The sequence below is a fragment of the Streptomyces sp. NPDC002643 genome (assembly GCF_053592555.1).
This window is the reverse complement of record NZ_JBSFVY010000001.1, coordinates 28,435-85,825: the sequence shown is the minus strand read 5'-3', so window position 1 is coordinate 85,825 and position 57,391 is coordinate 28,435. Positions and strand designations below refer to the sequence as shown.

The window sequence follows — 57,391 nt, the reverse complement described above, 5'->3', positions numbered from 1 at the left end:
AGCTCGGCCAGCGCCGCCAGATGCTGCTCGAACAGCTCGGCGTTGCGCAGCGCCACCGCGGCGTGGGCCGCCAGGCCGGCCAGCAGCTCGACCTCGCGCTCGGTGAACCGCTTCGGCCGACGCTCCGCGGCCAGCAGCACGCCGAGCGTCTCGTCACGCACCTGCAAAGGCACACCGAGGATGCCGCCCAACTGCTCGCTGGCGGCCGCGGACTCCAGCGACTGGCCGCGCCGCAGCCGGGCGTCGACCAGGTAGTTCTCGCTCCACATCGGCTGCCCGTGCCGAAGCACCAGGCCGCCCAGCCCCTCCTCCGCCCCGAGGACCACGCCGCGCAGCGCCGACCCCATAGACCCGGCGGCGGTCTCGATCCGCAGTTCCTGTGAACCGTGGCGCAGCATGATGTAGGCGACGTCGACCCCCAGCAGCTGGCGGGACTGCACGCAGACCTCGTGCAGCAGCTCACGGGTGTCACGCAGGGTGGCCAGCCGGCGGGCCAGGTCGTTGAGGACCGCCAGCTCGCGGGCGGTCTGCCGCCGGTCCTCAAGATGGTCCTTGATGACATCGGCGTAGGCGCCCTCGGCCTCGATCCGCTCACGGCCCGCAGGAGCAGCATCCTGGAGCAGCGCAGCCCGGTGCTCATGCAGCTCGGCGCGCGAGGCATCCGCGGCCAGCAGCTCAAGCCAGGACCGCTCCTTGTCAGAACCCGTCACGGCCCTTAGTGGACCATCGAACGGGAGCCGAGCCAAGCGCGCTTCTGCCGGGGGTCACGCACATCGATGTGCCTTTTGTACGCCCTCCCGGGCTGCCCGATCCTGGGAGCGACGCACAAAGGGTAGGAATTGGAAGGAGCTTCCATGTCCAAGGTGATCGCCGTCTTCGGAGCCGGTCCCGGCCTCGGCGCCTCCGTCGCTCGTCGTTTCGCCCGCGAGGGCTTCCGCGTCGCCCTGGTGGCACGGTGCAAGGACCGACTGGACGCCCTCGTCGAACAGCTCACCGCCGAAGGCATCGAGACGGCCGGCTTCACCGCCGACCTGTCCCGGCCCGCCGAGGTACCCGCCCTGATCGTGGCCATCCGCGATCGGTTCGGCCGCATCGACGTGGTCGAGTACGGCCCGATCAGTGGCGAGCAGGGCTTCTCCCCGGCCACGAAGCTGGACGCCGCCACCTTGGAGAAGGACAGCCCGCTCCTGCTGCTCACCCCCGTCGAAGTGGTCCGCGCCGTGCTGCCGGAGTGGACCGAGCGCGGCGACGGCGCCTTCCTGATGACCACCGGTCACACGGCCGTGGAACCGCGGCCCTACATGAGTGGCGTGGGTCCACTCATGTCGGCGGCCCGCAACTGGCTTTACTCCCTCAACGGCGAACTGGACCAGATCGGTGCCTACGCCGGCACACTCTCCGTCGCGGCCTTCATCGCCCGCAGCGAGATGGGCGAGCAGGCCGCCGTGACGATGCCCGACATGGTCGGCGAGCTCGTCGATCCGGACGACCTCGCCGCCCACTACTGGGACATGTACACCAAGCGGGACCGCGTCGAGCAGATCCACCCCCAGCTCGGCTGACTCGGTGGACAAGTATCCAGGATCTTGTCTTGGGCCGGGTGGGGTACCTGCCCTGGCAGACCGGACCCCGTAGCGGAGTCCCCAGCTCTCGTCGACAGACCGCGCAACGGGTGTGAGATGCGGTGCTGGCCACTTCTTCCAGCACAGCACGAACGGCCTCGGTGACCTGCTCAAGCCGGGTCAGGTCACGCACTGCGGCAAGGACGCGGCGGCAGTCGGCGCGACCGGGTGTTTTCGGCCGAGATGCTGGGGCGTCCGTCGCGGGGGTACCAGCCCCCGTCAGAGCCGCCGGCTGGCGCGGTGGTCCCGTCACCAGGTGGGCACGACGACGTCTCCCCTTCCGCCGACAGGCTTCGCATCCCCCAGGCCGGCCGCAGGCTCAGTGGCCGGTCGGCCGGAGCTCCTGTCGGTTGGTCGCCGGCGATACGTGCAGGCCTGCGCGCAGACGTCTGCTGACGGCCCTCAGCAGACGTCTGCGGCAATCGCGTTAAAGTGTCCCGATGGGGACCAGGGCCGAGGAACCGACGCCGACCGCGCGCCGGGAGCGGAACCCACGAGGACAGGGGGACCGGCTCCGGGACGACGTGATCGCCGCGTTGGCACGTATCGTTTCGGACGACGACAGGATGCGGCCGGTGTCGGTGTCGCTGCGCGAGCTGGCCAGGGAGGCCGGCGTCACGGCCCCGGCGATCTACCGTCACTTCGCCGGCGTCGAGGAGGTATCCCGTGCTGTCGCACTCGACGGGTTCGCCCGGCTGGTCTCGGCGATGGACGACGCGGACGAGAACGCGGCGGACCGCTCCGCCGTCGACCGGCTGATCGACCAGGCCCATGTCTACTGCCGGTTCGCGGTGGAGCACCGCGGCCACTTCAGGCTGATGTTCGCCGCGGAGTCCACCGTCATCGGGACGACGGCGGACTCCGCGTCGGCGTTGGGCGAACTGCTCGAACGGTGGCGCCGGGCAGTGTCGTGGCTGCAGGAGGACGGTGTAGCCGTCGGCGATGTCGACATGGCCGCAATGTATGTGTGGACCGCCATGCACGGGCGACTGGCCCTTGACCCGTTGATCTCCTCCGTGTGGGGCACGAGCGATATCCGGCGCTTCGTCGAGTTGATGGTGCACGAGATCGTCAGCGTCGGACGGCGCTGACGACCGGGGCGCCTGGCAGACAACCAGCCGGGGGAATTCACACGGTTCGGGGCTGCGCCCTCGGAACGCCATGCAGGCACCCGGTGTCTGCTGTTCAACGTGCCCGGTCGTCGGCAATCGGTGACCACTCGAGTCGGCTGTCAGCACCTCACCGGGCAATCGAGCACCCCCTTGCCCACATACGTAAACGCATGTAAATTTACGATTGTTTACACACGAGAGGTGCTTCCGTGAAAGTGACCATCGACGAGGCCAAGTGCTGCGGGGCGGGCCAGTGCGTCCTCGTCGCGCCCGCGGTCTTCGACCAGCGCGATGACGACGGAGTGGTGATCCTGCTCGACGCGGCGCCGCCGACCGTCGAACACGACAACGTCAGGGAGGCCGCGGCGGTCTGCCCCGCGGCCGTCATCGCCGTCCAGGAATGAGGAGAGCCGCCGTGACACAGATCGACAAGGCCCCGCAGCTTCCGGCGCCGCGCCAGTGCCCGTACGCCCCTCCGGCGTTCTACACCGACACCCGCGAGTCCGGGCGTCCGCGCCGCGGCACGATATGGGACGGCAGCACACCGTGGCTGGTCGCCGGCCATGACCAGGTGCAGCAGGTGCTGCAGGACCCGCGGGTGGGCGCCGACGTGACCGACCCCGCGTTCCCCAACACCGACGCGGCCCAGCCGCAGATGCAGGGGGACATCTTCTTCCGCAAGGACGGCGAGGAGCACCTGCCGATCCGGCGCATCCTCAACCCGGACTTCACGGTGAAGCGGGTCGAGCGGTGGCGGCCACGCATCGAGCAGCTGGTGGACGAGACGATCGACGCGCTCCTGGAGCAGCCCCGGCCGGTCGATCTGGTCAAGCACTTCGCGCTGCCGATCCCGACCGTGGCGATCTGCGAGTTGCTCGGTGTCGACCTCGCGGACAGCCCGCTCGTGACGCGCGCCGCTCACCTGGCGACCGACATGGAGTCGGCTCCCGAGGAGACGTTCGCGGCGATGCGCGAGATGTTCGAGGTACTCGCCCGACATGCCCGGCTCAAGCAGGAGCAGCCCGACGACCGGTTGCTCAGCAGACTCGTCAACGAGCACGTCCCCACCGGTGAGCTGACCTTCGACAAGGCCGTGGGACTCGGCCTGCTCGTGATCGGCGCGGGACACGAGACCACGGCGAACATGCTCGGCCTCAGCGTGCTGGCCCTGATCCAGAACCCGGCACAGCGGGAGAAGCTGCTGTCCGACCCGGACGCCTACGCGGCGACGTGCGCGGAGGAGATGCTGCGGTACTGGACCATCGTGCAGACCGAGCCGCGCCGGTTCGCCCATGAGGACATCGAGGTCGGCGGCCAGCTGATCAAGGCCGGCGAGGGCATCATCTGCTCCCTCGCGGCGGCGAACCGGGACCCCGCGGTGTTCGAATCGCCAGAGGAACTGGACGTCACCAGGCCCGGCCGACGGCACATGGCCTTCGGGCACGGGGTGCACCAGTGCCTCGGGCAGAACCTCGCCCGCGTCGAGCTGCAGACGGCGTTGCCGCGCCTGTTCCAGCGGCTGCCGGAGCTGAGGCTGGCGGTGCCGGAGGAGGAGCTGCGCTTCCGGGACACGCACATCGTCTACGGCCTGCACGAGCTGCCGGTGACGTGGTGAGCGGCAAGCTGGCCGGCCGGGTCGCGATCGTGGTCGGCGGCGGTCAGACCGAGGGCGAGACGATGGGCAACGGCCGCGCGTCGTGCCTGACCTACGCCCGCGAGGGCGCCCGGGTCCTGGTGGTCGACCGGGATGCGGACTCCGCCGAGCAGACGGCGAAACTGGTGCGCGAGGAGGGTGGGCAGGCGCGCGCCCACCAGGCCGACATCACCTCCGAGGACGACTGTCGCGGCATCCCCGAGGCCGCGCTCGCCGCGTTCGGCCGTATCGACATCCTGCACAACAACGTCGGCATCGTCCCGGCAGGCCCGACCGAGCGGCTGACCGCCGAGCAGTGGCGTACCGGCTTCGAGGTGAACCTCACCGGCATGTGGCTGACCTGCAAGTACGTCCTGCCGCACCTGCGCGAGCAGCGCAGCGGCGCGGTGGTCAACATCTCCTCCATGGCCAGTCTCATGGCGGGCGGCATGGCGATCGCCTACGCCACCTCCAAGGCCGCCGTGAACTCCATGACCCGCTCGCTCGCCCAGGAGTACGCGCCGCACGGCGTCCGCGTCAACGCCATCGCTCCCGGCATGATGGACACGCCCATGGGGGTCGACCAGGTCGCCCGCGCGACCGGGGCCTCCCGGCAGGACGTGGCGGCCCAGCGCGCCGCCATGACTCCCATGGGTCGCCAGGGCACCAGCTGGGACGTTGCCAACGCGGCCCTGTTCCTGGCCTCGGACGACGCGGCGTACATCACCGGTGTCGTGCTCGCCGTCGATGGCGGCAGCAGCCTCGGTGGACAGCGGTGAATGTCGTCATCGTCGGCGCCTCGGCCGCCGGGCTGACGGTGGCCGAGACGCTGCGGCGCCATGGCTGCGGCGGCCGGATCACCCTGATCGGTGACGAGGACGCGCTGCCCTACGATCGACCGCCGCTGTCGAAGGAGGTGCTGTCGGGGGCATGGCCGGAGGAACGTGTCATGTTGCGCGACGGCGCGGCGTTCGCGGCCCTGGAGCTGGACCTCCGCCTCGGCATCCGGGCAACCGGCGTGGATGTGCGCGCCCGGTCCGTGACCCTGGACGACGGCTCGCGGCTGCCCTACGACCACCTGGTGATCACGACGGGGGTCCGGCCGCGGCGCCTGCCCGGCACCGACGGCATCCCCGGAGTGCATGTACTGCGGACCCTGCCGGACGCGCTCGCGCTGAGTAAGGAACTGGCCAACAGACCGCGGCTGGTCATCGTCGGGGCCGGTTTCCTGGGGGCCGAGGCTGCAGCCGTGGCGCGACAGGCGGGCGCCGAAGTCACCCTCGTCTCCGACATCGCGGCGCCGCTGTCCGATGTACTCGGGCCACAGCTCGGCTCCCTGCTGATCGAGATGCATCGGGAGCACGGCGTCGAGATCATCACCGGCATGGCGGTGCGGGACGTGGTCACTTCCGGCGGTCGCGCCACCGGAGTCCGGCTCGTCGACGGCCGGGTCATCGAAGCCGACACGATCCTCCTTTCGATCGGGTGCCTGCCGAACACCGAGTGGCTGGCCGGCAGCGGCATCGAGACCGGCAACGGCGTGGTGTGCGACGAGCACTGCCAGGCCGCACCGGACGCGTGGGCGGCAGGCGACGTCGCCTCCTGGGTGCACCCGCGCTGGGGCAGGCTCCGTATCGAGCACCGCACCAACGCCGCCGAACAGGGCGTGCTCGTGGCCCGCAACATCCTCAGCAAGGGCAAGCCCGAGTCCTTCGCCCCCGTGCCCTACATCTGGTCCGACCAGTACGACCGCAAGATCCAGATCTACGGACTGCCGCGCGGAGCGGACCACTTCGCCGTCATTGAGGGCAGCCTGGACGAGCGCAGACTGGTGGCACTCTACGGAAAGGACGGCGTGGTGACTGCGGCCGTCGGCATCAATTCCAGCCGTTCCGTGCGTGCTGCCCGAGCACTTGTGGGCACTCCGTGGGGCTCAGCAGCGAGAGGCGATCGGGTTGACGACGGACGACCGTGAGAAGGGTATTCGGGTGGTCCGGGAGATGATCCCGACGACCGTGGTGGACGTGGAAACGGGCCTCCCCGAGGGCTCCTTCGGCAGTGAGCTGCCGGAACTGGCGCTGGTGAACGTGTTCGGGCGGCTGTGGACCCGGGAGGGTCTCGACCGGCGCTCACGCAGTCTGCTGACCCTCGGCATCCTGATCGCACTCGGATCCGCCGAGGAACTGAAGGTCCACTTCGCGATCGCCCTCCAGAACGGCCTCACCCGCGAGGAACTCGAAGAAGTGATCTACCACGCGACCGGATACGCGGGCTTTCCGGCAGCCACCGCGGCACACAAGATCGCCGTCGAGATACTGGGCCAGTGAAACCGAGGTCTCCCACCAGCCGGCGCGACGGTGCACCGGCCTCTGCGACAGCCTCAACGTTCGCTCAGGAGCGGGCGGACGGCTCCGGCTGCGGGGCAGGACCTTCCGGCGCCGGTGCCGGAAGGGGTTCGTCCGGCGGTTCGACGGAGAGGTGGGGCATGGTGCGCTCCAGCCAGGCCGGCAGCCACCCAGTTGGCCTTGCCGAAGACGTGCATGGCGGCCGGGACCAGGATGGTGCGCAGGATGAAGGCGTCCAGGGCGACCGCGGCGGACAGGCCGATGCCGAACTCGGCGATCACGCGCTGGCCGCCGAAGACGAAGGCGACGAAGACGCAGATCATGATGGCGGCGGCAGCGGTGATGACCCGGGCGGTCTCCGCCTGGCCGACCCGGACGGCTCGGGCGTTGTCCTTGGTGTGCACCCACTCCTCGTGCATCCGGCTGACCAGGAACACCTGATAGTCCATGGACAGGCCGAACAGGATCGAGATCATGATCACGGGGATGAAGGCGTCCACCGGACCTGATGTGCCGAGCCCGAGGGCCTCCGAACCCCAGCCCCACTGGAAAATCGCGATCAGCACGCCGAAGGAGGCTCCTGCGGCCAGCAAGTTCATCACCGCGCCGGTGGCCGGGATGAGGAGGCTGCGGAAGGCGAGCATCAGCAGCAGCCCGCCGAGGACGACGATGACCGCGATGAACTCCGGCAGCTTGCCGGTGAGTACGGCCGCGAAGTCGTCGAATATCGCGGTCTGGCCGCCGATGTGCACCTTCTCAGGGCGGCCTTGTCAGCGGCCGTGGGGGCCTGGGCGACCAGTTGCAGCGGTCCGTTGAAGCCGGGGCCGAACCCGTCGGCCAGCAGGTCGTACGCCTGACGGCTGGTGCTGGACGACGGGTTGTTGCCCGCGTCGGACGATCCCAGGCGCAGGGACAACACGGGGATGCTGAGGGCGGCCGTCACCACCGGGGCGACCAGGGACAGTGCCCTCGGGCGCCGCTGCACCAGAGCGGCCCAGCGGGCCCAAGGGCCGGATGCGGTGTTCTCGGCCAAGGGCTCGCCCGCGGCCAGCCGACGCCGGGTCCGCCGGCCGAGCACTCTGGTGCGGAAGTTGACCCGCAGGACGAACATGCCGAGCAGGGCGATGCAGACGGTGGCGCCGGCGAACAGAACGGCACGTCCCGAGGTGTTCACCGCCTTGGTGAGGGATTCCGGGACGTCGAGCCCTGCCAGCAGGCCCTTACGGTGCCGGGTGACGATGAACAGGGCGTAGTCGATGCCCACACCGAGGCCGATCAGGGCGGACAGGGTCGGGGCGACGTCACCCATGCTCATGGCATGGCTGAGCAGGCCGGTGGCGAGGACGGCGGTGCCGACTCCGGCGATCGCGGTCAGGATGGGCAACACCATGGCGAACAGCGAGCCGAAGGCGAGGAACAGCACCACGGCGGCGGCGAGCACGCCGACCAGTTCACTGGTGGCCGGCGGTGCCTGTTCGGTGTTCTGGATCGCCTGGCCGCCGAGTTCGACCTTCAGGCCGTCGGTCCTGGCCGCCTGGGCGGTGTCGATCACCCGGTTGATGTCCGACTTGTCGAGTTCCTGTGCGGCCTTGGCGAAGGTGACATGGGCGTAGGCGGTACGGCCGTCCTTGCTGATCCGGGCCGCGCCCAGCTTGTCGTAGGGGCTGGTGACGGCGCTGACCTCGGGCAACTTGGAGATCTTGTCCAGGGTGCCGGTCATCCGCGTCCTTGTCGCGCCGTCACGGACGGAGCCGGTCTCGACATGCCAGACGACGGTGTCCGTGTCGCCCGCCTGGGTGGGGAAAGCCGACTTGAGCAGGTTCAGGGCGCGGGCGGACTCGGTGTTCGGCAGCGAGAAGCTGTTGTTGTAGGCACTTCCGGCGCTCTGCGACGCGACGCCGAGACCGACGAGCATGCCCAGCCAGAGCAGGACGACGACGAGCCGGTGGCGGTAACACCAGCGGGCGAGAGTGGACATGGAACGGGCTCCACGTTCGGGATGGGACGGGGTCCGGCCCGATCACCACGCGCGAAAGAAGCCGTGATCAGCGGGTGGCTTCGGTCGACAACTCGGCGAGACGCCGGGTCTCCTCACCGCTCAGGGCGATCTTCATCGCCCCGGCGGCCTCCTCGGCGTGATGCGGCTTGGAGGCTCCTGGTGTGGCGACGACGGTGTCGCCGTAGTAGGCGATCAGCCACGCGAGCGCCACCTGGCCGACGGTCGCCCCGTGCGTGTCGGCGATGGTACGGAGTTCCTCGATCAAAGGGGCCGTGCGGTCCAGGCTCTTGTCGGAGATGCCGGTCAACAGCCTGCGCTGGCGGGGAAGTTGTGCGACCAGCGTACGGTCGGCGTGGAGTTTGCCGGTCAGCATGCCGCTGCGCAGGGGAGCGTACGCGATCAGCGTGACGCCGAGGCGGCGGGCGGTCTCCAGGACACCGTTGGTCTCGATCTTGCGGTGCAGCAGGTTGATCTGAACCTGGTTGCTCGCCAACGTGACGCCGTGCTTGGCCAGTTCCTCGTGGGCGGTCTCCATCTGCCGGGCGGAGAAGTTGCTGACGCCGACAGTGCGGATCTTGCCTGCTTCGACCAAGTGCGCCATGGCCCGCGCCTGGGTTCCGATCGACGACAGGCTGCCATAGGGGGCGTGGATCTGGTGCAGGTCGATGGGGAAGGGCGCCAGGTTCGCGATGCGTTCACCGATGGTGCGTTCGACGCTGCGTGCGGTCCTGCCGAACGGACTCCACTTGGTGGAGACGGTGACGCCGCCGGGTTCCGTCCCCGCTCGGGTGAGCGCGACGCTGAGACTGCGCTCCGATGCGCCCTTGCCGTACATCTCGGCCGAGTCGAACCAGGTGATGCCGCCGTCCAGAGCCGCCTTGACGATCGCGTCGACCTGGGGCTGCGGCAGCGCCGGCCAGAACGTGCCGGCACCTCCCCCGGAGAACTGCGCGGAGCCAAGACCTATCGGGGAGATGCGGACGCCGGTGCGCCCGAGCTCTCGGGTAGTCATGAGCGGAGCGTACCTCATAACGAGACATGCATGTCTCGTTATGAGGCGTTAACATAACGGAGTGGTCAAATCAGATGGTGGAGTGCGGCGAACCCGGGCGGCGATCCTCGACGCCGCCGCGCGGGTGCTGGGCCGACGGACGGACGCGGGGATGACAGAGATCGCGGAGGAGGCCGGCGTGGGACGCGCGACGCTGTACCGGCACTTCCCGACGCGGGAGTCACTACTGCGAGCCGTGGCGCAGACCGGGATCACCGAGCTCATGGAAGCGTTCGACGCCGCCCACCTCGACGACCTTCCCGCCGACCGGGCCATCGCCCGGATCGTCGCCATCTTCCTGCGGGAAGGCGCCAAATACGCGGCGGTGATCAGACAGGCCGACGAGTACTGCGACCCCGCCCACATGGAGCGCACCGTCAAGCCCGTCCGCGAGGCCATCGACCGCGGCATCCGTGAGGAGGTGCTGCGCGACGACCTGCGCGGTGACGCGGTGTTCGCGATGTTCTCCGCGATGGTGGAACGCGCGCTCCGGTTGACGGTCGACGACGTGATGACCCCCGAGGAAGCCACTGAGGCCGCCGTGGCGATCTTCCTCAACGGTGCGCGGAGGGCCGAGCGACCCTCTCGCTGATCACAGCGGGTCGGACTATACGCCGAGTTCTCGGCGAAAGCGATCAATCAGCCAGAGCGGCTGGGCGGACAGCCTCCGGTCCGAAGCGGCGGCGAGCGCGGTCGGCGGCGGCTTCGGCGGCACGGATGCGGGCGTCTTTGGGGTCCAGGGAGAGCTGGCGGTAGACGCTGTCGGCCGACAGCAGGTCGTCGGCGCGGATCGAGAAGGCGCGGACGCGCGCTCGCTGTAGTCCGAGGGAGGCCAACAGACCCAGGCTGGCTGCCGCGAGTGCGGGTGAGTGGTTGGTGGGTTCCGGCAGCGTACGCGTGCGCGTGGTGGAGCTGCGGTCGGCGTACCGCACGGTGAGGGTGGTGCGGCCGGCGACCTGGCGTTCCTTGCGCAGGCGTTGGCCGATCTGGTCGGCGAGTCCCAGGACTGCTCGGTGCTGCTGCGCCGGGTCGAGGCAGTCCCGCTCCAAGGCCAGGTCGGCGACCAGATGTGCCGCCGGTTCCGACGGTGTGACCGGACGGGGGTCATGTCCGCGGGCGCGCTCGGCCAGCAGACGGGCGGGACCTGCGCCGAGCAGTCGCTGCAGGGTTCCGGCGGGCAGGTCGACGATCTGGCCGATGGTGTGCAGGCCGTACTTGCTGAGCGTCTCCGATGTGGTGCGGCCGATCCCGGGCAGCGCGGTGACCGGCCGCGGATACAGCCAGTCGGCCGCCTGCCCGGCCGGGACCCAGGTGGTCTCGCCGGGCGCGGACGCGTCGGTGGCCATGGCGGCCAGCATGCGGTTGTTGGCGAGACCGGCGCTGCTGTCGATGCCGTACAGCGCCTTCAGTCGGATCTTCGCCAACTGGACGACGTCATAGGGGGACAGCTCGAAGTAGCGGAGCGCCGACGTCAGATCGAGCTGGACGGCATTGGGCGGGACGGCCTGGACATGGGGTGTGACACCGTACATCAGTTCGATGACGTCGGTGTACTGATCCTCGGTCAGTGCTGCGTGCAAGTGGAGGTGGGCGATGTGCCGCTGGCGCGTGGTCATCCTGCGCTCCCCGGGCTGCGGTGTCCGAACTTCTTCAAGTCGGCGGAGCGGGTGCCGGCAGGCTGGAGGTCAGCATAGGGGTGCAGGCGCGCGCCGGTAGTGCCGTTGATCAGAGTGCGGTGCGGCTGGGCGGGGGTCGGGTGCGGGCGGGTCTCGCCGAGGAGGACGAGAGCGGCCTCCGGACCGTGGTCGCGGCGGGCGGCGGCGATCTCGTCGAGGTCCCAGGCCATGGTGCCGACTACGGTACGGCGGGTGCCGCGCACCTGGACCGTGCCGCGTACCAGCAGCAGGCCGCTGTGGAAGACGGTGTGGGCGCAGGCCGGGTGGGAGTCCTCGAAGAAGGCCAGGTCGACCAGGCCGGAGCCGTCCTCCAGGGTGACGAAGATGATCCGCTTGCCGCTGGCGATCGGCGGGGTCTGGGTGGACGCCCGTACCCCGGCGACGAGGACCTGCTGACCGGCGCGCATCCCGGCCAGGTGGGCGGCGTCGGTCGCGCCGATCTCACGCAGCAGCCGGTGGTGGTGTTCCATCAGGTGTTTGGAGACGTCGATGCCGAGGGTGCTCAACTCGGCGCTCAGGGCCTCGCGTCCGGTCATCTCCGGCAGCCCGCTGGGCTCCGTTCCACCAACTGCTCCTGTTTCGATGGGCAGTTGCCCCTCGTGCGCGGACCGGGTACGGGACTGCCGATGCAACTCTGCGATCTGGAGCAGGAGATCGCGTCGGGTGAGCCGGCTGTCGTGCAGACAGTCCAGGGCGCCGATCTCGGCGAGGCGTTCGGCGACAGGGCGGCTGGGGTGGGCCCGCTGCCAGAAGTCCGACAGCGATCCGTACGGTTGCCCCGCCTCGATCCGGGCGCACTCCTCCTCGCTGATGCCTCGCACTGCGGACAGCGCGAGCCGTACGCCCCACTGGTCTCCGTCGGTCTTCTCCACGGTGTGCTTCACCTGGGAGTGGTTGATGTCGACGGGCAGGATCTGTACGCCGCCGCGGCGGGCATCGGAGACCAGGACGCGCTTGGGCCACATACCGGGGTCGTGTTCGAGTAGACCGGCCAACAGGAACGCCGGGTAGTGCGCCTTGAGCCAGGCGCTTTGCAGAGCGGGTACCGCGAAGGCGACCGCGTGGGCCCGGCAGAAGCCATAGGCGCCGAAAGCCTCGACGGTCTTCCAGACTTCGTCCCGGACGGCCGCGCTGTAGCCACGCGCGCCCGCCCGCTCGTGGAACCACTCCTTGATCCTGGGCAGTTGCTCCTTGTCGCCGAGCGCCCGTCGGGTGATCTCCCCGAAGGCCCGGTCGCAGCCGGTCATCACCCGCAGGGTCTCGATGATCTGCTCGTGCCAGATGGTCACGCCGTAGGTGTCGGCGAGCACCGGCTCCAGATCCGGGTGCGCGTACGACGGCGTGCCCCCGTGCCGGGCGGCGATGTACCGCTCGGGCATGCCTCCGGCGACCGGCCCGGGGCGGAAGAGGCTGATGTCGGCGATGACGTCCTGCGGATTGCGCGGCTGCAGCCGGGACAGCAGGTCCTGCTGGCCGGGCGACTCCAGTTGGAACAGGCCCAGCGTCCGACTGTCCTGAATCAGCTTGAAGGCGAAGACGTCGTCGAGCGGCACCTGTTTCGGGTCGTCCAGATCGATGCGATTGCCGGTCACCCGTTCGATCTCGGTGATCGTATGAGCCATTGAGGACAACATCCGGACGCCCAGGACATCCAGTTTGATGTTGCCCAGCGCCTCGATCTCCTCCTTCGCCGCCATGGCCATGGGGTAGTCACCCTGAGGAGTGGGCTGCACCGGCAGTCGGTCCAGGAGGGAGGCATCGCTGATGACCACGCCGCAGGGGTGCATGGCCATGCCGTGGACCAGGGAGTCGAGGCCTTCGGCAAGCTCCCACAGGGGGCCGTACCGGTGCGCCTCGGCCGCCAGCTGTTGCAACTCGGGCAGTTCGGTGAGTGCGCCGGTGATGTCGGACGCCCGCAGGTGCGGGAAGCTCTTGGCGATCCGGTCGACGTCCGCCGGCGGAATCCCCAGGGCGAGACCGGTGTCACGCAGGGCCCGGCGTGCCCGGTAGGTCTCGGGCATCGCGGTGACGGCGACCCGCTCTTTCCCGAACCGGTCGAAGATCGTGTCGTAGCACTCCAGGCGTCTGGCGGACTCCACGTCGATGTCGATGTCGGGCAGCGAAGCCCGGCGCACGCTCAGGAAGCGTTCGAACAGCAGACGATGGTCGAGCGGGTTGGCCGTGGCGATACCCAGCGCGTGACAGACCATCGACCCGGCGCCCGAACCCCGGGCCGCGACCCTGATGCCCTTGGCTCGGATGTCAGCCACGACCTGGCCGACGGCGAGGAAGTACGAGTCGCAGGACAGCGTGGAGATCACTTTGAGCTCTTCGGCCAGCCGTTCGAGCGCCGCCCGGTCGCGGTCGAGACCGCGTCGGACCAGGCCGGCCTCGCACTGCCTGCGCAGCAGTTGGGCAGCTCCTCCCGCCCTCGACTCAGCCCCGAAGAGCGACGGCTCCGGAAAATGCCGCGTACCGAGTCCGAGGTCCGCTACCGGGTCGACGGTGCACTCGGCCGCCGTGGCAGCGGTGTCCGCCATCAGGCGCCGGGCCCGACGAACGTCCGTCCCCGCGCACTCGGCGATCATCCGCGCCACGCTCGCCATTCCTCTCTCGTCCTTGAGCCAGCGCTGTCCGGTGTCCAAGTAACGCCGGTCGATGGGGCGCAGTAGTCGTGCGGCGTCCAGGACGTCGGCGAGGCGGTGCTGGTCGGGGTCGGCGTAGCGGACGGCGTTGGAGAGCACCGCGGTGGTACGGGTGCGATCGGCCAGTGCCAGGGTGCGGGCGGCCAGACGCAAGGATCCCGGACCGATGCCGAAACGTTTCTGCGCAACGACTTCCAACCGGACGCCCCTCCCGAAGATCTCCTTCCAGGGCGCCAGCAGCTTCATCGCGACGTCCTCCCGACCCACCGACAGCGCCCGCACCGGTTCCGAAAGCGGCCCGAGCAGCACGGTCAGGCCGGGGCCGCCGTACTCGTGCAGCGCCTCCCACGGCACCACCGGCGCCGTACCGGACACGGCGCCGACGTGGGCGGCCGAGGTGATGCGGCACAGTCGCGCCCATCCCTCCCGGCCCTGGGCGAGCAGCACGAACCGCAGGGGCGGCTCGACAACATGCGCGCCGCCGCGCGCCGGAGTACGGTGCCGCTGGGCGGGCGGCGCGGGCGCGAGAGCCTCCATCGCGAGGTCAATACCGAAGATCGGCCGCACCCCGTCTTTCGCACACGCATGCGCGAACCGGACGACACCAGTGACCGTATCCCGGTCAGTGAGGGCGAGCGCCGCCATGCCTCGCTCGGCCGCCCGCCGGGCGAGGTGGTCGGGGTGGGCTGCGCCGTAGCGAACGGAGTAACCGGACGCGACGTGCAGATGGGCGAAGCCCGTCATGCCGCACCTCCATCACTCCACCCCTTTTCAGCCATAAGCCCGATATCTTCATCGTACGCTCGTTCGATTACTCTAACCCCATCAGCACCGGTCAGCGACCTGGATTCGAACATGTCAGCGATTCCCTGGCGAGGTGAGCGCGTCCGGAAACAGACACCACTCACCATCTCCTCAACGGGGCAGAGCAGTTGGGGAAACCACCCCCGTACCGCTCAGTCACCCAGCACCCCAGGGCAGACGAACAGCCCCAGACCGGCCCGTCGGCAGTTCCCAGCACAGATCTCCTGACTCAAGAGCCACGCTCCAGGAGGCGAGGGACACCGCCAACCGGCCGAGCACGGGGATCAAAGCCTCGGGAACGAGCCCACACTCATGCGCAATCCGGTCTGCTTCGACACACCCATGACCAACCGAGAAATCCGTGTGCGCCGCAAGGCAGAGGACAGTCAGCCGCAGAGCCGGGTCGTCGGCACCCACACCGCCGCCTCTCGCCATGCGCAGCGCCCAGTCAGCAGCCTTTCTCCGGGTGGGCTGGTGTTCTGCGAAGGCATCGCGCCTGCTCCAGTTCACTCCACGGGAGCGGATCTCGACCTAGGCGGAGACTGCGCAGGACCCCGAACGGCAACCGGACCCGCCCGTCGGCATTCATGCGCAGGGCACACTGCACGGCAAGCAGTCGGGCCGCAGCCCCGGTGTGGCTCGGCAGGGTTGCGGCCAGGTAGCTGAGCATCTCCCGTACCCGGGTCTGACCCCCCGGCCCTTTGAGCCACCGTTTGCGGCGCCGCGAGGCACTGTCCGACAGCGCCGCAGCCGTACGCAGGAAGGTTTCCGGAACCACGGCGGCCTGCACCGTCACCGACGCACAGGCCGTGCAGGCATCGGCAAGTCGCCAAAGCCGTCCACCCCGCTCGCGGGCGAGGAGAAGGCGAACCGGGCCGGCGCAGCCGCGGTGCCGAGGGTGCCAGCGACACCCCCGTTCGTGACACTGACAGGTGCACAGGTAAGACGGCAGAACGTCGCGCCGGGCATGCCCGGCCAGATGCTCGAGTACCGCAGAGCGTGCGGATACGGCAGTGAGCAGTATGCTCCGGCGATCGCACCGCTGGCATACGAGCTGAGGCCCGCTGGATCCAGGCCGCAGCTCCACAGTCCAGGCACGCCGCGCTGTCGGACACGTCGTGCGGAGCCTCATAGGGCGCCTTCCTTCCAGTCCCGTCCCGCGCCGTTGTCCGCTCAGAGAGAGGCAGCACACGGTAGTGCAGACCTCTGCCCTCTCGCCCGGGCTACTACCTGGGGAAATAGGGCAGAGGTCTGCACTGACAGGGCAGGTGTCTGCCCCGTCGGATGGTCAGGTGACGATCTTTCCGCCCGACCCGGACTTCGAGGCGCTTCGCCAGGAGCTCGCGCGCCTGCGGGCGGCCCGAGGGTGGAGCTATGACGAACTCGCTGCCCGTAGCGGCCTCGCCAGACGGACCCTCATCGAGATCGAGCAGGGCCGCACGATCGGCACTCTGAAGACCTGGCATGCCCTCGCGCACGCTCTGAGCACTCCGCTAGACGACTTCTTCTCCACGCTGTGCAGCGGACACGCCCCCCCACATACAAAAGCCGACGGCTGACCGGCTCCGGGACGGGATTCACCAACCGCCCGAATTGATGACCCGAAGCGAACACACACTCGCACTCTCGAAAATCAGTCCCAGCAGATACGGCCGTCCAGGGGACCCTGCGGCAGCGACACCGGCCGAACGGCGTGTTGGCTGGCAGGTTCGCCCGCATGCGCTCCACACCCCCTTTCCCGCACCGCCGGAACGGCAGCCCCGTCCACGCCCACGCAAGGCGCTCCCTCCGCGTAAGCAGCGACAGCGCCAGCCGTCTGCTGCGGCGCGGCCAGAGCGACCGCTGCCGGGACTGCGGCAACCGCATCGAGTGGTACCACCGCACCAACGAGCGACACATCCGCCTGCACCCGGACGAACTGCCTGCCGAGAAGGTGCCGTCGACCTGCCACTGGCATGTCAGCCGCGGTGTCGCTCATCCAGCGGGCGACGGCAGCGACTGGTGCCGCCTGCCGCATGCCCTGCTGTGCCCCGCCCGCGACGACCTTCCCGCTGCCCCCGAATTGGCAGGGCTGCGCCGCGCCCTGGCGGTCAACACCCGCCGCCTGATCGACCTCGGCGCATTCGTTCCCCCTTCCGCTCCACCAAACGCCGAGACCTCGCCGACGGCTACGTGCCGACCGGCCCGCCCTGTCGTGCAACTCCTGTACGTCCGTTACCTCGCCAGCCGCCCGGTGGACGAGATCCAGTGCGTCGCTCAGGAACGTGCCGTTCGGCGTGGTCGCGCCCCGGCCGGCGGTGGCCGCACAGGCGGTGGAGCGGCTGGCGGGGCTTCCGGGCGAGCCGCTGGACCCGCGTACGGTGGCCGACGAGGCGACGGCGCGCGAACGGATCGTGGACCGGGACATCGACGGCGCCCTGCTGGTCGACCCGGCGAGCACCGCGGACATCCTGTTGGTGGCCTCCGGCAGCGGCCGTTCCCTCTCCAACGCGCTGGCCACGCTCACCGCCGCGCTGGAGCAGAGCGAGGGCCGCACGGTCGAGGTGGTGGACGTGGCCCCGGCCGACCGGGGGGACGCCAACGGGCTGACGTCCTTCTATCTGCTCGTGGGCTGGTGCGTGGGCGGCTATCTGTGCGCCTCGGCGCTGGCGATGAGCGCGGGCGCACGCCCCACCAACCTGAGGCGCGGGGTGATCCGGCTCTGCGCGCTGGCGCTGTTCTCCGTCCTCGGCGGACTCGGCGGCGCGGTGATCGCCGGTCCGGTGCTGGGCGCCCTGCCGGGGAGCGTGGCCGCGCTGTGGGGGCTCGGGACGCTGGTGGTGTTCGCGGTGGGCGCGGCCACGCTGGCGCTCCAGTGCGTGTTCGGGATCGCCGGTATTCGGGGTGGCCGTCCTGCTGGTGGTGATCGCCGGCAATCCGAGTGCGGGCGGCGCGCTGCCCCCGCCGCTGCTGCCACCGTTCTGGGAGGCGATAGGCCCGGCGCTGCCGCCGGGCGCGGGCGTCTGGGCGGCCCGTTCGATCGCGTACTTCGAGAGCAACGACATCACCGGCTCGCTGCTGGTCCTCGCGGCCTGGGCGGCGGCGGGGGCCGCCATCACCGTGGCGATGGCGGCCCTGAGGAGGAGATCCGACCGGGAGGGTCAGCCGATCTCGGCGCCGTAGACGCTCAGCGCCTCGGTGACGGGCTGGAAGAAGGTCTCGCCGCCGGAGGTGCAGTCGCCACTGCCGCCGGAGGTGAGGCCGATGGCGGAGGAGCCCGAGAAGAGCGAGCCGCCGCTGTCGCCGGGCTCGGCGCAGACATCGGTCTGGATGAGGCCGTTGACGATGTCGCCGTTGCCGTAGTTCACGGTGGCGTCGAGGCCGGTGACCGTGCCGCTGTGGACCTGGGTGGTGGAGCCGCTGCGGGTGACGCGCATCCCGACGGTGGCGTCGGCGGCGCCGCTGATGGCCTGGGTGGAGCCGTCGTAGAGGTTGACCTCGCTGGGGTGGTCGACGTCGGCGGTGTACTTGACCAGGCCGTAGTCGTCACCGGGGAAGCTGGAGTCCTCGTTCTCGCCGATGACCTGGCCGCCGGCCGACCAGGTGGAGATGGACTCGGTGCAGTGCCCGGCGGTCAGGAAGTACGGCTCGCCGTCCTTGACGACGTTGAAGCCGAGGGAGCAGCGGCCACCGCCGCCGGTGATGGCGTCGCCGCCCGCGACGAAGGGCTTGTACTCGCCCTTGGTGCGCCTCAGTTCGGCCGTGGCGCCGAGCCCGTCGACGACCTCGGTGAGTCTGGCCAGCTCGGCCTTGGAGACGGTGCGGTCGGCGGTGACGACGACCTTGTTGGTGGTGGGATCGGTGACCCAGGAGGTGCCGGGGATGGTGGCGTCCTCCCTGAGGGTGCCGCGGGCGCTCTTCAGCTCGGCGAGGGAGTTCTCGACGACCCGGGCCTTGGCGCCGGCCTTCTCGACGGTCTCGGCGGCGGCCTCGTCGAGCACGTTGACGACGAGGAGCTTGCTCTTCGCGTCGTAGTACGTTCCCGCGGCGTCGGCGCCGAGGTCGGCGTCGAGAGTCAGGGCGAGCTTTCCGGCCGCCGTGACGGAGAGCGCCTTCGGCTCGGGGGTCGGGGCGGTCTCGCTCGCGTTCGCAGTCTGGAAGGTCACTCCCGCGGCGACCAGGGCGGTGATGCCCGCTCCGGTCATGACGGCACGGCGCCTGGGTATGCGTCGGTGCTTCAACTCACGTCCTCCTGTGGGGGGTCGGCCGGGAGGGTTGTGGGGACCCTCGTCGACCGGAAGGCGTACGGAAATGGAGGCGGCACACAACAAAAGCGCCGCGTCCATGCCAACTTTCGGCGCCCACTATTCCGAGGCGCGCGGGGCACACACAAGGTCGACTTCAGGCCGTGCGCACAACGAGGGCGCACGCCCCCTATGCCATTACCGTCCGGTAACGCACCATCTGAATTCCCACTGCAAACACGCGACGCAACGACCCCTTGAGCAGCGGGTGAGGTCTAGTCCTGTCCGAAACCCGACCATTCGGGGTCCGGATTCCAGCGGGGCCCGTGCGTCGGAAGTTGCTCCCGCATCGATTACCGATCGCCCTCGGACGGCTGCGGAGCATCGCTCGAAGGCGCCGGGGACTCACCGGAGGCGGCCCGCCGAACCCCCTCGGCCAACTGCTGCGGCAGACCCGTGGCCGCCATCTGCCGCGCCGCCTCCGCAGCCGTCGGCGGCGGCCCCGCCTGCGCCCTCTCCAGGAAGCGCAGCAGCTCCACCGGGAACGGCAGGACGAGCGTGGAGTTCTTCTCGGCGGCCACGGCGACCACGGTCTGCAGGAGGCGGAGTTGGAGGGCGGCCGGGGTCTCGGACATCTCCTTGGCCGCCTCGGCGAGCTTCTTGGACGCCTGCAGTTCGGCGTCGGCGTTGATGACCCGCGCCCGCCGCTCACGGTCGGCCTCGGCCTGCCGGGCCATGGACCGCTTCATGGTCTCGGGCAGGGAGACGTCCTTGATCTCGACCCGGTCGATGGTGACGCCCCACTCCACCGCCGGGCTGTCGATCATCAGCTCCAGCCCCTGGTTGAGCTTCTCCCGGTTGGAGAGCAGATCGTCCAGCTCGCTCTTGCCGATGATGGACCTGAGCGAGGTCTGCGCCATCTGCGAGACGGCGAACCGGTAGTCCTCCACCCGCACGACGGCATCGGCGGCCGAGGTCACCTTGAAGTAGACGACGGCGTCCACGCGGACCGTGACGTTGTCCCGGGTGATGCCCTCCTGGGCCGGCACCGGCATCGTCACGATCTGCATATTGACCTTCTGGAGCCGGTCGACGAAGGGCAGGATCATCGTGAACCCGGGCCCGCGCACATCCGACCGCAGCCGCCCGAGCCGGAACACCACCCCCCGCTCGTACTGCTTCACGACCCGCGCCGCCGCCATCACATAGGCCGCGCCGACCGACGCGAGGGCCACTCCGGCCGTCACCAGCTCCTCGACCATCACGGCCCCCAGGGTCCGAAGTGGGCGTATGAGAGGGAGTACTCACGAGCACGCCACGCGCCCCTGGCGCGCGCCTGCACGCATCTCGACGGTAACTCCGCCGAACGGACAAGGGCGAGCCCCCGCACGCCATCCGTGCGGGGGCTCTTCTGCTGCCGGCTGCGACCGGCGTTTCGGGAGCGGATGCCGGGGGGAAGAGCACCGGCTCCCGTCGGTCGTCCTAGTAGACGGCGACGCCGTAGGCGCTCAGCGCCTCGGTGACCGGCTGGAAGAAGGTCGTACCACCCGAGGTGCAGTTGCCGCTGCCGCCGGAGGTGAGACCGTACGCCACACCGTTGCTGCCGTAGAGCGGGCCACCGGAGTCGCCGGGCTCGGCGCAGACCGTGGTCTGGATCATGCCGTAGACGATGTCACCGCCGCCGTAGTTCACGGTCGCGTTGAGGGCGGTCACCCGTCCGGTGTGGGTACCGGTGGTGGAGCCGGTACGGATGACGTTGGTGCCCACGCTCGGGGTGGCGGCGCTGGTGATGTCCACGCTGCCGGCGGTGCCGTCCTTGGCGATGGTCGTGTTGCTGTAACGCACAAGACCGTAGTCGTTGGTCGGGAAGCTCGACCCGGCGGTCGGACCGAGGACCGTCGTACGGCCGGAGTTGGAGTACCAGGTGCCGGCACCATCGGTGCAGTGACCGGCGGTCACGAAGTAATAAGTGCTACCACTGCGGACGTTGAAGCCGAGGGAGCAGCGCCAGCTACTCGCATAGATGGCGTCGCCGCCCTTGATCAACTTATTGAACTTGCCCGGGGTCCGCTTGATCGTCAGGGCGTCGGCGTTGTCACCGGCGGCCTCCTCGATCTTCGCGAGCTCCGCGGCGGAGACGGTGCTGTCGACGGTGACCACGACCTTGCTCGTCGCCGGGTCGATCGCCCAGGCGGTGCCCGGGACATCGGCCGCGAGCACCGACGAGCTGGCGCTCTTCAGTTCGGCGGCGCTGAAGGTCTGGGTGCCGGCCGCGTTGGCGGTAGGGACCGTGACGGCGGCTGCGGCCACGAGTCCGGCGGCCACGGCGATCAGCCGGGTCCGTCTCGCTATGCCACTGCGGGGGGTGGTGCGCGTGATCCTCACTGTTCGTTCCCTCCTACGGGGAAGTCGGGGGCCCGCGTGGGGTCGGGGCCCGTGAGGCGACGAATCAGGGGCAAGGCTCCGGATTCCGGACACGCCGTGCCCCTGACAAGGCGCTGCCGGGAAGTATTCGGCCGCACCGCCGATCCCCGCAAGAGTGCCTTTCGGCCGCACGAATTCCAACTGGCGTGCGGACTGCGCCCATTGGGCCCACCAGTGGCTATGTGGGGGTTCTGTGTGAATCCTGAGCATCACTCGAAGGGGTCACCGGGGCGCCCATTCGGGGCCGCCTCCCACTCCCCGCCCGAACCCGCCCGCCGCCGGGGAACTGACGTTCGTACTGGATGGCTCCCCCAGCCGGCGTCTCCCGCACCGAGGCCCCCGGACCACGAACCGGCATTCCTCCGCCCCTGGAGCACCGATCACCACCCCCACCCAGAACCGTCTTCCACGACAACGCCCCGCAAAGCACCCCACCGGGCCCCTCACCCGGGGCCGAGGCCACCACCTCGGAGGTGTCCGGAATTCGCTCTACGGAACGGCCGGCGAACGGCAGGGTGGTCACCCCCCTCCCAAAACGGCCAGCACGGCCCGCGCGGTCGCGTCGTTCTGCCGAAACGCCGGCCCCCCGGTCCGTGGCCGGGTGAACGCCCCCGGCGCCCGCGCATCGGTGAACGGCCCCAGCGCGAACCGCCGAGGATGCCCCCGCCCACCCCGATCGAGCACCCGCCCGTCCCCCGGATCGACGGCGAGCAGCCCCTCCCCGCTCTCGACCGCGCTCCCCTCGGCGAACAGCCCGCGCAGCACCTCTTCCCGCCCCCGCCCCACCGTCGGCTCCGGCAACCGCGCCTCCACCAGCGCCCTCGCCGCCACCGACCCCCCGGGCACGCTGGAACTCGACGCCCGGAACACCCCACCCTCGGCGGCCACCTCCATGTCCGCCCCGACGAACCTCACCACGCCCGCCCGCGACAACGCCAGCAACTGCCGCAGCCGAGGTCCGGGCGGCCCGGAGGCGAGAAAGCTGAAGAACCCGTGCCACCACCCCCCGACGCCCCCCAGCCGCATCAGCTGCCCGTACACGGACAGCAACCCGAAGAAGACCCCCAGGTCCGCGCTGAACGCCGGATCATGACGACGAGCCAGATCGGCCTCCACATACCCCCGAAGCCCCTCCTGGAAATAGTCGAACGAGGCATACCGCACCCCCTCCAACGGCCGGTCCAGCGAGTCGAGATCGAGCCGGTCCGCCGGGTCCGGCACAGCCGACGCCACCAGCACCGCCCGTTCCCCGGCATCCCCCACCACCGCGTACTTCTCCTCGAAGTCCGCCCAGGCCATGGCCGTCCGCTCGGGATGCGCACCGAACAACCGGTGATAGTGCGCGAACCCCAACTCCTTCTCCACCAGCGGCCACACATCCCGCCGAAAGTCGAACCCGCCCTCCCTGGCCAGCAGTTCCCCGACCTCCACGGGCCCGAAGAACCGAGGCAACGGCGGCCGCTCCCCCACCAGCCCGTACCCGATCTTCGAGTGATACGGCACCCCACGCCGCGACCCGACGTACAGCACCGGCTCCCGCCCGGAAGGCCGATACGTCAGCTCACCACCCCCCTCGAAGTCCCCTTCGTAGACCCCGCCCCGCCCTTCCGTGAGCAGCACCATGAGATCGACGAAGGCCAGCCCGAACCCCCGTACGAGCACGGGTTCCCCGGGTGCGAGGGACGACAGATCGCTGTCGGCGGTGAAGTCCGGCGGCAGATGGACCAGCCCATGGGCGCGGGCGTACTCGGCCAACGCGGCCTGCTCGTCGTCTAGTTCGGCGTCCATGTGCCCGAGCGCGAGCACCACGGCATCGGCGAGCAGCGGACGCGGACGCCCTTCCAGCCACACCCGCTGACGCCCCTCGCGCGCCCCTTCGACCCGCAGCGCCCTGTACGGATGGTGCCGGACGGCGACCCCCTCGGGCAGTGAGGCCACGGCCCGCTCGTACACCCACCGCAGATAGGCGCCCTGCACCCGCCGTTCCGGAAAGACCCGCCCGTCGAGTCCGGCCCACTCGCGCAAGGTGGGCCCCTCCCGCACCGGCCCGTCCATCCGCACCGTCTCGTCGGTGAACATCGTGACGTCCTCGGCCTGCGAGTTCATCCACAACAACGGCGACTGATCGTCCCGCCAGATCCGCCCGGCCCCCGGCGGATACGGATCGACCACATGAAGGTCGAACCCGGAGCCCGTGTACGACTCCCCCGCGTTGGCGGCGATCCGCTCGATCAGCCCGGTCGCCCTCGGCCCACCCCCGACGACCACCAGGGCCGGCCGCTCACCGGGAGAAAGGGGAGAGGGGGAAGAAGCAGAGGAATCGGAAGAAGGTTCAGCAGAGGGCAGAGGGCCATGGGAAGACGGCATGCGAAGGGCTCCGTGAAGCGTCGTGTCGAGCACGGGTGCCTTCACACAGGGGGCGCCGGAGAGAACGGCGCGCGGGACCGGGCCCCTCAGCAGCGGTCCGCGTCGAGACTACGGCGGCGTTTCCCCTCGCTGTCAAGGGTGTCCGCACTGTGAGCCGTACGTCTCACACCGTTGACTCCCCTCCGGATGCCTGTTCCACTGATGCACATGCATTCGCAGCAGTGGCTGGTCACGCGCTCCCACATCGACTTCGGTCGCGTGTGGTCCTCATCCTGTTGAGCCGACCCCCTGCGCGCCCCGACGCAACGGGGCTTCTGCGCGTACGCCGTTCTCCCTCGCCCTCGCCTTCACACGCGCGCCCCTCACTCGCGCCCTCTGCGCCCTGACTCAGCAGTCACAACCGCAGCCGTCACAGCAGCAACCGTCACAGCCACAGCCATCGCAGTCACAGCAGTCGCAACCGTCGCAGTCCCGGCAGGCACCCTCGCGCTTCTTCCGGGACCACGGCCCCTCGTACTCCTTCGCACAGCACAACTGGCAGGTGCAGCACAGCAACCCGAACATCCCGCACCCCGCCCAGAATCCCCGCCGCTTCGGCGGCTGAGGCGAGGGCACCCCACCGAAATGTCCTTGCTGCCCCTGATGCGCCGAACACACCGACACCGTCCCGAACACCCGGTCCACCGACCGCCGCAGCTCATGCACGAGGAGCAGATGCGCCAGCCTGCCGTCCACGAAGTGGACCTCGTTCAGGGCGAGCCGGATGCCGTGCAGGGCGTCCTCGGCGAGACGGCGGGCCTCGATCAGGGACGTCCCCGTGGCGGTCAGGGGGTTCCAGGCGCCGGAGGCGGTGTCGGCGGCCTGGTCCTCGACGGCGTCGAGGAGATGGGCGAGCCGTCCGAAGAGACGGCCGGCCTCGGCGAGGGGTTCGGCGTTTCCGGGGCGGCCGGCGAGCATCGCGGTGTGGGCGAAGGCCGCGGCGGTCGCGGTCTCCGTCGGCTCGGTGACGGCCGACAGCGGTGTCCCGGGCCCGGCGAGCGCCTCGATCCCGATCTGCCGGTCCACGGCATCCACCAGCACCGCCGTGTCGAACCCCACGTCAGATCCCGTACGGGCACCGGCGCGTCCCCAACTCGTCGCGACCCGGCGCGCGGCGAGCGCCACCGGGCGCCGTGCGAGCAACCCGTCCCCGTCGGCCACATGGTCGCGCACCTTGGCCGAGGCGAGCACCAGCGAGACGGCGGCGGCCAGCCGCGCGCCCTCACCCCGGGCGACGGACGCGGTGCGCATCCCCCGCAGTGGACAGGGCCCGGCGGTCCGTCGCCGGTCGGCGCTCCGCTCGGCCTGAGCCTCCGTCAACACCGAGACCAGCAAACCGTCGTAATTGGTGACGACCCGGGCGAACTGTCCGTGGTCGCCGCGCAGCGCGAGACAGAGCCCGCACAAATGCGCCATCCACTGTGTCCGCAGCCCTTCGCCGAGCCGATGACCGCAGGGCCTCACGATCCCGAACACGACACCCCCGTGCCCCCATGACCGTCGGATATGCCCGCATCGTAGCCCTCGGACCGTTCACCCGGACGCCCCGACACTCACCCAAACGCCGTGAACAATATTATTTCACTCCCAGTCAGCAAGTGTGTACGGCAGAGCCCTTGGGGCACATGGACTCTCGACGAATTCGTTCTGCACCAGTACCGTCACGAAACCCCCGTGCGGCGTCTATCCACTTGGCGAGACATCCGCATCATGGACGACGATAGGGATGCGGAAAGAGACAAAGACCGCTGTGAGAGGAGGCGTCCATGGGATCGGTGCGCAAGGCGAGTGCCTGGCTTGGCCTCGTCGACGACAACGATGACGAGCGTTACTACGACGACGACTACGCCGATGAGCGGGAGTCCGGCCCCGGCGAGGCCTGGGTCACCGACCCCCGGGTGAAGGTCGCGTCGGAGTCCGCACAGGAACAGGGCCGCAGGATCGGCACCGTCACGCCGGACAGCTTCCGTGACGCCCGGCACATCGGCGAGCTCTTCCGGGACGGTGTCCCGGTCATCATGAACCTCACGAACATGGATTCCGCCGACGCCAAGCGTGTCGTCGACTTCGCGGCCGGTCTGATCTTCGGTCTGCGTGGCTCGATCGAGCGGGTGTCCAACCGGGTGTTCCTGCTGACGCCCGCCGATACGGAGATCGTCAGCGGCGAGGCCGCCGGCCGTCCGGCCGACGGCTTCTTCAACCAGAGCTGAGGCAGGGCGGCTCACCCGCCCGCCTTCCGGTGTTCACGGTGTCGACGAGGTCACCTGGTCACCGGAAGGCGTCGAGACCGGTGAGCGCCTTGCCCAGCACGAGCTGGTGCATCTCGACGGTGCCCTCGTAGGTGAGCACGGACTCCAGATTGGTCGCGTGCCGCATCACCGGATATTCGAGGGAGATCCCGTTCGCACCGAGAATCGTCCGGGCGGTACGGCAGATCTCGATCGCCTCCCGTACGTTGTTCAGCTTACCGAAGCTGATCTGCTCGGGCCGTAGCCGTCCCGCGTCCATCCGCCGCCCCAGGTGGTGGGCGAGCAGAATCCCCTTGTGCAACTCGACCGCCATGTCGGCGAGTTTGGCCTGGGTGAGCTGGAACCCGCCGATCGGCCTGCCGAACTGCTCCCGTGTCTTGGCGTAGTCGACGGCGGCCTCGAAACACGCGCGCGCCGCCCCCATCGAGCCCCACACGATCCCGTACCGGGCGTGCGAGAGACAACTCAGCGGCCCCTTCAACCCGATGACCTCCGGCAGTACGGCATCGGCGGGCAACCGTACGTCGTCCAGCACGAGTTCGCTGGTGACGGAGGCGCGCAGCGACCACTTGTGCTTGATCTCGGGCGCCGAGAAGCCGGGGCTGTCGGTCGGCACGACAAACCCCCGCATACCCTCCTCGGTCCGCGCCCACACGACGGCGACCCCCGCGACGGACCCATTGGTGATCCACATCTTCCGCCCGCTCAGCACCCAGTCGCCGCCGTCACGCTTGGCGTACGTCCGCATCGACGCCGGATCGGACCCGTGGTCGGGCTCGGTCAGCCCGAAGCATCCGATGACCTCGCCGGAGGCCATCCTCGGCAGCCAGGTCTCCTTCTGCTCCTCGCTCCCGAACCGATGGATGGCGTACATGGCGAGCGACCCCTGCACGGAGACGAGCGAGCGAATCCCGGAGTCCGCCGCCTCCAACTCCAGACAGGCCAGCCCGTACTGCACCGCACTGGCCCCGGCGCACCCATACCCCTCCAACGACATCCCGAGCGCCCCGATACCCCCCAACTCCCGCGCCAGTTCCCGAATCCCGGGCAACTCCCCCACCTCGTACCACCCGGCGACATGGGGCACCACCCGATCCGCCGCCCAACTCCGCACGGTGTCCCGAACGGCGAGGTCCTCGGGGTCGAGCAGATCGTCGAGCCCCAGGGGGTCGGCGGGGTCGAAGGGCGGGAGCTTCGCGGGCGCGGCCATGGTGACAACCTCCGGCTCACTGAAAAACTAGCGACGCTAGTCACGGGTCGAACCCGACGGTATGTCGCGCCGAGGCGCACGTCCACCGATACATCGCATCCGCAGGCCGGTGGGGGCTGGTCGCGCAGTTCCCCGCGACCCTGAAGGGGCGCGGCCCTGCCGCCCACTCGTCATAGCTGCGGGCAATCGCGCCGCTAAGGCGGCGCCCACCCAGCAGTCGTCGTAGCTGCGGGCAATCGCACGGGTGGGCGCAGCGGCACCCTGTCAGCGCCGGTAAGCGAAACCCCGCCCCTCGCTCAGCCCCAGCAGAGGGCGCCGCACAGTCTCAGCGCACCGACTCCGCCCGTACCGCCTGCTTCGGTGCCGCCGTCTCCTCGCGAGGTCCAGGAACATCGGCCGTCCCCCCGGCAGGGACCCCGCACTCCATCGCCCTAGGCAACCGCAACGCCATCACCGCGCCCAGCACCAACAACCCCGCGCTCACCAGCAGCGTCAGATGAAGCCCGTGCACGAACGAATCCCGGGCGGCATGCCGCAGGGCGTCCCCCGGTGGGCCCCCGAGTCGCTCGGCGACCTCGTACGCCTCCCCGAGCGAGTGCCCGGCGGCACGGGAGGCCGATGACGGCACCCCCTCCACCGACGACAGCCCGGGGGCATACGCGGCGTTCATGACGCTGCCGAGGAGGGCGATGCCGATACCGGCGCCCAGCTGGTAGGAGGTCTCACCGATCGCGGCGGCCCCGCCGGCCGAGGAGGTGGGCGCCTCGCTCAGCATCGACTCGTAGGCGCCGAAGAGGGTCGTCTCCAGGCCGAAGCCCAGCAGGACGAACCCGGCGAGCAGCAGACCCGCGTTGTCGTGGCGTCCCATGGCCGTCAGCAGGACCACGGCGAACGCGGTGAGGCAGAAGCCGAGGGAGACCATGCGGCGCGGTCCGAAGCGGTGGAGCATATGGGAGCCGGCGAGCCCGGCGGCCATGGCGGCGATGGTCAGCGGCAGCAGTCGTAGGCCCGTCTCCAGGGGGGAGAGCCCGAGGACCAGTTGCAGATACTGCGCGGCGATCAGTTCGAGGCCCACCAGGGCGAGCATGGCCAGCACGATGCAGCCGACCGAGGTGCTGAACGCCGGGCGGGCGAAGAGCCGCAGGTCCACCAGGGGATGCGCCCGGCGCCGCTGGCGTCGTACGAAGAGGGCCAGCAGCCCGGCGCCGGTGAGCAGGGCCAGTGCCGTGACGGGGTCGAAGGGCGGGTGTCCGCCGCCGAGGCGTTTGACGGTGAAGACGACGGCGAAGAGACCGGCGGCGGCCATGAGGGCGCCGATCACGTCCCAGGGGCCGTCGCGGTCGCCGGTCGACTCGGGCAGGAGAAGACGGCCGATGGGCAGGCTGACCAGCATCAGCGGGATGTTGACGAGGAAGACCGAGCCCCACCAGAAGTGTTCGAGGAGGAACCCGCCGAGGAGGGGGCCCACGGCGGCGCCGACGGCCGCGACCGCGCTCCAGATGCCGATGGCGAGCGCCCGTTCGCGCCGGTCGGGGAAGACCTGGCGGAGGATGGAGAGCGTCGCGGGCATGATCATGGCGCCGCCGACGCCGAGCAGGGCGCGGGCCGCGATGAGGACCTGGGGGTTGTCGGCGACGGCCGCGAGTGCGGAGGCGAGGCCGAAGAGTCCGTAGCCGAGGAGCAGAATCCTTCTGCGGCCGACCCGGTCGCCGAGCGTGCCGAAGAGGATCAGCAGCGAGGCGCAGACGAGCGGGTAGGCGTCGACGATCCAGAGCAGTTCCATGGCGCTCGGCCTGATGTCCTCGGTGACGGCGGGCACCGCCACATGCAGCACCGTGGCGTCGACGGCCACGAGCAGCAGACTCACGCAGAGGACGACGAGGACGACCCAGCGGTTGGCACCGGCCCCGGCCTGCCAACGGCGTCGCGCAGCGGCCGTGGGCGTCCCGGACATGTACGTACCTCCCAGATGCTCTCGCGTTCGGCGGAAACCGACGGGGTGGGGACTTCCCGGCGGCTACGGTCCGGAGGAGCGGTGTCCCGGACCCGCGCAACGAGGCGAGTGAGCCGTCAGGGTACGCGAGTCCCGGCCGGTGGAACGTGGCGGGAGTCTCATGGAAGCTTCCTACGGCATGTGGCGTACACCACGGCATGGGCCGTCCACGAGTCCTCCACGGGCCCTTCATCACCCGCCCCCGCCTCGCGATGATCACCCGTCCGTGGTCGGTCCGTCACCGTCTCTTGAGGGTGACCACGTGCGAGACGTCCCGGCCGGTTCCTGATGCCGCCGATAATCGAGCGCGTGACCGATCTCGATACGCGCCCGGCGGCGCCGCTGCTGCGCAGGGCCGCCCCCGCGCTCCTCGGGTACGCCGCCGTGCGCGCCCTGGGCCTGGTGGCCCTGGCCGTGTGGAGCGCCGCGCGCGACAAGAGCGCCCTCACGCTGCTGTCGGCCCGCTGGGACTCGCTCTGGTACACGAGGGTGGCGGAGCTGGGCTACGGCTACGAGGTGCGGCTGCCGAACGGCGACATCCACTCGAACCTCGCGTTCTTCCCGCTGCTGCCCTGGCTGGAGCGGGCGGTGTCGGCGGTGACGCCGCTGTCGTACGCGCATGCCGGTCTCGTGGTGAGCACACTGGCCTCGCTGGGCGCCGCCTGGGGGATCTTCGCCGTGGTCGATCATGTGTACGGCCGCCGCGTCGGGGTGTGCGCCGTACTGCTGTGGGCGGTGCTGCCGGTCGGGATCGTCCAGTCGATGGCGTACACGGAGTCGCTCTTCACGGCGCTGGCCGCCTGGTCGCTGTACGCGGTGCTGACCGGTCGCTGGGTGGCCGCGGGGGCGCTGGCCGCGCTCGCGGGGTTGACCCGGCCGGTGGGGGTCGCGGTGGTGGCGGCGGTGTGGGTGGCCGCGTGGATGTCCGCGCGCCGGAGTGGAGCTGCATCGGAGGGCTCACTCGTCCGGTCGCGCGCCGTCGGTGTGCTTCTCGCGCCCCTCGGTTCCGCCGGTTACGTCCTGTGGGTCGGCCATCGAACGGGCAAGGGACCGCTCGGTTATCTCGATGTCCAGGCGGGGTGGCGGAACGGTTTCGACGGCGGTTACGCCTTCGCCCGTTTCGTCGCCGACAAGTTCACGTCCCTCCCCTCGGCCCTGGCCGGTGTGGGACTGATCGTCGGGGTGGCGTCAGTCGTTTGGCTGTACGTCACCTGTGTACGTCGGCGCCAGCCGCTGCCGCTCCTCGTGTACACGGGGCTCGTGACCGCGCTGGCCCTGTGCGCGTCGAGCTACTTCGGCTCGAAACCACGGCTGCTGATGCCCGCCTTCCCCTTGCTGCTGCCCCTCGCCGACGCCCTGGCCCGGGCGAGTACGCGCAGGTCAGCGGCGATTTTGGGGGGTGCGACGGCGGTGTCGACGGTCTACGGGGCGTTCTGGCTGAACGGCTCCGGGCCGCCGTGACCGACCCGTCACCCGGGGGTACGGACGGGGAGCGGATGGATAATTCGGCGCAATCATTCGGTGAACGAATTCAAAAGCGCGGTAAAACGAGCGGTCTGCATTGCCCCATGGAATTGAAGGTCAGACGGGTGACGGATTCGCCATTCAGCAGAAATAAACATCATTCTGAGAGCAATCCCACATCACGGCGTCATCACAAAGCCGGTGATTCACGTCGCGTAGCCACTCACTCGCTGTAACGTCGATTGAGTGCGTACCGAACGAATGCCGACCCGTCTTGTGGACCGGGTCTTCTCCAGGCTGGACCGAGAGCCGGAACGACCGGTCCACATCAATGTGCCGGTGATGACCCGGCACAGGGTCGTGCTCTTCGCCTCGACCCTGGCCTTCTACATCGCCATCGTGTGGGCCGTGGTGATCACGTCGTGGCTCGTCCGGCTCGACTGGCAGATCATGTTCTTCCGGCCGTACCAGCAGTGGAAGGAGATCCACGCCTTCCTCGACTACTACGTGGTCCTCGGCCAGCGCGGTCCCACCGCCGTGATGGTCGCCGCCTGGCTGGGCTGGCGCTCCTGGCGGCAGCACACCCTGCGCCCGCTGCTCGCCCTCGGGGTCTCGCTGCTGCTGCTGAACGTCACGGTCGGCGCCGCGAAGATCGGGATGGGCCGGCTCGGCCCGCATTACGCCACCGAGATCGGCTCCAACGAGATGTGGCTCGGCGGCGACATATTTCCTTCGGGGCACACCGCGAACGCCGTGGTGACCTGGGGCATCCTCGCCTATCTGGCGTCGACCCCGAGGGCCCGGCGCTGGCTGTCCGCGCTGTCGGCCGTGACCTCGCTCGGCGTCGGCCTGACCACGGTCTACCTCGGTACGCACTGGCTGAGCGATGTGGTGCTGGGCTGGGCCGCCGGGCTGCTGATCCTGCTGGCGCTGCCCTGGTTCGAGCCGCTGATCGCCCGCGCCGAGACCTGGATCTTCTCGCTGCGGGACCGCTGGCGCGAACGCCGTACGGCGCCTCTCCCGGCGCCCGCCGCCGTGGAGCCCGCCCCGCTGCGGGGAGCAGATGAGGAGCCCGTTGCCGCCCCCGACACGACCATCGCGGCCCGCTCGGCCCGTGCGGCGCTGCCGCCCGTGCAGCCGCTCCATCTGGCCCCCGGACCGCATATGACCAGGTCGGAGCGGAGCCCGGTCACCCCGATCGGCTCCCGCAGGCCGCCTCACGCGGACCGGGTGACCCGGGGCGCGAGTTCGGCCCGCCCGGTCGCGGGAGGCTGACACGAGACAGCGGGGCCACCGGTACGCACACCCGAGGCCCGCACGCGAAGGCCCGGCTCTCCGCGCGAGAGCCGGGCCTTCGCGGTCTTCGTCGGACCTGTCTTCTCGTCCTCAGCCCTTCCAGGCCCGCTTCACCCGGCCGTCCTCGACCTCGAAGTTCAGCCGGCCGAAGCGGTACTCCATGGTGATGATCGCGCCCGGCGGCAGCTTTCTGACGGTCGACCAGCCGTGCTCATGGGCTCGGCGCTCGGCGTTCGGGGCCTCCAGACCGACGTAGGCGTCGGGGTTGTCCCTGGGTTCTTCGGACGGCGTGGGAATGGGTGCCATGACCGCCACGTTAGGCGGCCGAAGGGCCCCTGTCCTCCCGCAGTCACGTTTCTGTCACAGAACCACGACACGCGATTCCGCCTCCGGGAATCCCCGGTCGGCGCATCGGCCGTCACACGTACGGGCGGTTCCGTACTCCTTCCGTACGCCGGCGGATGCAATTCCGGGGCGGTTCGGCAGCGTCGCGAATAGCCCGCCGGAAAGCACACCACCGGCTGTGTCCGAGGCGTGTGTCCGGCCATTTCGGCGCGTTATCCCGGACGGCTCCGAGAAGTCGGCACCTCATGAGAAATACACATTTCCAGCACACTTCCCCCCTACGCGCCGCTCCCCCAACCGCCGCTCGACGGGCTCAGCCCGCCGAGGTCACCGTGACGGACAGGTCGTTGTCGGCGGTGTAGCGCGGCCCGGCGTCCACCGGCCCGTGCTCGGTCTCGGCGCGGACCGTCGGATAGACGAACACCGGGGCCTTCTCGACGATGTCGTCCAACAGCCGCGCGATGCGCACCCTCGGCCCGGCCTCCCCGTCGGGGCGCAGCCACAGCTCCCAGGTGCCGGGGCGGAGGGTGCCGTAGTCCACAGTGAAGCGGAGCCTGCCCTGCTCGGCGGTGAGTTCGGCCCGAACGGTCTCCGACTCCTGGCCGGTGACCTCGATGTACGCCTCCGCCGTCGGCTCCACGCCGTACGCGCGGGCCGTCACCGTCACACCGCTCCCGCCGATGTGGAGTTCGCCCGCCTCGACGTGCGGGGAGCGCTCCCAGGCGCGGACGGTGAGGTTGCCGTGCTTGGTGGCGTACGGGACGCGGACGGCGATACGGGCGCCCGGGGTGGGGGCGCGGTCGACTAGGGCGCGCAGGTCGTTGAGGCCGGGGGTGAGGCGGCGGGGTTCGCCGTCGGACAGCTGGACGTAGGCGTCCCAGCGGCCCTCGGGGAGGGCGACGGCACTGGGCAGCGCGGCCCGGAGGCGGCCGTTCGCGACCGGGGTGAGCGGCAGGCTCACGCGTTCCTCGGTGCCCCGGAGGTGGAGGACGAGATGGGCGGGGGCGGGTGCGCCGCGGTCGTCGATGTCGAAGGTCAGACCGCCCGCGGAGTCGGCGACGCAGTCGGCGCGCGGGGGCTGCGCGGCGGTGCCGTCCGCGTCGTTCCCCCGCGCGGCCCGCACCGGGGTCCGGCTCGTGGTCCGGCTCGGGGTGGGCTTCGGGGTCTGCTTCATGGTCCGTTCTGCCTGCGTCGTCATGCGGTGCTCCCCTTGCGGAAGGCGGAACGGCCGGCGTCCCGGACGGCGTAGGCGCCGCCCAGCAGGGCGCCACGGGTGCGGTGCAGGGAGCCGCGCATCCGGCTCAGCGGGGAGGCGGCGCCACGGGTGGCCAGGCCGGCGAAGAGCGTCTCGTAGCGTTCGGCGATACGGGCCGGGTCGAAGCGCTCGGAGTCCTTGAGCGCCGCGTGGGCCATCTGCTGCCGCTTGGCGTCGTCGTTGATGAGTTCGAGCAGTCCGCCGGCGATGGCCTTGACGCTGCCGACCTTGACCAGGCGGCCGTCGACACCGTCGTCGATGATCTCGCCGGGGCCGTGCGGGCAGTCGGTGGAGACCACCGGCAGGCCGCAGCGCATGGCCTCGACGATGGTCATGCCGAACGACTCCAGGCTGGAGGTGACGGCCGCGATGGAGCCCTTGGCCCACTCGGGCTCGATGGGGTTGGCGGGGCCCATGAGATAGACGTGGTTGTAGAGGCCCAGTTTGTCGACGAGGGCGCGGAGTTTGTCCTTCTGCTTGCCGCCGCCGTAGATGCGCAGCCGCCAGTCGGGCCGCTCCTCGCGCACCTTGTCGAAGGCCTTGACGAGCAGGTCGTACCGCTTCACGGGGGCGAGCCGGCCGGCGGCGACGACCCATTTGCCGGTGCCGTCGGCCGGGTCGACGCCCGGGGCCGGGACCGGGTTGGGGACGGCCTGGAGACGGACTCCGGGCAGCCGCATCTTCGAGGCGTACGCGCGGGCGTCGGCCTCGGTGGTCGTGGTGAGCGCGTCGAGACGCGGGTAGACACCGCGCAGGGTGGCCCGCAGGGCGGCCGAGTGGCTGTCGAGGGTGAGGTGCTCCTGGCCGACCCGGATCGGGCCGCGCCGGGTCTGCCGGGCCATGTGGACGTTCAGCCCGGGCCGGGTGCCGACCAGGACGTCGGCGTCGACCGAGGCGAGGTGCTCGGCGATGCGCCGGTCGGTGAGGGCGCTGTACTGCTGGTAGCGCCCCTCGGCGCGCGGGAAGAACGTGGCGGGGCGCTCCAGATCGGCGTGGCCCTTGTCGGCGCCGCCCTCGCGGATGTCGACCAGGGCGCGCAGCCGGACCCTGGGGTCGACGGAGAAGACGGGCTCGTCACGGTGGCGGAAGACGGAGACGACCTCGACGTCGTGCTGCTCGGCCAGGGTGTTCGCGAGGTTGTACGTCGTACGGATCGTCCCGCCTATGCCGTACGCGTTGTGTATGAGGAAAGAGATGTGCATGCGTCCCCCGGGCCCCCTGTTTTCTGTTTTCCCTGGTCGTCCATGAATCGCGGTGCTGGTCCACCGCCGCACGGTTAGACCCCGGACATCCGGGAAGGGTTGGGTGCCGGTTGAGTGCCCATATCAAGTCGTTCCGCAACGGTTGCCGGATCGATAGCGGTTCGAGGGAACCTGTTCGCCCTGACAGTCATCAGGGGCGATACGGCAACTGCGGGACGTCGAAGCAGGTGTGGTTCATGTCGCCCTGGCCGACCCAGCCCTCGTCGTCCTGCCAGCGGGCCACGGAGACACAGGTGTCGCGGGTCTTCGGGGGTTCGGGGAGCCGTTCGAAGCGGACGGGGAGGAGCAACCCGTCGGCGGTGTAGGGCTCGTCGCGGTTCATGAACCGGTCGACGCACGCGCGCGTGACGCCCTCCTCGGTGGCCGCGCACGAGGTCGCCGCGTCCGTGAACCACATGGCGGCCGCCCAGCCCTCCAACTGCCACTGGGAGTGCGTCTTCAGCCCTTTCGTGGCGTCCCGGAATTCACGTACGGCCTCGTCACCGGTGTCCTCGAAGTTGCGGCTGGAGCCGGTGGCCCACAGGGAGTTGCGGCAGTTCGGGGCGTCCTCGTAGTCGTCGGCGACCGTGGAGGTCCAGTTCTGGACGTTGGTGACCTTGGCGGTGACCTCGGCGCCGATGTCGTCCATGGCCTGGCAGAGACGGGCGTTGCCGTGGCTGTCGATGGCGTCGAAGACCAGGTCGACGTCCCCCTCCTTGATGTCGGCGGCGACGGCACGGAAGTTGGGCAGCGCGAAGTCGACCTGCTCGGTGACCACCTCGTACCCCTCCGCCTTCAGTCCGTCGACGATCAGCCGGGCGTACGCGGCGGACGCGGCCTGGTTGTACGACACCACGGCGGCTGTACGGGCCCCGTGCTCGCGCTTGAAGTAGCGGTACACCTCGGTGCCGCCGTACTGCTCGCCGTCCCAGCCGGTGGTGCCATTCCTGGGCGCGAGGCTGCCGTAGATGCTGTACAGGTGCGGGTAGGTGTCGTACGCGGGGCCGATGGGCTGGCCGCCGATGTCGGGCACGCGCGCGTGGGCGACGCGGGAGGCGCCCGCGTAGTCGAGGGCGGTGGTGGCGACGAGGGCCACCACCTCGTCCTCGTCGACCAGTTGGTGCACGCACTCGTTGTTGCCGACGCCGCTGCCCCCGTCGTCGCACTCGCGCACCTCGACCCGGCGGCCGTCGATGCCGCCGCGCGCGTTGAGCGCGTCGAAGTACGCCTTCGCGCCGTCGCGCGGCCCGGTGAACGCGGCGCCTCCCACAGGGCTGGTGACGCTGGTGATGATGCCGACGCGCAGGGGCTCGCGGTTCTCCGGGCTCTCCGGAGCGGTGGCGGTCGTGTCCCGGCGTTCGAAGTCGCTCTCCGGCAGGCGGCTGCCGCAGGCCGTGGCCATGGCCGTCGCCGACAGGAGCAGCAGTCCGACCGCTACGGCCTCAGCAGCCCGGCAGCGACGACGCGTTCGCATTGCCGCTCAGCGCGACGAGCCCGCACAGCGTCTTGACGGACACCTTCCAGGTGCCGTCCTGCTCGACGGCCGTCCCGGAGGCGTCGGGCAGGGCCGTGGCGCCCTCCAGAAGCAGCGTGTACGTGACATCGGCATCGGTCGGCGAGGTGAACGTGACCTTCTGGACCTCGGCCTCCACCTGTCCGCCGCGCTCGTCCCCGCTGAACGCCGCGAGCACCGGCCCCATGCGTTCACCGTTCTCCAGGACGGCCTGCTTCTCCTCGGTGGAGGTCTTGGGGTCGAAGAACGTCTTCCAGTTCTTCTTGATCTCCTGCTCGGCCGCCGCCGTGTCCGCGGGCCCGCTCGCGCTGGGGCTCTCCTCGGCGGGCTCGCTGGTCGTCCGCTCCACCGAAGGGGTCGGGGGCGTCGCGTCGCCGCCACCGCCGCCGCTGTCGTCGCCGCACGCCGCGAGGGCCGGGGCGAGGAAGAGCGCGAGGGCGGCGGCCAGCGCCGTACTCCGTCCCCGTGCCCTGGGGCCATGGCCGCCCCGCCGTCCGTTCGCCCGCCTGAGGTCGCTCCCGAGAACCATCTGGCTCACCACCGGGTGTCGGTCCGGGCGGTAGGCGCCCGGTGCTTTCAGGGTCAGCTTGCAGGGGGCATAGTGCAAGCCAACCGCTGAGATGAGAACCGTCAGGCACACCACGTGTGGGAGTCACGGATGCGGACAACCCGACTGCGGACCACGCGCCCTCTCCTCTGGGCCGGTTGGGCCGCGCTCGCCGCCGGTGCCGTGCTGTGTGTCGTGGGCTGGTACGGCGTCTCGGGGGAACGCTTCGCCGAACGACAGCTGCCCTATCTGGCCTCCAGCACGATCCCGGGGGCCGCCCTGATCGTCGCGGGCGCGATCCTCCTCGCCCAGGGCAGGAACGCCCGGGCCGCCGCGCGGGTCGAGGAACTGTACGGCCTCCTGGTCGCCCCCGAGCCGGCGAACGCCGACGAGCCGGGCCCGGAGGCGGCGGCCTCGGCCACCAGCGGCACCCTGCTCATGGTCCCCGGCGGCACCCTGTGGCACCGCGCCGACTGCCCCCTGGTGGCCGCCAAGCCGGAGGCGCTACCGGTGGACTCCCGGGTGCTGGCGAGCGGCGAACTGCGTCCGTGCCCCATTTGTGAGGCCCCCGCCCCCGGCACTTCGGGTGAGCCCGAGGAGGGCTGATGGCCTCCTTGACGTACGAGCTCACGCTCGCCGGGCTGTCGGTCGGGAGCGCGGCGGCGCTCACCGGGGTCGGGCTGGTCGTGACGTACCGGGCGACCGGGGTGCTGAACTTCGCGCACGGGGCCGTCGCGATGGTGTGCGCGTATCTGCTGCGGCAGCTCACCGTGGAGTGGGGGTGGCCGCTGTGGCTCGGTGCCTCGGTGACCCTGCTGGTGGTGGCGCCCGGCATCGGCCTGGCCCTGGAACGCCTCGTCTTCCGCCCGCTCGCCGTACTCGGTGGCGATCCCACGCAGACCCTCGTGGCCTCCATCGGTGTCTTCGTCCTCCTCGTCGGCGGGGCGACGCTGGTGTGGGGCCAGGGGGCGCGGGACGACGCGCCGACGCTGATCTCGGCGGACCCATGGGGACAACTGGCGGTGGCCCTGGCGGTCGCGGCGGCCGTGGGCGCGGTGACGTACGCGACCCGCTTCGGCCGTGAACTGCGCGCCGTCGTGGACGACCGGTCCCTGGCCGTCCTCGGTGGTATCGACGCGGACCGGGTGGCCGCCGCGGGGTGGGCGTTCGGCTCGTTCACGGCCGGTCTGACCGGGGTGCTGCTCGCCCCCTACGTACGCCTCGACCCGTACGGGATGCCGCTGCTGGTGATGGAGGTGGTGGCCGTGGCGGTCGCCGCGCGGATGCGGAGTCTGCCGGTGGCCGTGGTGGTGGCGCTGGGCATCGGCGTCGCGCAGAGCCAGCTGACCCGGCTGCACCCCTCCGGCTGGGCCGAGCCCCTGGTCCAGTCCGTCGGCGCCAACCTCTTCGTGGTCGCCCTGCTGATCGCCGCGCTGGTCCTGCCGGGTGTGGGCGCCCGCGACGCCCTCCCCCGTACGGCGACGGCGCAGCCGGAACCCCCGGCCGGGACCTGGCTCGTGGCGCTGATCCTCTTCCTCCTCCCCCTCGGCTTCGCGGGCGCGGACCTGCACACCTCCGTCCAGGTTCCGGCGCTGGCGGTGATCCTGCTGTCCCTGGTCGTGGTGACGGGCCGGGGCGGACAGATCTCGCTGGGCCAGGCGGCGTACGCGGGCCTGGGCGCCCTGTTCACGGCGCTGCTGGCGGCGGGCCGCTTCCCCTTCCTCCCGGCCCTCCCCGAACTGACCGCCCTGCTGCTGGCCGTGCTCCTGGTGGCCCCGCTCGGCCTGCTCACCGGCCGACCCGCCATCAGCCGCCACGGCCTGGCGCTCGCCCTGGCGACCTTCGCGGTGGGCGTCGCGGTCAGCCGTTTCGTCTTCGCCCAGCCGTACGCGACCTCGGGCCTGACCGTCTCCCGCCCCACGGGCTTCGAGGGCGACCGCGCGTACTACGTCCTGGAGTTGGCCCTGCTGACCTGCGCGCTTCTGTCGGTCCAGGCCCTGCGCCGGGGCCGCACGGGCCGAGCCCTGGCCGCCCTGCGGGACCACGAGGCAGGCGCAGCGGCAGCGGGCGTCCAGGTCCCGTCCCTCAAACTCACCGCCTTCGTCGCGGGCGCCGCCCTGGCCGCCCTCGGCGGAGCCATGCTCGCCCTGGGCCTGCGCGCCTTCGACCCCACCGCCTACGACCCCGTCCGCAGCCTCCTCTGGTTCACCGCGATCGTGGTCCTGGGCGCCGACAGCACATGGGGCGCGCTCGCGGGCGCCGCACTGCTGGTGGGCCTGGACGCGGGCACGGAGGGCGGCGTGGCCGCGGCCGTGATCGGCGTACTGGCGGTACTGGTGGGCCGCTTGCCGAACGGTCCCTGGGAGGCGGTGCGGACGGGGGTGGAGCGATTGAGCACGCGGAGGAGAGGGACACTGACGCCTGCGGGGGTACGGGTTCGGGGGCGAGTGCAGGGACGGGTACGCGTACAGGCGCGGGTACGGGCACCGGCACGCGGCGCGCAGCCGGGAGCGGGAGGGACGAGGCCGACGGGCGGGGCGAAGCCGACGGGCGGGGTCGAGCTGACGGCCGGCACACAGCCGAAGGCCGAAGCGGAGCCCACGGGCGGGGCCGAGCCAGCGGCCGACACGCAGCCCACGGCCAGCACACAGCCGACCGCCGCAGCGAAGCCCACAGGCACGGCCGAGCCGACGGCCAGGGCGAGGCCCCAAGCCGATACCAGGCCGACGGTCGAAGCGAAGCCCACGGGCGAGGTCAAGCCGACGGCCAGGGCGAGGCCGGCCGGCAGGGCCAAGCCCACAGCCGGCACGCAGCCGACGGCCGAAGCGAAGCCCGCAGGCGGGGCCAAGTCGGCGGCCGGGGCGAGGCCGATGGCCGGAGCCAAGCCGACGGCCGACACACAGCCGAAGGCCGAAGCGGAGCCCACGGGCGGGGCCGAGCCAGCGGCCGGGGCGCGACCGGCAGGCGGGGCGAAGCCGGCGGGTGAGGCGAAGCGGCCGGAGGGCAGGGCGATGTCGGCAGGCGGTGGCAGTTGTGCTTCGCGGTGGGTGCACCGATCCGAAGCGGACGCTCGTCCCCCGGCCCTCGCCCCCGCCCCCGTTCTGCGCGCCCGCGGTCTCCACGTCTCCTACGGTGGCTTCACCGCACTCGACGGTGTCGATCTCGATGTCCTCCCCGGTCGGGTCAGCGCGGTCGTGGGGCCCAACGGGGCGGGCAAGAGCACCCTCTTCCACTGTCTCGCCGGGACGCTGCGGCCGGAGCGGGGGCGGGTCCGCCTCGGCGATCGGGACATCACCCGGCTGCCCGCGCACGCGCGTACGCGGCTCGGCATCGCCCGTACGTTCCAACAGCTGTCCGTCTTCCCGTCGTTGAGCGTGGCCGAGAACGTCCGGGTGGGTGCCGAACAGGGCCGGGCCGCCGACCCGGCGGCCGTGGAGCGGGCCCTGCGGCTGTTCCGGCTGGAGGGGCCGGTACGGGCGGCGCCCGCGGCGGGGCTGCCCACCGGGACCTTGCGGCGCGTCGAACTGGCGCGGGCGCTCGCCGGAAGCCCCCGCGTGCTGCTGCTCGACGAACCGGCCGCCGGGCTGGACACCGCCGAAGTGGCCGCCCTCACCCAGGTGCTGCGCGCCCTCGCCGCAGACGGCACCGCCCTGCTGGTCATCGAACACGACCTGGACCTCGTCGCGGACGTGGCCGATGTCGTCCACGTCATGGCGGCGGGCCGCGTCATCACCTCCGGCCCCACCGACCGAGTACTCCACGCCCTGCGACCGGTCGGCACCCCCGATCCACCAGTCCCTCCCGGCCCATCCGGCCGTTCCCGCTCTTCCGGCCCTCCCGACCTACCCGGCCCATCCAGCCCTCCTGGCCCATCCGGCCGTTCCGGCCCTCCCGGCCCTCCCGATCCACCCAGCCCGGCGGTCGGCCCATGACCCTGCTCTCGCTGCGCCGCGCCCGCGTCCGCTACGGCCCCCTGGAGGCCCTGCACGGCGTCACCCTCGCCGTGCCCGGCCCCGGCCTGACCGTGCTGTCGGGCCGCAACGGCTCCGGTCGTACGACCGTGCTGCGGGCCCTCGCCGGTACGGTGCCGCTGTCCGCCGGGGCCGTCGTGTGGGACGGGGTCGACGTGACCCGGCTGCCGGCGTACGAACGGGCCAGGCGCGGCCTCGTCCTCGTACCGGAGCGGCGGGCCGTCTTCGCCTCGCTCACCGTGCGCGAGAACCTCGAACTCGCCGCCCCCGACATCGCGTACGCCCTCGACGCCTACCCCGGGCTGGAACCGCTGCTCCCCCGCCGCGCCGGCACCCTCTCCGGCGGTGAACAGCGCATGCTGGCCCTCTCCCGCGCCCTGTCGGCACGCGCGCGTGTCGTGCTCCTGGACGAGCCCACCCAGGGGATGTCACCGCAGATCGCGGCCCGCACATACGAGTTGCTGCGGGGACTGGACGCCTGTGTGGTCGTCGCCGAGCAACGGTTGCCGCCGGGACTGCGCGGGGCGCCGGCGTTCGTGTACGAACTGCGGCGCGGGACGGTGGCGTTCGCGGGCGAGGCCGCCGAGGTGCGGTGAGGGACGGGGCGTTGAACCGGGCGCGGCCGACGACGGGGCCGCGCCCGGTGGCACGGAGCGGGTCCCACCCGGGGTGCGTGCCGGATGGGACCCGGGTACCCGGGGTTCGGGGGAGCGCTCAGAGGTCGAGCCGCTGCCCGGGCACGATCAGGTCGGGGTCGTCGCCGATGACGGCCCGGTTGGCGGCGTAGACCTCACGCCAGGTGGTCCCGTTCCGGGAGGCGATACCGCTCAGGGTGTCGCCCTGGCGGACGGTGTAGTCGCCCCGGGAGGCACCCCGGCTCGGATGGCTCGTGGCACGCGAGGGGGTGCCGGAGGACGCGGAGCCGCTGGACTGCCCGGACCCGCCGGCCCGGCTCGGCTGCGTCGACTTGGGCTCGGTCGTCTTCGTCCTGGCGTTCGTGTTCGTGGACGATCCGGTGGAGGGCGCGTCGGGGGCGCTGCCGTACGCTCCGGCGCGCGCGGAGCAGGTGGGCCAGGCGCCCCAGCCCTGGGCGCGCTGCACCTTCGTGGCGATCGCGATCTGCTGGGACTTGGAGGCCTTGTCGGCGGTGGCCGCGTAGGCGGTGCCGCCGTAGGCACGCCAGGTGGACGCGGCGAACTGGAGGCCGCCGTAGTAGCCGTTGCCGGTGTTGATGTGCCAGTTGCCGCCGCTCTCGCACTTGGCGATGCGGTCCCACACTCCGCTGTCGGCCGCTGCCGCGCTGCCAGTGGCCGTCAGGAGCCCGAGCGGGGCGAGCAGCGCCGCTCCGGCGAGGACCGCCGTCGTACGCGCCCTGCGGACGTCCCGCGTCCTACGGTCGCCCTGTGTCTTGGCAGCGTTGTCGCGAGTGTTGTCGGCACATGCGGACATGTATTTCCCTCTCCACGTACCCGGGCTCCCCCCAGGCCGGGCGCGACCCGCGTCGCACAGGACGCGGTGACGCGCTCGGCCCCGTCCGCCACCGGCTGGTGGTGCTCTGTACCGGCTGCCTCGCGGCCGGCGGACGTACCCGAGCGGTGCTCTTTGCACACGGCCGGGAATCTAGGCAGGTTGACCACCCGTCAGCAACAAATGACCTGTCATACGAGGCCAGTTCACCGTTACCGAAGGTAGCGATTATTTCCGGCCACCCATTTCATTCGCTCATTTCTGGATTTGTCGACCAAGCACCCGAGGGACCTGTGAGCCACCTCACCTGGTCAACTGCCTGGAAAATGCAAGAAGTTGGCGCGCTGTAACCGATTCCGCACGCGCGTTCACCCTGCGCGTCGGATGGTTCGATTCCGTTCGTCGTCGGGCGTGACTCGGGCCACACATCGGCCGTTGTCATCTTCATGAGCCGGAACCTCCGCGCTCAGGGGCCGGGCGCCACCCCGGCATCCGACACACGCACCGCATCCCGAGGAGCCACCCGTGCCGCGCATGCTCGACGTCAGCGACGAGGTACGCGCCGAGATCGGCGACGAAGAAGCCGACCGGCTGCTCGCCGGAGAGAACGCCCCCGGCGGCTACGACTGCACGTCGTGCCGCACCCCCGGCGACTCCGAGCAGGAACGCACCAGCACCGTTCTGTTCGTCGGCGACGAGACCGCCGTCCTCGCCTTCGCCCACGCCACCTGTCTGCCCTCCCAGGTCGTCCAGGTCACCGAGGAGCAGTTGCAGGGCGCCGCGCGGTCCATCGCCGCGGACACCCCGGTGCAGGCCGCGCCCGAGCAGGCCGTGCTCGGGGTGACCAGCGGACTGATCCTGCTCAGCGGGGAGTTGCACCCGGCACTCGTCGTCGAGCCGACCGCCCCGATCGCGCGCCCCGGTACGACCGGCGCCGGTGACGACTTCCTGCCGCTGCTGATCGAGCAGGGCTTCATGCCGCTGCCCCAGATCGACTCCGTACCGCCGGTCCTCCACGGCTGGTCCGTCCTGCTCGCCATGGGCCAGCTGCACGCGATCCTCCAGCCGGGTACCTCCGGTGGTTCGCCGGTGGCCTGGTGGCAGGCCCACCAGGCACTGCAGGTCGCCGACAGCTGGAGGGCCGCCGCCAACAAGCACCAGCAGGTACTGATGTTCGCCGCGCCCGTGGGCTCGATCGGGCGTCAGCCCCGGGAGGATCTTCTTCGCGAGGCTCTCGACAAGGCTGCGGCCAACGGGAAGTTGGTCGCGGCCACGCTGCCGTTGGCTGGCACGTGACCGCGGCGCTTGGCTGAGCCGGGTGCGGGGTTTCGCCGTAGGGCATACGGTTGTTGGCCGGGTGCGGGTTGGTTGTGGCTGGTCGCGCCCACGCGGCGGAGCCGCAAATGGACACAGCCCCGCGCCCCTGTTCGGGCCTTCGGCCCATCACAATCGAAGACCTCACCCGGAGCTGAATGGTGGACCGAGCGCATCCCTTGCGGGTGGGGGTCGTTGGCACGTACGTGCACGCATTTGACGTTTCCCGCCGACAGTCCTATCAGTCGATCTCTTCCATGCGGCCGACTCAGGACTCTTCGGGCGGCCCCTCGGCAACCCCGATCTACGACATGCTCTACGCGGAGTGGGTCAAGTCCTACCGCACCCTGCCGGGCGACCGGCACGGCGAGGAGAACCTCGGCTTCACCGCCTTCGGCAACCTCTCGAACGGCCCGGCCGGACGCACCGGCTCGTACAACTCCGGCTCCCGCCACACCTCGGGACAACTCGGCGCCCAGCGTGAGCCCCAGTCGGGGCACACGACCGGCACGACCTCCGTATGGCAGCCGGTGGGGCGGATTCCCACCGGTCACACGGGGATGCACCACATCCCGTCCCCCCTGCCCCCGAACCCGCGCCGGGGCCTGTAGCCCTCAGGAGGCTGGAAGCGGCGCGCGGAGAGACACGAGGAGGGCGGCTGCCCGAGGTCATCGACATCGGCATCGGCATCGATATCGATCTGACCTCGGGCAGCCGCCCTCCTCGTCCGTCTACTTCTTCTTGCCGCGCTTCTCCCGCACCCGCACCGAGATATGGATCGGGGTGCCCTCGAAGCCGAACTCCTCACGCAGCCGGCGTTCGATGAAGCGGCGGTAGCCCGCCTCGATGAAGCCGGAGGCGAAGAGGACGAAGCGCGGCGGCTTGGTGCCCGCCTGGGTGCCGAAGAGGATACGGGGCTGCTTGCCGCCCCGGATCGGGTGCGGATGGGCGGAGACCAGCTCGCCGAGGAAGGCGTTGAGGCGACCCGTCGGAACGCGGGTCTCCCAGCCGGCGAGGGCGGTCTCGATCGCGGGGACCAGCTTCTCCATATGGCGGCCGGTGTGCGCCGAGACATTCACCCGGGGCGCCCAGGCGACCTGCCCGAACTCGGTCTCGATCTCCCGCTCCAGGTAGTAGCGGCGCTCCTCGTCGAGGGTGTCCCACTTGTTGTACGCGATGACCATCGCGCGCCCGGCCTCCACGGCCATCGTCACGATCCGCTGGTCCTGCACCGAGATGGACTCGGAGGCGTCGATGAGGATGACGGCCACCTCCGCCTTCTCGACGGCGGCGGCGGTGCGCAGCGAGGCGTAGTAGTCGGCGCCCTGCTGGAGATGGACCCGCTTGCGGATACCGGCGGTGTCGACGAACTTCCAGGTGACACCGCCGAGTTCGATCAGCTCGTCGACCGGGTCGCGGGTGGTGCCCGCCAACTCGTTGACGACGACGCGCTCCTCGCCCGCCACCTTGTTCAGCAGGGAGGACTTGCCCACGTTCGGGCGGCCGATGAGGGCGATCCGGCGCGGGCCGCCGGGCGCGGCGCCGCCGAAGGCCTGCTCGGGCGCGTCCGGGAGAACCTCCAGGACGGCGTCCAGCATGTCACCGGTGCCCCGGCCGTGGAGCGCGGAGACGGGATACGGCTCACCGAGGCCGAGCGACCACAGATACGCGGCGTCCGCCTCGCCGCTCGGGCCGTCGACCTTGTTGGCGCAGAGCACGACGGGCTTGCCGGCCTTGCGGAGCAGACGTACGACGGCCTCGTCGGTGTCGGTGGCGCCGACCTTGGCGTCGACGACGAAGACGACGGCGTCGGCGGCCTCGATGGCGTACTCGGCCTGGGCGGCGACGGAGGCGTCGATACCGAGGACGTCCTGCTCCCAGCCGCCGGTGTCGACGACCTTGAAGCGGCGGCCCGCCCACTCGGCCTCGTACGTCACCCGGTCCCGGGTGACGCCCGGCTTGTCCTCCACGACGGCCTCGCGGCGGCCGATGAAGCGGTTGACGAGGGTCGACTTGCCGACATTGGGGCGGCCGACGACGGCGAGGACGGGCAGCGGGCCGTGACCGGCCTCCTCGATGGCGCCCTCGACGTCCTCGATGTCGAAGCCCTCTTCCGCGGCGAGCTCCATGAACTCCGCGTACTCGGCGTCGCCAAGCTCTCCGTGGTCGTGCTCGCCCGAGCCCCCGGAGGAGATGTGGTCGTTCATGAAGTCCGTACCTCGTCGTTCATTCGTGGTGATCGGTGAAGCACCCGGTCCTGTCTCGTCCCTGGTGCTCCACTACTCAGTGTCGCCCGGCGCCCGGTCGGACGCCCGGCGTTTTACGGGCGGCGGTAAGCCGTCCAGTCATCGGCGGCCGGTGAGCCGCCTGGCGTGGGCCAGATGCTCGCCGAGGTGCTTCTGGATGCGCTCGGTGGCCTCGTCGAGCGCCTTGCGCGTACGCCGTCCGCTGCCGCCCGCCCGTCGCCCACCACCACCCGTATCCGAGCTTCGCGCCCCTTCGATGGCCTCGAAGGGGTCGCCGAAGACGACGTCGACGCGGGAGCGCAGCGGAGGCAGCCCCTTCACCAACCGCCCGCGCTTCTCGGAACTTCCCAGGACGGCCACCGGCACGATCGGAGCGCCGCCGCGCACCGCGAAGTACGCGAGACCGGCGCGCAGTGAGGCGAAGTCGCCCTCGCCGCGCGTGCCTTCGGGGAAGATACCGAGGACGCCGCCATGGGCCAGGACCGCGAGCGCCTGGGTGATGGCGGTGCGGTCGGCGGTCGAACGGTCCACCTTCACATGGCCGACGGCGCGCATGAAGGGGCCCAGCGGACCGACGAACGCCTCCTTCTTGACCAGGAAGTGCGACGGCCGGGGGGCCACGCCGATGACCATCGGGCCGTCGATGTTGTGGGAGTGGTTGACGGCGAGGATCACCGGCCCGGTCGTGGGCACCTTCCAGGCGCCCAGCACACGCGGCTTCCACAGCCCGTACATCAGACCGACGCCGATACGCCGGCCGACCTCGGCACCCCGTTCCGAAGGGGCCTCGGTCGACGGGGTGCGGTCCGTCGCGGCGGCGCTCACTTGCCCGCCCGCTTCTCCTCGATGAGGGTGACGACGCACTCGATGACCTGCTGGAGGGTGAGGTCCGAGGTGTCCACCTCGACCGCGTCGTCCGCCTTGGCGAGCGGCGAGGTCTTGCGGCTGGAGTCGGCCGCGTCCCGCTTGAGCAGGGCCTCGCGGGTCGCGTGGACGTCGGCGCCCTTCAGCTCACCGCTGCGGCGGGCGGCGCGGGCCTCCGGGGAGGCGGTGAGGAAGATCTTCAGGTCGGCGTCCGGCAGCACGGTCGTACCGATGTCACGGCCCTCGACGACGATGCCGGCCGCGGCGCCGGAGGCGATGGACCGCTGCAACTCGGTGATCCGCGCCCGCACCTCGGGGACGGCGCTCACGGCGCTGACCTTGGAGGTGACGTCCTGGGTGCGGATCGGGCCGGCGACGTCCGTGCCGTCGACCGAGATGGTCGGGGCGGACGGGTCGGTGCCGGAGACGATCTCCGGCTTACCGGCGACTGCGGCGATCGCCGAGGGGTCCTCTATGTCGATGCCGTTGGTGACCATCCACCAGGTGATCGCCCGGTACTGGGCGCCCGTGTCCAGGTAGCTCAGCCCGAGCTGCGCGGCCACGGCCTTCGAGGTGCTCGACTTGCCCGTGCCGGAGGGGCCGTCGATGGCAACGATCACTGTGGCGCGTTCCACTGGGGAGCACCTTTCCTGGTCCGAGATGGGTGGGGCGGGACGGAAAGCGCCCCGGACAAGGGTACTGGGTGCTCATCACTCGTCCGGCCCGTGCTCAACACCGGTGGCCATCACTGCCCACTACGTTCACTTCTCGGCCGACCGAGTCGGGTGGTGGGTGGGCATAGGCCGGGGGTCCGGGGGCGGAGCCCCCGGGGACGACGGCCTCGGCGCCGGGTGCCTACTGCCGGATCGCCCAACCCCGCTCCCGCAACGCCCCCGTCAACACCACCGCGGCCTTCGGCTCCACCATCAACTGCACCAGCCCCACCTGCTGCCCGGTGGCATGCTCGATGCGTACGTCCTCGATGTTGACGCCGGCCCGTCCCGCGTCGGCGAAGATGCGGGCCAGCTGGCCGGGCTGGTCGTCGATCAGGACGGCGACGACCTCGTAGGCCCGGGGCGCGGACCCGTGCTTGCCGGGGACGCGGACCTGCCCGGCGTTGCCCCGGCGCAGCACGTCCTCGATGCCGGTGACGCCCTCGCGGCGCTTGGCGTCGTCGGAGGCCTGGAGGGCGCGCAGCGCGGCCACGGTCTCGTCGAGGTCGGCGGCGACGTCGGAGAGGAGGTCGGCGACGGGGCCGGGATTGGCGGAGAGGATGTCGATCCACATACGCGGGTCGGAGGCCGCGATCCGGGTCACGTCCCGGATGCCCTGCCCGCACAGCCGTACGGCCGCCTCCGACGCGTGCTCCAGGCGCGCGGCGACCAGGCTGGACACCAGGTGCGGCATGTGCGAGACGAGGGCCACGGCACGGTCGTGGGCGTCCGCGTCCATGACCACCGGCAGGGCCCGGCAGTGCGAGACCAGCTCCAGGGCGAGGTTCAGGACCTCGGTGTCGGTGTCCCGGGTCGGGGTCAGCACCCAGGGCCGCCCCTCGAAGAGATCACCGTTGGCGGCCAGCGGACCGGACTTCTCACGGCCCGACATGGGGTGCGTACCGATGTACGAGGTGAGGTCGAGGCCGAGTTCCTCCAGCTCACGGCGGGGGCCGCCCTTGACGGAGGCCACGTCGAGGTAGCCGCGGGCCACGCCCCGGCGCATCGCGTCGGCGAGCACCCCGGCCACATGCGCGGGCGGGGCGGCGACGATCGCCAGGTCCACCGGGCCCTCGGGTGCCTCGTCGGTGCCGGCGCCGAGCGCGGCCGCCGTACGGGCCTGCTCGGGGTCGTGGTCGGCGAGGTGGACGGTGACGCCGCGCTGGGCGAGGGCGAGGGCGGCGGAGGTGCCGATCAGTCCGGTGCCGATGACGAGTGCGGTTCTCACTGGGCGATGTCCTTGCGGAGCGCGGCGGCGGCGCCGAGGTAGACATGCGCGATCCCGGAGCGGGGCCGGTCGGACTCGACGTGCGCGAGGATGCGGACGACCCGGGGCATCGCGCCCTCGATGTCCAGCTCCTGGGCGCAGATCAGCGGCACGTCGGCGAAACCGATGCCGAGCTTGCGGGCCGCGGCGGCCGGGAAGTCGCTGTGCAGGTCGGGGGTGGCCGTGAACCAGATGCTGATCAGGTCCTCATGGGTGAGCCCGTTGCGCTCCAGGACCGCGGTGAGCAGCTCGCCCACCCGCTCGTCCATGTGCCCCGCCTCGTCCCGTTCGAGCTGGACGGCGCCCCGGACCGCTCGTACCGCCACGACTGTGCTCCTCACATACGACGCCGACCTGATGTCCCTCCAGCCTAGTGAGCGCCCGTCGGAGGAGTGCGCGCCGCCCGACTGCCGAGACGCCCCGGCCGCTGCCGAGCCCTTGCCACTCCCCTGCCCCAAGAATCCGACATTGTCACATGAACGCCACTGTCACGTCACTTGGGAGGAAAAGCCCCCGTGCGCCCCTGGACGCGGTCCCGCGTGTCCGCTTGCATGGGCGGAGGCCGTCCGCGCCACGCCTCGGGGGAGGCTCGTATGAAGCGCTCCGGACCACTTCTCACCCTTCTCGCCGGCCTTGTGCTGGGTGTGTTCCTGCTGTCGCTCAACGCGACGACGGGGACACGCGCCGCCTCGTCGTCCACGAGGAACGATCCGCCACCGGCCTCGGCCACCCCGTCCCCGACGAAGGCCGCCCCGCCCCCGTCGCCCACCCCGCCGCCGGACGCCGACTACGCGGGCCGTACCGACGACGACTCCGCGGCGGTCTCCCTCTCACTGCGCGACGGCAGGGCGGTGGCGTACTTCTGCGACGGCCGCGCCAAGGAGGCCTGGCTCAAGGGCGATGTCGAGGACGACGGCGGCATGAAGCTCACGAGCAAGGACGGCGCCGAACTGAACGGCACGCTGGAAGACGGCCGTGTCCGGGGCACGGTCGACATCGACGGCCAGGAGTACGGCTTCACGGCCGACGAGACGGCCGAGCCGGCGGGACTGTACCGCGCGAGGGCCGACGTACGCGGCGCCGAGGTCGACGGCGGCTGGATCGTACTGCCGGGCGGCGATCAGGTCGGCATCGTCAAGCGCGACGGCAGGCCCGCACCGGCCCCGGAGATCGACCTCGGCACCGGCACCGGCGCCGGCACGGTGACGATCGACGGCCGACGGCTCACCGCCCGCCCCGTCACCCCCTGACACCCCCCGACCCGCTCACCGAACCCCTGAACCCGCTCACAGAACCTCGGAACCGGCTCACTGAACCCGCTCACGGCAGGGAGCAGCGCATGACCGTCGACCCGAACGCCGCCACCCAGGACTTCCCGTCCCCGCGGCCCGACCCGCGCCGGTCGCCAGGCGGGTCCGGCCGCTATCTGGTCCCCGCGCTGGTGGCGTGCGCGGTCGCGGTCGGCCTCGGCGTCTACGGCAGGGCGCACGACCCGGCGGGCACCGCGTTCAACCTCGCGGGCTTCAGCAGCACGGGCGCGGTGAAGTCATGGCTGGCGACGGTGTCGTTCGCCTTCGCGCTGGTCCAGCTGACGTCGGCGTTGATGATGTACGGCAGGCTGCCCGGCCCCAGTTGGTCGGGGGTGCTGCACCGCTGGTCGGGCCGGGTGGCGTTCCTTGTCGCCGTACCGGTGGCGGTCCACTGTCTGTACGCGCTGGGCTACCAGACCTATGAGCCGCGTGTTTTGTGGCATTCCATCCTGGGTTGTTTCTTCTTCGGCGCTTTCAGTGCAAAGATGCTTTTGCTCCGCTCGGAGCGACTTCCCGGCTGGCTCCTGCCGATCGTCGGCGGCCTCGTCTTCGCCGCTCTCACGGTCGTCTGGCTGACCTCCGCCCTCTGGTTCTTCCGCACGTTCGGAGTGACGACATGACGATGGGATCGACCCGGCGCACGGTCCTGGCGACCGGCGCGGCGGGCACGGCGGCGCTGCTCGTGGGGTGCGGCGAGTACGGCGACAACGGGGACGACAACGACGGCACGACCGTCGAGGAGCAGACCCCCGGCGACGGCGGCCAGGTGCTGGCCCGGACGGCCGACATCCCGGTAGGGGGCGGCACGATCTTCAAGGACCAGAAGGTCGTGGTGACCCAGCCCGAGCAGGGCGACTTCAAGGCCTTCTCGGCGGTCTGCACCCACCAGGGCTGCATCGTCGCCAAGGTCTCGGACGAGACGATCAACTGCGCCTGCCACGGCAGCAGGTTCACCATCACGGACGGCGCGGTGGAGAGGGGCCCGGCGACGAGGCCGCTGCCCGCCGAGGAGATCACGGTCTCGGGAAATTCGATTCGGCTCGCCTGATCCCACGCCGTACGCTCCGGGGATGCAGCCCGCGCCCGCACATTCCCTGGTCCGCGACCACACGATCTACTCCTGTGTGATGGGTTCGCGGGCCTTCGGACTGGCCACGGACGGCAGCGACACCGACCGCCGGGGTGTCTTCCTGGCCCCCACCGAGCTGTTCTGGCGGTTCGAGAAGCCGCCGACGCATGTGGAGGGGCCGGCCGAGGAGCAGTTCAGCTGGGAGCTGGAGCGCTTCTGCCAGCTGGCCCTGCGCGCCAACCCCAACATCCTGGAGTGTCTGCACTCCCCCTTGGTCGAGCACATCGACGCCACCGGTCGCGAACTGCTGTCGCTGCGCGGCGCGTTCCTGTCCCGGCAGGCCCAGGAGACGTTCGCCCGCTACGCCCTCGGCCAGCGCAAGAAGCTGGACGCGGACATCCGTACGCATGGCGCCCCGCGCTGGAAGCACGCGATGCATCTGCTCCGGCTGCTGATGAGCTGCCGGGACCTGCTGCGCACGGGCGAGCTGACCGTGGACGTGGGCGAGCGGCGCGAGTCCCTGCTGGCGGTGAAGCGGGGCGAGGTCTCCTGGGAGCGGGTCGAGTCCTGGATGGCCCGGCTGGCCGACGAGTCCGAGGAGGCGGCCGCCCGCTCCCCCCTGCCGCCGGAGCCGGACCGCGCCCGGGTCGAGGACTTCCTCGTCCGGACCCGGCGCGCCTCGGCCCTGCGGTCGTAGAGCCGGGCTCAGCCGAGCCGCACGCGCACCACGAAGTCATGGAGACCGTCGTGGGCGGACGGGTTCTCCGGCAGCACCGACAGCGCCTGCTCCTCGTCGAGGACCTTCTGCAGCCGCTCCACATCCTCCGCGACCCGCTCCTGGTCGACATCGGCCTTCCCGTGCTCCTGCGCGGCCTTCGCGGCGACGAGGTCCGGCAGATAGGCGGGGGCCTCGGCGATCTCGGGCAGCAGGGTGGGCAGATGGGCCTGCACCTCGCCGCTCCGCATGAGGTGGATGCCGGTGAGCAGCACCCGGAACGTGTAGAGCAGCGGCTTGAGTTCACCGGTCTTCTCGAACAGCCGCCACTGGGTGACGCCGAACCCCCGGTAGTGATGGGCATGATGGCGGGTGAGGACGCCGGGGGCGAGCGTGATCAGCTCGCGGTGGGCCTCAGTCGTGTGCACGACCAGCGGCGAGAGCAACTGCTCCAGCACGTAGCCGTTGCGGCGCAGCATCAGGCGTACGAACTTGCGCAGGTCATGGGTGACGAGGTCCATCTCGACGCCGTCGCGGTCCCACATCTTCGACCGGGTCTCCTCCGGCTCGCGCAGCCCGACCAGTTCGGACGTGGGCAGCAGATGGACGCCGCGCAGGTCGACGTCGGAGTCGCGCGAGGGGAAGCCGTACAGGTGGGCTCCGGAGACGGTGGCGAACAGCAGGGGGTCGGGCTGTTCGGCGACGACGGGGGCCAGGTCGATGTCGAGGATGTCGGTCATGCCTCAAGCGTCCCAGAGGGCCCCCAGCGACACGAGGTCGCTCTGGTACTCGATGCGGTCGGCCCACTCGGTGGGCCAGACGGAGGGGCCGTGGTAGGCGCCCGCGAAGGCTCCGGTGAGGCAGGCGATGGAGTCGGAGTCGCCCTTGGTGCAGGCGGCGCGGCGCAGCGCGGTGACGGGTTCGTCGACGAAGAGCAGGAAGCACAACAGCCCGGTGGCGAGGGCCTCTTCGGCGACCCACCCCTCCCCCGTGGCGAGGCACGGGTCCGTCTCCTGGGAGGGCTGCACGAGGGCCTGCCGCAGCCGGTCCAGGGCGTCCAGGCAGTCGTCCCAGCCCGTGGCGATGAACTGCTCCGGCGAGGGCGCCTTGGCATACGCCCACAGATCGCCGAGCCAGCGCGCGTGGTAGCGGGTGCGGTTCTCGTACGCGTACGACCGCAGCCGGCCGACCAGGCCGAGCGGTTCGACGCCCTGGCCGAGCAGTCGTATGGCGTGGGCGGTGAGGTCGGCGGCGGCGAGGGCGGTGGGGTGGCCGTGGGTGAGGCCGGCCTGCAACTGGGCGGCGCCCGCGCGCTGTTCGTCGCTGAGCGGGCCGATCAGACCGAGCGGCGCGACGCGCATGTTGGCACCGCAGCCCTTGGAGTGGACCTGGCTGGCGAACTGCCAGGGGGTGCGCTCGGAGGCGAGGAGGCCGCAGGCGGTCATACAGGTGTGGCCGGGCGCGCGGTTGTTCTCCGGTGACTCGGCCCAGTCGACGAACTCCTTGCGGACGGTCCGCACCAGGGCCTCGGGGCTGAGCGAACCGCGGTCCATGGCAGCCCGCAGACCGTGTGCCAGGGCCAGCGTCATCTGGGTGTCGTCCGTGACGATCGCGGGCCTGGGCAGCGGCATCGTGCGCCAGGGGCCGCACTTGGCGAGGATCTGCGGTACGTCGTCGAACTCCGTGGGGAAGCCGAGCGCGTCCCCGAGCGCGAGGCCGAGGAGGGCGCCGGTGGCGGCGCGCTTGTCGGTGATGGTCATGGTCATCAGGGCCGTCCTTCCGAGGTGGGTCGCAACAGCGGCGGGTGCAGGGCGGTGGCCCCGCCCGCTCGGTACAGCGCTGCGGGCTTGCCGCGACCGCCGGTCAGGCGGGCGGCGCCGGGCACCTGTTCGACGAAGCCCGGCGTGGTGAGGACCTTGCGCCGGAAGTTGGGCCGGTCGAGCGGGGTGCCCCACACGGTCTCGTAGACCTGCCGCAGCTCGCCGAGGGTGAACTCGGGCGGGCAGAAGGCGGTGGCGAGACAGGTGTATTCGAGCTTCGCGCCGATGCGGTCGTGGGCGTCGGCGAGGATGCGGTCGTGGTCGAAGGCGAGCGGGCCGACTGCGTTGAACCCGATCCACTGGGCCTGGGCCGCGTCACCGCCGCCGTGCGGCACGGGCGGGTCGGGGAGCAGTGCGGCGAACGCGACGGTGACGACCCGCATCCTGGGGTCCCTGCCCGGCTCGCTGTAGGTCCGCAGCTGCTCCAGATGGAGCCCGGAGGCGTCGGTGAGCCCGGTCTCCTCCGCCAGCTCCCGCCAGGCGGCCTCCTCCGCCGACTCGTCCTGCAGCACGAACCCCCCGGGCAGCGCCCAGCGCCCCCGGTACGGCTCCTGCCCCCGTTCGACGAGCAGCACCTGGAGGCTGCCGGACCGGACGGTGAAGACGGCCAGGTCGACGGTGACGGCGAAGGGTTCGAAGGCGTACTTGTCGTAGCCCGCGGGCGCGCTCACACCCACCCCCTTCTGTGCGGTCACTGCTTTATGGTCACTTCGACTAATAGTCATGACGACTATAAAGAGCCGGGCTGCTGGAGGACAACCCCTTGACAGGGAAAGCAACGCCAAGAAACACACAAGCGGCTGGTCCAGACACTCCTGGACCAGCCGCCACAAAGCCGTGTACGCCGCTGAGGGACCTCTGAAGATCGCCTAGAGGTCGACCTCCTGCATCAGCATGCCGACCTCGGTGTTGGACAGCCGGCGCAGCCAGCCCGACTTCTGGTCGCCGAGGGTGATGGGGCCGAAGGCGGTCCGCACCAGCTTGTCCACGGGGAAGCCGGCCTCGGCCAGCATGCGCCGCACGATGTGCTTGCGGCCCTCGTGGAGGGTGACCTCGACGAGGTAGTTCTTGCCGGTCTGCTCGACGACCCGGAAGTGGTCCGCGCGCGCGTACCCGTCCTCCAGCTGGATGCCGTCCTTGAGCCTCTTGCCCAGGTCACGCGGGATCGGACCCACGATGTGCGCCACATACGTCTTCTTGACGCCGTACTTGGGATGGGTCAGCCGGTGCGCCAGCTCGCCGTGGTTGGTGAGCAGGATGACACCCTCGGTCTCGGTGTCGAGACGGCCCACGTGGAAGAGCCGGGTCTCGCGGTTGGTGACGTAGTCACCGAGGCACTGCCGCCCCTCCGGGTCCTCCATGGTGGAGACAACCCCGGCGGGCTTGTTGAGCGAGAAGAACTGGTACGACTGCGTGGCGACGGTCAGCCCGTCGACCCTGATCTCGTCCTTCTCGGGGTCGACGCGCAGCCCCTGCTCCAGGACGATCTCGCCGTTGACCTCGACCCGCGCGTCCTCGATCAGCTCCTCGCAGGCACGCCGGGAACCGTAACCGGCCCGCGCGAGCACCTTCTGCAGCCGCTCGCCCTCCTGCTCGGCGCCCGGGAAGGTCTTGGGCAGCTTGATCTCCTTCTTGCCCGCGTACCGCTCCCGGTTGCGCTCCTCGGCCCGCGCGTCGTACTCACGCGAGGTCGCCGGGGCGCTGCGACCACGCCCGCGCGGCTGCTGGGACTGCTTGGGCCCGCCCTTGGCACCGCCGCGCGCGGAGGCGCCGCGCCCGGACTTCGGTCCGTCCTGCGTCGCCCCGGGGCCCACGTCGTAACGGCGCTCCTCGGGGCGGGGCTTGCGGGGACGCCCCTGGCCGCCCTGGCCGCTGCCCTGCCTCTGATCCCGGTTGTTGCCGGCACCGCGATAGTTACCGCGCCCGCCACTCTTGCCGCTATCCCTACCGCTGCCGCTGCTTCGCATCAAAGTTCCGTCGTCGTCGTGTCCGTCATGGCCGACGTGTGACCGTCGTCCGCGTCCGGTGCGTCCGGATCGAACGAGGGTACGGCTTCCTGGGTCTCGGCCTCGATCGCCTCCGCCTCCGGGAGGAAGGGCGCGAGCTCCGGGAGCTCGTCCAGGCCGCGCAGGCCCATCCGCTCCAGGAAGTAGTTCGTCGTCCTGTACAGGATCGCACCTGTTTCGGGTTCCGCGCCCGCCTCCTCGACGAGACCCCGCTGAAGCAGGGTGCGCATGACCCCGTCGCAGTTGACCCCTCGTACGGCCGAGACCCGGCTACGGCTCACCGGTTGCCGGTACGCGACCACGGCCAGCGTCTCCAGCGCGGCCTGCGTGAGCCGGGCCTGCTGCCCGTCCAGCACGAACCGCTCCACGGCGGCGGCGTACTCGGGCCGCGTGTAGAACCGCCACCCACCCGCGATCAGCCGCAGCTCGAACCCACGCCCCTGCCCGTCGTACTCCTCGGCCAACTCCCTGAGCGCCTTGGTGATCGTCCTCTTCGGCCGCTCAAGGATCTTCGACAGATGCTCGGCGGTCGCGGGTTCGTCCACGACCATGAGGACGGCTTCCAGGGCGGGCTTGAGATCGAGATCCGCGACGGAAAGCAGCCCGGCGGGCACCTCGGTGGGCTCTCGGGTGCTCTTGCTCACGCCTTCTCCTCCTTCGGCAGCTCGGGGGGCCGGTCGAACTCGTCCGTGACCGCCTGCCCCATGTCCTCGTCCCCACCGGTCCAGCGGACGATCAGATCGCCGAGCGCGTCCTCCTGGTCGAGGGCGACGGCCTTCTCGCGATACAGCTCCAGCAACGCGAGAAACCGGGCGACGACGGTGAGGGTGCCCTCGGCATCCTCCACCAGCACACGGAAACTGGCCTCCCCCAACTCCCGAAGCCGCGCGACGACGATCCCGGCCTGCTCCTGCACACTGACGAGCGGCGCGTGAATGTGATCGACGTAGACCTGAGGCTTGGGCTTGGGCTGCATGGCCTTCACGGCGAGCTTGGCGAACCCCTCCGCCCCGATGCTGATGACGACCTCGGGCAACAGCTCGGCATGGTGAGGCTCCAGCCCGACGGTACGCGGATACCGCCGGGCCTCCTCGTCCAACCGCTGATGGAAGATCTCGGCGATCTGTTTGTACGCGCGGTACTGAAGCAGCCGCGCGAAGAGGAGATCCCGGGCCTCCAGCAACGCCAGATCGGCCTCGTCCTCGACCTCGGCGGCCGGCAGCAACCGAGCCGCCTTCAGATCGAGCAGAGTAGCGGCAACGACGAGAAACTCGGTCGTCTCATCGAGGTCCCAGTCCGGCCCCATGGCCCGGATGTGCGCCATGAACTCATCGGTGACCTTGGAGAGGGCGACTTCGGTGACGTCCAACTTGTGCTTGGAGATCAACTGCAGAAGCAGATCGAACGGCCCCTCGAAGTTGGAGAGCCGAACTTTGAAGACCCCGTCATCGGCTTCGTCGACACCCCCAGGCACTTCGGCTTCGGCTTCGGCTTCGGCTTCGGCTTCGGCTTCGGCTTCGGCTTCGGCTTCGGCTTCGGCTTCGGCTTCGGCTTCGGCTTCGGCTTCGGCTTCGGC

49 protein-coding genes and 3 pseudogenes (1 of these 52 cut by a window edge) are annotated in these 57,391 nt (G+C 70.7%); 23 read left to right on the top strand and 29 right to left on the bottom strand.

Annotated features, from left to right (window positions below; translation table 11 throughout):
- Positions 1–710: the beginning of a helix-turn-helix domain-containing protein gene (locus ACWD4G_RS00375; protein ID WP_451289804.1), read on the bottom strand. Its footprint begins 1,195 nt before the window's first position; the window shows 710 of its 1,905 coding nt (coding positions 1–710); its start codon is at positions 708–710; its stop codon lies off the left edge, out of view.
- 144 nt (positions 711–854) lie between these two features.
- Here ACWD4G_RS00375 and ACWD4G_RS00370 point away from each other — a divergent pair, with 144 nt between their 5' ends.
- The 7 genes from ACWD4G_RS00370 to ACWD4G_RS00340 all read left to right on the top strand — a co-directional run bounded on the left by ACWD4G_RS00370 (position 855) and on the right by ACWD4G_RS00340 (position 6,694).
- Positions 855–1,562: an SDR family NAD(P)-dependent oxidoreductase gene (locus tag ACWD4G_RS00370; protein ID WP_451289803.1), complete on the top strand. Its 708-nt coding sequence runs from the start codon at positions 855–857 to the stop codon at positions 1,560–1,562.
- A gap of 500 nt (positions 1,563–2,062) precedes the next feature.
- On the top strand, positions 2,063–2,713 hold the full coding sequence (locus ACWD4G_RS00365; RefSeq protein ID WP_451289802.1) for a TetR/AcrR family transcriptional regulator: 651 nt from the start codon (positions 2,063–2,065) through the stop codon (positions 2,711–2,713).
- A gap of 230 nt (positions 2,714–2,943) precedes the next feature.
- The gene (locus tag ACWD4G_RS00360; RefSeq protein WP_451289801.1) at positions 2,944–3,138 is read left to right on the top strand and encodes a ferredoxin; all 195 of its coding nucleotides are present in this window, start codon (positions 2,944–2,946) and stop codon (positions 3,136–3,138) included.
- Between the two features lie 11 nt (positions 3,139–3,149).
- On the top strand, positions 3,150–4,349 hold the full coding sequence (locus ACWD4G_RS00355) for a cytochrome P450 (protein WP_451289799.1): 1,200 nt from the start codon (positions 3,150–3,152) through the stop codon (positions 4,347–4,349).
- Positions 4,346–5,146 (top strand): SDR family NAD(P)-dependent oxidoreductase, encoded by an 801-nt coding sequence (locus ACWD4G_RS00350; protein WP_451289798.1) that lies wholly within the window; start codon positions 4,346–4,348, stop codon positions 5,144–5,146. The genes ACWD4G_RS00355 and ACWD4G_RS00350 overlap by 4 nt, the downstream gene beginning before the upstream one ends.
- Positions 5,143–6,342: an NAD(P)/FAD-dependent oxidoreductase gene (locus ACWD4G_RS00345; protein WP_451289797.1), complete on the top strand. Its 1,200-nt coding sequence runs from the start codon at positions 5,143–5,145 to the stop codon at positions 6,340–6,342. Before ACWD4G_RS00350 ends, ACWD4G_RS00345 begins: the two co-directional genes overlap by 4 nt.
- 25 nt (positions 6,343–6,367) lie before the next feature.
- A complete protein-coding gene (locus ACWD4G_RS00340) occupies positions 6,368–6,694 on the top strand; it encodes a carboxymuconolactone decarboxylase family protein (RefSeq protein WP_451289795.1) in 327 nt (108 codons plus the stop codon).
- A gap of 64 nt (positions 6,695–6,758) precedes the next feature.
- Here the strand turns inward: ACWD4G_RS00340 and ACWD4G_RS00335 are convergent.
- Together ACWD4G_RS00335 and ACWD4G_RS00330 are read right to left on the bottom strand one after the other, a co-directional pair.
- Positions 6,759–8,690, bottom strand: a pseudogene (locus tag ACWD4G_RS00335) (MMPL family transporter).
- Positions 8,691–8,757: 67 nt separating this feature from the next.
- Positions 8,758–9,723 carry an aldo/keto reductase gene (locus ACWD4G_RS00330; protein WP_451289794.1) on the bottom strand — a complete coding sequence of 322 codons (966 nt, stop codon included), beginning with the start codon at positions 9,721–9,723 and terminating at the stop codon, positions 8,758–8,760.
- Between the two features lie 82 nt (positions 9,724–9,805).
- On the opposite strand from ACWD4G_RS00330, the gene ACWD4G_RS00325 reads away from it, so the two are divergent.
- Positions 9,806–10,354 (top strand): TetR/AcrR family transcriptional regulator, encoded by a 549-nt coding sequence (locus ACWD4G_RS00325; RefSeq protein WP_451289793.1) that lies wholly within the window; start codon positions 9,806–9,808, stop codon positions 10,352–10,354.
- 43 nt (positions 10,355–10,397) lie between these two features.
- Here the strand turns inward: ACWD4G_RS00325 and ACWD4G_RS00320 are convergent, their stop codons facing one another.
- Together ACWD4G_RS00320 and ACWD4G_RS00315 are read right to left on the bottom strand one after the other, a co-directional pair.
- A complete protein-coding gene (locus ACWD4G_RS00320; protein ID WP_451289792.1) occupies positions 10,398–11,378 on the bottom strand; it encodes a DNA polymerase Y family protein in 981 nt (326 codons plus the stop codon).
- The gene (locus ACWD4G_RS00315) at positions 11,375–14,827 is read right to left on the bottom strand and encodes a DNA polymerase III subunit alpha (RefSeq protein WP_451289791.1); all 3,453 of its coding nucleotides are present in this window, start codon (positions 14,825–14,827) and stop codon (positions 11,375–11,377) included. The genes ACWD4G_RS00320 and ACWD4G_RS00315 overlap by 4 nt, the downstream gene beginning before the upstream one ends.
- 1,352 nt (positions 14,828–16,179) lie before the next feature.
- Here ACWD4G_RS00315 and ACWD4G_RS00310 point away from each other — a divergent pair.
- The 3 genes and pseudogenes from ACWD4G_RS00310 to ACWD4G_RS00300 form a co-directional block, all read left to right on the top strand.
- The gene (locus ACWD4G_RS00310) at positions 16,180–16,446 is read left to right on the top strand and encodes a helix-turn-helix transcriptional regulator (protein WP_451289790.1); all 267 of its coding nucleotides are present in this window, start codon (positions 16,180–16,182) and stop codon (positions 16,444–16,446) included.
- A 158-nt stretch (positions 16,447–16,604) separates the two neighbouring features.
- Positions 16,605–16,988, top strand: a pseudogene (locus tag ACWD4G_RS00305) (DUF6083 domain-containing protein); the annotation flags it as partial.
- A 154-nt stretch (positions 16,989–17,142) separates the two neighbouring features.
- Positions 17,143–18,049, top strand: a pseudogene (locus tag ACWD4G_RS00300) (DUF3533 domain-containing protein); the annotation flags it as partial.
- On the opposite strand, the gene ACWD4G_RS00295 reads toward ACWD4G_RS00300, so the two are convergent.
- The 5 genes from ACWD4G_RS00295 to ACWD4G_RS00275 form a co-directional block, all read right to left on the bottom strand.
- The gene (locus ACWD4G_RS00295; RefSeq protein WP_451289789.1) at positions 18,028–19,107 is read right to left on the bottom strand and encodes a S1 family peptidase; all 1,080 of its coding nucleotides are present in this window, start codon (positions 19,105–19,107) and stop codon (positions 18,028–18,030) included. The pseudogene ACWD4G_RS00300 and the gene ACWD4G_RS00295 overlap by 22 nt on opposite strands.
- Before the next feature lie 356 nt (positions 19,108–19,463).
- Positions 19,464–20,372 (bottom strand): slipin family protein, encoded by a 909-nt coding sequence (locus ACWD4G_RS00290; protein ID WP_451290267.1) that lies wholly within the window; start codon positions 20,370–20,372, stop codon positions 19,464–19,466.
- Between the two features lie 220 nt (positions 20,373–20,592).
- On the bottom strand, positions 20,593–21,495 hold the full coding sequence (locus tag ACWD4G_RS00285; RefSeq protein ID WP_451289788.1) for a S1 family peptidase: 903 nt from the start codon (positions 21,493–21,495) through the stop codon (positions 20,593–20,595).
- 558 nt (positions 21,496–22,053) lie between these two features.
- Entirely contained in the window at positions 22,054–23,802 is a 1,749-nt protein-coding gene (locus ACWD4G_RS00280; RefSeq protein ID WP_451289786.1) for an FAD/NAD(P)-binding protein, read from the bottom strand.
- 486 nt (positions 23,803–24,288) lie between these two features.
- Positions 24,289–25,416, bottom strand: a complete 1,128-nt coding sequence (locus ACWD4G_RS00275) for a DUF5685 family protein (RefSeq protein ID WP_451289785.1) — start codon at positions 25,414–25,416, stop codon at positions 24,289–24,291.
- A gap of 290 nt (positions 25,417–25,706) precedes the next feature.
- Between ACWD4G_RS00275 and ACWD4G_RS00270 the strand changes: the two genes are divergently transcribed.
- The gene (locus ACWD4G_RS00270) at positions 25,707–26,150 is read left to right on the top strand and encodes a cell division protein SepF (RefSeq protein WP_451289783.1); all 444 of its coding nucleotides are present in this window, start codon (positions 25,707–25,709) and stop codon (positions 26,148–26,150) included.
- 58 nt (positions 26,151–26,208) lie between these two features.
- Here ACWD4G_RS00270 and ACWD4G_RS00265 read toward each other — a convergent pair whose 3' ends face one another.
- Positions 26,209–27,399 (bottom strand): acyl-CoA dehydrogenase family protein, encoded by a 1,191-nt coding sequence (locus tag ACWD4G_RS00265; protein ID WP_451289782.1) that lies wholly within the window; start codon positions 27,397–27,399, stop codon positions 26,209–26,211.
- 325 nt (positions 27,400–27,724) lie between these two features.
- A complete protein-coding gene (locus ACWD4G_RS00260) occupies positions 27,725–29,353 on the bottom strand; it encodes an MFS transporter (protein ID WP_451289781.1) in 1,629 nt (542 codons plus the stop codon).
- 348 nt (positions 29,354–29,701) lie between these two features.
- Between ACWD4G_RS00260 and ACWD4G_RS00255 the strand changes: the two genes are divergently transcribed.
- Together ACWD4G_RS00255 and ACWD4G_RS00250 are read left to right on the top strand one after the other, a co-directional pair.
- Positions 29,702–30,853, top strand: a complete 1,152-nt coding sequence (locus ACWD4G_RS00255) for a glycosyltransferase family 39 protein (RefSeq protein WP_451289780.1) — start codon at positions 29,702–29,704, stop codon at positions 30,851–30,853.
- A 249-nt stretch (positions 30,854–31,102) separates the two neighbouring features.
- Complete coding sequence (locus ACWD4G_RS00250; protein WP_451289779.1) at positions 31,103–32,131, top strand: phosphatase PAP2 family protein; 1,029 nt, start codon at positions 31,103–31,105, stop codon at positions 32,129–32,131.
- 111 nt (positions 32,132–32,242) lie between these two features.
- Here ACWD4G_RS00250 and ACWD4G_RS00245 read toward each other — a convergent pair whose 3' ends face one another.
- From ACWD4G_RS00245 to ACWD4G_RS00225, 5 genes are all read right to left on the bottom strand, one after another.
- The gene (locus tag ACWD4G_RS00245; protein ID WP_451289778.1) at positions 32,243–32,458 is read right to left on the bottom strand and encodes an I78 family peptidase inhibitor; all 216 of its coding nucleotides are present in this window, start codon (positions 32,456–32,458) and stop codon (positions 32,243–32,245) included.
- 352 nt (positions 32,459–32,810) lie between these two features.
- Positions 32,811–33,695 (bottom strand): hypothetical protein, encoded by an 885-nt coding sequence (locus tag ACWD4G_RS00240; RefSeq protein ID WP_451289777.1) that lies wholly within the window; start codon positions 33,693–33,695, stop codon positions 32,811–32,813.
- The gene (locus ACWD4G_RS00235) at positions 33,692–34,954 is read right to left on the bottom strand and encodes a glycosyltransferase family 4 protein (protein WP_451289776.1); all 1,263 of its coding nucleotides are present in this window, start codon (positions 34,952–34,954) and stop codon (positions 33,692–33,694) included. Before ACWD4G_RS00235 ends, ACWD4G_RS00240 begins: the two co-directional genes overlap by 4 nt.
- Before the next feature lie 190 nt (positions 34,955–35,144).
- A complete protein-coding gene (locus ACWD4G_RS00230; protein ID WP_451289774.1) occupies positions 35,145–36,467 on the bottom strand; it encodes an ABC transporter substrate-binding protein in 1,323 nt (440 codons plus the stop codon).
- The gene (locus ACWD4G_RS00225) at positions 36,436–37,035 is read right to left on the bottom strand and encodes a hypothetical protein (protein WP_451289773.1); all 600 of its coding nucleotides are present in this window, start codon (positions 37,033–37,035) and stop codon (positions 36,436–36,438) included. Before ACWD4G_RS00225 ends, ACWD4G_RS00230 begins: the two co-directional genes overlap by 32 nt.
- Before the next feature lie 129 nt (positions 37,036–37,164).
- Here ACWD4G_RS00225 and ACWD4G_RS00220 point away from each other — a divergent pair, with 129 nt between their 5' ends.
- Genes ACWD4G_RS00220 through ACWD4G_RS00210 form a run of 3 tightly spaced genes read left to right on the top strand, consistent with a single transcriptional unit; the run spans position 37,165 to position 41,620 of the window.
- A complete protein-coding gene (locus tag ACWD4G_RS00220; protein ID WP_451289772.1) occupies positions 37,165–37,659 on the top strand; it encodes a hypothetical protein in 495 nt (164 codons plus the stop codon).
- Positions 37,659–40,985, top strand: a complete 3,327-nt coding sequence (locus ACWD4G_RS00215) for an ABC transporter permease subunit (protein ID WP_451289771.1) — start codon at positions 37,659–37,661, stop codon at positions 40,983–40,985. The genes ACWD4G_RS00220 and ACWD4G_RS00215 overlap by 1 nt, the downstream gene beginning before the upstream one ends.
- The gene (locus tag ACWD4G_RS00210; RefSeq protein WP_451289770.1) at positions 40,982–41,620 is read left to right on the top strand and encodes an ABC transporter ATP-binding protein; all 639 of its coding nucleotides are present in this window, start codon (positions 40,982–40,984) and stop codon (positions 41,618–41,620) included. Before ACWD4G_RS00215 ends, ACWD4G_RS00210 begins: the two co-directional genes overlap by 4 nt.
- A 118-nt stretch (positions 41,621–41,738) precedes the next feature.
- Here ACWD4G_RS00210 and ACWD4G_RS00205 read toward each other — a convergent pair whose 3' ends face one another.
- Entirely contained in the window at positions 41,739–42,473 is a 735-nt protein-coding gene (locus ACWD4G_RS00205; RefSeq protein WP_451289769.1) for a transglycosylase family protein, read from the bottom strand.
- A 543-nt stretch (positions 42,474–43,016) separates the two neighbouring features.
- Here ACWD4G_RS00205 and ACWD4G_RS00200 point away from each other — a divergent pair.
- Positions 43,017–43,787: a hypothetical protein gene (locus tag ACWD4G_RS00200; RefSeq protein ID WP_451289768.1), complete on the top strand. Its 771-nt coding sequence runs from the start codon at positions 43,017–43,019 to the stop codon at positions 43,785–43,787.
- A 275-nt stretch (positions 43,788–44,062) separates the two neighbouring features.
- Positions 44,063–44,416: a hypothetical protein gene (locus ACWD4G_RS00195; protein WP_451289767.1), complete on the top strand. Its 354-nt coding sequence runs from the start codon at positions 44,063–44,065 to the stop codon at positions 44,414–44,416.
- 120 nt (positions 44,417–44,536) lie between these two features.
- Here the strand turns inward: ACWD4G_RS00195 and der are convergent, their stop codons facing one another.
- From der to aroH, 5 genes are all read right to left on the bottom strand, one after another.
- Positions 44,537–46,012, bottom strand: coding sequence for a ribosome biogenesis GTPase Der (gene der, locus ACWD4G_RS00190; RefSeq protein WP_451289766.1), 1,476 nt, complete (start codon positions 46,010–46,012; stop codon positions 44,537–44,539).
- A 138-nt stretch (positions 46,013–46,150) separates the two neighbouring features.
- Positions 46,151–46,915 carry a lysophospholipid acyltransferase family protein gene (locus ACWD4G_RS00185; protein WP_451289764.1) on the bottom strand — a complete coding sequence of 255 codons (765 nt, stop codon included), beginning with the start codon at positions 46,913–46,915 and terminating at the stop codon, positions 46,151–46,153.
- Complete coding sequence (gene cmk / locus ACWD4G_RS00180) at positions 46,873–47,550, bottom strand: (d)CMP kinase (RefSeq protein ID WP_451289763.1); 678 nt, start codon at positions 47,548–47,550, stop codon at positions 46,873–46,875. The genes ACWD4G_RS00185 and cmk overlap by 43 nt, the downstream gene beginning before the upstream one ends.
- A 220-nt stretch (positions 47,551–47,770) precedes the next feature.
- Positions 47,771–48,856 carry a prephenate dehydrogenase gene (locus ACWD4G_RS00175; protein WP_451289762.1) on the bottom strand — a complete coding sequence of 362 codons (1,086 nt, stop codon included), beginning with the start codon at positions 48,854–48,856 and terminating at the stop codon, positions 47,771–47,773.
- A complete protein-coding gene (aroH, locus tag ACWD4G_RS00170) occupies positions 48,853–49,221 on the bottom strand; it encodes a chorismate mutase (protein ID WP_451289761.1) in 369 nt (122 codons plus the stop codon). Before aroH ends, ACWD4G_RS00175 begins: the two co-directional genes overlap by 4 nt.
- 267 nt (positions 49,222–49,488) lie before the next feature.
- Between aroH and ACWD4G_RS00165 the strand changes: the two genes are divergently transcribed.
- The 4 genes from ACWD4G_RS00165 (at position 49,489) to ACWD4G_RS00150 (ending at position 51,971) form a co-directional block, all read left to right on the top strand.
- A complete protein-coding gene (locus tag ACWD4G_RS00165; protein ID WP_451289760.1) occupies positions 49,489–50,145 on the top strand; it encodes a hypothetical protein in 657 nt (218 codons plus the stop codon).
- A gap of 89 nt (positions 50,146–50,234) precedes the next feature.
- Complete coding sequence (locus ACWD4G_RS00160) at positions 50,235–50,825, top strand: DUF6529 family protein (RefSeq protein WP_451289759.1); 591 nt, start codon at positions 50,235–50,237, stop codon at positions 50,823–50,825.
- Positions 50,822–51,253, top strand: a complete 432-nt coding sequence (locus tag ACWD4G_RS00155) for a Rieske (2Fe-2S) protein (protein WP_451289757.1) — start codon at positions 50,822–50,824, stop codon at positions 51,251–51,253. The genes ACWD4G_RS00160 and ACWD4G_RS00155 overlap by 4 nt, the downstream gene beginning before the upstream one ends.
- 22 nt (positions 51,254–51,275) lie before the next feature.
- Positions 51,276–51,971 carry a nucleotidyltransferase domain-containing protein gene (locus tag ACWD4G_RS00150; RefSeq protein ID WP_451289756.1) on the top strand — a complete coding sequence of 232 codons (696 nt, stop codon included), beginning with the start codon at positions 51,276–51,278 and terminating at the stop codon, positions 51,969–51,971.
- 8 nt (positions 51,972–51,979) lie between these two features.
- Here the strand turns inward: ACWD4G_RS00150 and ACWD4G_RS00145 are convergent, their stop codons facing one another.
- From ACWD4G_RS00145 to ACWD4G_RS00120, 6 genes are all read right to left on the bottom strand, one after another.
- The gene (locus ACWD4G_RS00145) at positions 51,980–52,729 is read right to left on the bottom strand and encodes a nucleotidyltransferase domain-containing protein (RefSeq protein WP_451289755.1); all 750 of its coding nucleotides are present in this window, start codon (positions 52,727–52,729) and stop codon (positions 51,980–51,982) included.
- 3 nt (positions 52,730–52,732) lie between these two features.
- Positions 52,733–53,755: an ADP-ribosylglycohydrolase family protein gene (locus ACWD4G_RS00140; protein ID WP_451289754.1), complete on the bottom strand. Its 1,023-nt coding sequence runs from the start codon at positions 53,753–53,755 to the stop codon at positions 52,733–52,735.
- Positions 53,755–54,504, bottom strand: coding sequence for an NUDIX hydrolase (locus tag ACWD4G_RS00135; protein ID WP_451289753.1), 750 nt, complete (start codon positions 54,502–54,504; stop codon positions 53,755–53,757). Before ACWD4G_RS00135 ends, ACWD4G_RS00140 begins: the two co-directional genes overlap by 1 nt.
- 174 nt (positions 54,505–54,678) lie before the next feature.
- On the bottom strand, positions 54,679–55,776 hold the full coding sequence (locus tag ACWD4G_RS00130) for a pseudouridine synthase (protein ID WP_451289752.1): 1,098 nt from the start codon (positions 55,774–55,776) through the stop codon (positions 54,679–54,681).
- Positions 55,776–56,366, bottom strand: a complete 591-nt coding sequence (scpB, locus tag ACWD4G_RS00125; RefSeq protein WP_451290266.1) for an SMC-Scp complex subunit ScpB — start codon at positions 56,364–56,366, stop codon at positions 55,776–55,778. The genes ACWD4G_RS00130 and scpB overlap by 1 nt, the downstream gene beginning before the upstream one ends.
- 89 nt (positions 56,367–56,455) lie before the next feature.
- Positions 56,456–57,391: segregation and condensation protein A (locus ACWD4G_RS00120; protein WP_451289750.1), on the bottom strand; the 936-nt coding region annotated here is incomplete at its 5' end.

Excerpts from the sequence above, each read along its gene's own strand:
- ACWD4G_RS00165 (WP_451289760.1), top strand. The coding sequence starts at position 49,489 with ATGAAGCGCTCCGGACCACTTCTCACCCTTCTCGCCGGCCTTGTGCTG.
- ACWD4G_RS00230 (WP_451289774.1), bottom strand. The coding sequence starts at position 36,467 with ATGCGAACGCGTCGTCGCTGCCGGGCTGCTGAGGCCGTAGCGGTCGGA.
- ACWD4G_RS00315 (WP_451289791.1), bottom strand. The coding sequence starts at position 14,827 with ATGACGGGCTTCGCCCATCTGCACGTCGCGTCCGGTTACTCCGTTCGC.
- der (WP_451289766.1), bottom strand. The coding sequence starts at position 46,012 with ATGAACGACCACATCTCCTCCGGGGGCTCGGGCGAGCACGACCACGGA.
- ACWD4G_RS00370 (WP_451289803.1), top strand. The coding sequence starts at position 855 with ATGTCCAAGGTGATCGCCGTCTTCGGAGCCGGTCCCGGCCTCGGCGCC.
- ACWD4G_RS00270 (WP_451289783.1), top strand. The coding sequence starts at position 25,707 with ATGGGATCGGTGCGCAAGGCGAGTGCCTGGCTTGGCCTCGTCGACGAC.
- ACWD4G_RS00330 (WP_451289794.1), bottom strand. The coding sequence starts at position 9,723 with ATGACTACCCGAGAGCTCGGGCGCACCGGCGTCCGCATCTCCCCGATA.
- ACWD4G_RS00130 (WP_451289752.1), bottom strand. The coding sequence starts at position 55,776 with ATGCGAAGCAGCGGCAGCGGTAGGGATAGCGGCAAGAGTGGCGGGCGC.
- ACWD4G_RS00215 (WP_451289771.1), top strand. The coding sequence starts at position 37,659 with ATGGCCTCCTTGACGTACGAGCTCACGCTCGCCGGGCTGTCGGTCGGG.
- ACWD4G_RS00240 (WP_451289777.1), bottom strand. The coding sequence starts at position 33,695 with ATGACGACGCAGGCAGAACGGACCATGAAGCAGACCCCGAAGCCCACC.
- ACWD4G_RS00290 (WP_451290267.1), bottom strand. The coding sequence starts at position 20,372 with ATGGTCGAGGAGCTGGTGACGGCCGGAGTGGCCCTCGCGTCGGTCGGC.
- ACWD4G_RS00155 (WP_451289757.1), top strand. The coding sequence starts at position 50,822 with ATGACGATGGGATCGACCCGGCGCACGGTCCTGGCGACCGGCGCGGCG.
- ACWD4G_RS00210 (WP_451289770.1), top strand. The coding sequence starts at position 40,982 with ATGACCCTGCTCTCGCTGCGCCGCGCCCGCGTCCGCTACGGCCCCCTG.
- ACWD4G_RS00340 (WP_451289795.1), top strand. The coding sequence starts at position 6,368 with ATGATCCCGACGACCGTGGTGGACGTGGAAACGGGCCTCCCCGAGGGC.
- ACWD4G_RS00320 (WP_451289792.1), bottom strand. The coding sequence starts at position 11,378 with ATGACCACGCGCCAGCGGCACATCGCCCACCTCCACTTGCACGCAGCA.
- ACWD4G_RS00225 (WP_451289773.1), bottom strand. The coding sequence starts at position 37,035 with ATGGTTCTCGGGAGCGACCTCAGGCGGGCGAACGGACGGCGGGGCGGC.
- ACWD4G_RS00220 (WP_451289772.1), top strand. The coding sequence starts at position 37,165 with ATGCGGACAACCCGACTGCGGACCACGCGCCCTCTCCTCTGGGCCGGT.
- ACWD4G_RS00260 (WP_451289781.1), bottom strand. The coding sequence starts at position 29,353 with ATGTCCGGGACGCCCACGGCCGCTGCGCGACGCCGTTGGCAGGCCGGG.
- ACWD4G_RS00160 (WP_451289759.1), top strand. The coding sequence starts at position 50,235 with ATGACCGTCGACCCGAACGCCGCCACCCAGGACTTCCCGTCCCCGCGG.
- ACWD4G_RS00140 (WP_451289754.1), bottom strand. The coding sequence starts at position 53,755 with ATGACCATGACCATCACCGACAAGCGCGCCGCCACCGGCGCCCTCCTC.
- ACWD4G_RS00365 (WP_451289802.1), top strand. The coding sequence starts at position 2,063 with ATGGGGACCAGGGCCGAGGAACCGACGCCGACCGCGCGCCGGGAGCGG.
- ACWD4G_RS00235 (WP_451289776.1), bottom strand. The coding sequence starts at position 34,954 with ATGCACATCTCTTTCCTCATACACAACGCGTACGGCATAGGCGGGACG.
- ACWD4G_RS00145 (WP_451289755.1), bottom strand. The coding sequence starts at position 52,729 with ATGACCGACATCCTCGACATCGACCTGGCCCCCGTCGTCGCCGAACAG.
- ACWD4G_RS00195 (WP_451289767.1), top strand. The coding sequence starts at position 44,063 with ATGCGGCCGACTCAGGACTCTTCGGGCGGCCCCTCGGCAACCCCGATC.
- ACWD4G_RS00265 (WP_451289782.1), bottom strand. The coding sequence starts at position 27,399 with ATGGCCGCGCCCGCGAAGCTCCCGCCCTTCGACCCCGCCGACCCCCTG.
- ACWD4G_RS00205 (WP_451289769.1), bottom strand. The coding sequence starts at position 42,473 with ATGTCCGCATGTGCCGACAACACTCGCGACAACGCTGCCAAGACACAG.
- ACWD4G_RS00245 (WP_451289778.1), bottom strand. The coding sequence starts at position 32,458 with ATGGCACCCATTCCCACGCCGTCCGAAGAACCCAGGGACAACCCCGAC.
- scpB (WP_451290266.1), bottom strand. The coding sequence starts at position 56,366 with ATGGTCGTGGACGAACCCGCGACCGCCGAGCATCTGTCGAAGATCCTT.
- ACWD4G_RS00150 (WP_451289756.1), top strand. The coding sequence starts at position 51,276 with ATGCAGCCCGCGCCCGCACATTCCCTGGTCCGCGACCACACGATCTAC.